Here is a 56,254-nt window from a genome sequence, read left to right on the forward strand (position 1 = left end):
AACGGCAACTTTGACCCGTCACCGTCATGTACAGCCGGATTTCCACGGTAATCGCTCCCCGCTGGCGGAAAGCTGGCGTAAGGGCGCGATTGTTGGCCTGACACTGGATCACGAACTGGATGATCTGGCATTGGATTATCTAGCCACCATTCAGGCGCTGGCCTATGGCACAAGGCATATTCTTGAAGAAATGCGCCATGAAGGCATGGAGATTGACACGCTGGTGGTCTCCGGCGGTCTGGCGCGCAATCAGCTTTATTTGCGTGAACATGCAGATGCTACCGGTTGCCGTGTACTGGTGCCTGAACAGGCCGAGCCGGTGTTGCTGGGCTCAGCCATGCTTGGTGCAGTCGCCAGTGGTGATTTCGCGAACTTGCCTGAAGCAATGGCGGCTATGAGCGGCAAGGGTGAAGTGCTGGAGCCACGCACCGGTGAAATCGCTGGCTATCACGACGCAAAATATCTGGTCTATCGCCGTATGCAGATGGATTATGCCGATTACGCAGAACTGATGGACGAAAATCCGGTTGCTGATGATGAGGAAGAAGCTGAATCTATAGCTTGACCTTGCTATAGTGGGAACCTTTATCCTGCCTGTTAATTGACAGGCAGGAGAGATTCTTATGAAGCATACTGCATCGCATATGACCCATGCCAATGATGCGCATTACGGGCATCATCACGGCGACCATGATCATGGTAATAAAGTGAAAGATCCCGTCTGCGGGATGATGGTCGATCCTGCCGCCGGCAAGCCTCATATGGCCTATAAGGGGCATGAATATCATTTCTGCTCGGATAGTTGTCACAGTAAATTCAAAGCCGATCCTGAGAAATATCTCACTGCACAATCTGCCGCCGCGCCTGCAATCAAAGGGGCGCAATATACTTGTCCGATGCATCCGGAGATTATCCGTGATGAACCGGGCTCATGCCCGATTTGCGGTATGGCGCTGGAACCGGTTATGCCGTCGCTTGATGACGGGCCTAATCCTGAATTAGTGGATTTTACACGCCGCTTCTGGGTAAGTGCGATCTGTTCTATTCCTTTGCTGATAGTCACAATGGGACCAATGCTTGGTCTGCCGATCCGTGAATGGATCGGGGAGCAAAGAACGGTCTGGCTGGAGTTTATACTGGCGACACCGGTGGTGCTCTGGGCGGCGCTGCCGTTTTTCAAACGCGGGGTCGACTCGTTTAAAAACCGCAGTCCGAATATGTGGACGCTGATTATGATCGGTGTCGGTGCCGCCTATCTTTACAGCGTAGTTGCAATTCTGTTTCCGGATATGTTCCCGCATTCCTTCCGTGGTCATGGCGGTTCGGTGCCTGTTTATTTCGAAGCCGCAGCCGTTATTGTCACGCTGGTCTTTCTCGGACAGGTGCTGGAACTGCGTGCCCGCGAGCGTACCGGCTCGGCTATCCGCGCTCTGCTTGATCTGGCACCGAAAACTGCCCGCCGTATTGCGGCTGATGGCAGCGAAGCTGATGTGCCGCTGGACGAGGTGCAGGCCGGTGACAAGTTGCGTATCCGTCCCGGTGACAGCGTGCCGGTGGATGGTATCGTGGTGGAAGGCCGCTCCTCTGTTGATGAGGCCATGATTACCGGTGAACCGGTGCCGGTTGAAAAGACCGAAGGCGATAAAGTGATCGGTGGTACCGTGAATAAAAACGGTTCTCTGGTCATGCAGGCGGAGAAAATCGGCGCAGAAACCATGCTGTCGCAGATCGTGGATATGGTTGCCAAAGCCCAGCGTTCCCGTGCGCCCATTCAGGGGCTGGCTGACCGGATTTCATTCTATTTTGTGCCGATGGTTATTGTCGTTGCGATCCTTTCCTTTATCGGCTGGGCGCTGTGGGGGCCGGAGCCGAGCATGATCTATGCCATTGTGGCGGCGGTTTCGGTGCTGATTATCGCTTGTCCCTGTGCGCTGGGACTGGCAACGCCAATGTCAATTATGACCGCAACAGGACGCGGTGCGCAGGCTGGTGTGCTTATCAAGGATGCCGAGGCACTGGAGCGTATGGCGAAAGTGGATACGCTGATCGTTGATAAAACCGGCACACTCACAGAAGGTCGTCCGAAGCTGACAGATGTGGTGGCAGTTTCCGGCATCGACGACAACACGCTGTTGCAACTTGCTGCAAGCCTTGAGAAAGGCTCGGAGCACCCGCTGGCGGAAGCTATTGTTGCCGGTGCCGAAGCAAAAGGGTTGAAGACCGATAATGTGGATGAATTTGAGGCAATTACCGGCAAAGGTGTTGCCGGTACGGTAAAAGGACGGGCAGTTGCGCTCGGCAATCCTGCGATGATGCAGGATATGGGGCTGGATATTGCCGCCATTCAGGCGCAGGCCGATACATTGCGGGCAGAAGGTAAGACCGCGATGTTTGTTGCCGTTGATAACAAGCTGGCAGGTCTGGTTGCTGTGGCCGATCCGATTAAGGAAACAGCGGCAGAAGCTATCCGCACACTCCATGCACGTGGCTTGAAGATCATTATGGCAACCGGTGATAATGAACGTACAGCCCGTGCTGTGGCGGCAAAACTTGGTCTTGATGATGTGCGCGCCGATGTGCTGCCGGAAGATAAAAAAGCGCTGGTTGATGAGTTGCACAAACAGGGCAAAAAAGTCGCTATGGCGGGGGATGGTGTGAATGATGCACCGGCACTGGCCGCCGCCGATGTTGGTATTGCTATGGGCACGGGTGCTGATGTGGCCGTGGAAAGTGCGGGGATTACGCTGCTCAAAGGTGATCTCACCGGCATTGCCCGTGCGCATCATCTGGCAGAAGCGACAATCCGCAATATCAAGGAAAACCTGTTCTTTGCCTTTGTCTATAACGCACTGGGTATTCCGGTGGCAGCAGGGTTGCTCTATCCGTTTACCGGCACTTTATTGTCGCCGATGATTGCAGCAGCGGCGATGAGCTTGTCCTCGGTCTCGGTGATTGCCAATTCATTGCGGTTGAGGGCTCTAAAACTTTAAACAAAAAAGCGGGCATTTTGCCCGCTTTTTATTTTGCTTGAAACAATCTCAGTAAGGGCTGTCGACCTTACCGGTTTCTACATAGACCGTTTTGATCTGGCTGTAGTGGGAGAGAGCGGCGAGGCCGTTCTCGCGGCCGATACCGGAGTTTTTATAGCCGCCGAACGGTACTTCTACCGGTGTCAAATTATAGGCATTGATCCAGCATGTGCCGGCCTTGAGGGCGGCGATCACACGATGGCCGCGCGCGCTGTCTGCAGTGAATACACCGGCAGCAAGGCCGAATTCTGTATCATTGGCGCGAGCAATGACTTCATCTTCATCGCTGAAGGTCAAAATGCTCATCACAGGGCCGAAGATTTCTTCCCGTGCAATACTCATATCATCGCTGACATTGGTGAAAATTGTCGGTTCGATATAGAAACCGTTTTCCAGTCCCTGCAAGGCAGGCACACCGCCGCCGCAAACCAGATTTGCACCTTCAGTCTTGCCCTTCTCAATATAGGACAAAACCTTGTCGCGCTGAGCAAGGCTCACCATTGGCCCCATCTGCGTGCTCGGGTCAAGCGGATCGCCGATCTGAATGGCACGGGTACGTTCAACCAGACGGCTGACAAAGCTTGTCGCAACAGCTTCATGCACGAAAACGCGGGTGCCGTTGGAGCAGACCTGACCTGTGGAATAGAAATTGCCGAGCATGGCGCCGCCAATGGCATTTTCCAGATCGGCATCATCGAACACGATTAGCGGGGATTTGCCGCCGAGTTCCATGGTGACCTGTTTCATCTCGCTACCGGCCTGCGCCATGATTTTCTTGCCCGTCGGTACAGAGCCGGTGAGCGAAACTTTGGCAACTTTAGGATGGCTGATCAGTGCCGCGCCAGCATCACCAAAGCCCTGAACCACGTTGAAAAGCCCGTCCGGCAGACCGGCATCCTTGTAGAGCTGTGCGAGTGCCAGAGCTGACAGCGGTGTGTTCTCCGATGGTTTGAACACCACCGCATTGCCCATTGCCAGAGCAGGGGCAGATTTCCATGATGCGATCTGGATCGGGTAATTCCATGCGCCGATACCAACGCAAACGCCTAGTGCCTCGCGGCGGGTATAGGCAAAAGGCCCGCCAAGTTCGACAAACTCGCCATTGAAACCGGAGATCACACTGCCGAAATATTCCATCGCATCGGCACCGGAGGCCGCATCGGCCACCAGTGTTTCCTGAATAGCTTTACCGGTATCCAGTGTTTCCAGCTCCGACAGTTCCTGATTGCGCTCACGCATCAGCTCTGCGGCGCGGCGCAGAATGCGGCCACGCTCAACAGGCTTGAGTTTTGCCCATTCAACCTGCGCTTTGGCAGCGGCTTCAACAGCCTGATCGACAATGGCCTGTGTCGCGCCGTGCAGACAGGCAATGGCTTCGCCGGTAGCAGGATAGATCACATCAAAAGCACGTCCTGCCGTGTCTTCAACAAAACGGCCATTGATAAAATGTGAGGCTTGCGGCTGTGCGCGCATGGGAAATTCCTTCAAAATTCTATGAGCTTTATAAATTAGCGATCGGAGACTTGCCAGCGTGGATTAATCCACGGCTCCTGATTGGAGCGCGGCAGCGGTGTTTTGCCTAAGATATGGTCTGAAGCCTTTTCACCGGTCATGATCGACGGGCCGTTGAGGTTACCGTAAGGCACACGCGGGAAAATCGAGCTGTCAGCCACGCGCAGACCTTCAACACCAATCACACGGCATTCCGGATCAACCACGGCCATCGGGTCGTTGACTGAACCCATTTTACAGGTGCCGCACGGATGGAATGCGCTCTCTGCATGGTCGCGGATGAAATTATCCAGCTGTTTGTCTGTGACCTGATCGTCGCCCGGCTGAATTTCCCGCCCGCGATACGGGTCAAAAGCCTGCTGGCCAAAGATCTCACGGGTCAGGCGGATGCAATGGCGGAAGTCGCGCCAGTCATCCGGATGCGACATGTAGTTAAACAGGATTTTCGGTTTCTCTTTCGGATCATTGGAGCGCAGTGTGACCGAACCGCGCGACTTGGAACGCATCGGCCCGACATGCGCCTGAAAACCGTGGCCGCCTGCTGCTGCTTTACCATCATAACGGATTGCAACCGGCAGGAAGTGGAACTGAATATCCGGATATTCCACACCGGCACTTGAGCGCACAAAAGCAGCGCCTTCAAAATGGTTGGTCGCGCCGAGGCCGGATTTGAAGAACAGCCATTCCGCACCAATGCGGGCTTTGGAAAACAGGTTGAGGCTGGAATAAAGTGTAATCGGCTGCAGGCATTCCTGCTGCACATAGACTTCCATGTGATCCTGCAAATTCGCGCCGACACCGGCACGGTCTGCCACGACCTCAATGCCGTGTTCGCGTAAATGCTCCGCAGGGCCAATACCGGAAAGCATCAGCAGTTTTGGCGAATTGATGCTGGAAGCGGCGATAATCACTTCACGCTTTGCTTTGATAACACTGACTGTGCCGGATTTTTCGATCTCAACGCCGGTTGCACGGCCATTCTCGATTACCACTTTGCGGGCAAAAGCATTGACCAAGGTCACATTGCGGCGTTTGAGGGCAGGACGCAGATAGGCATTGGCGGTTGACCAGCGGCGGCCGTGATGGATGGTTTGCTCCATCGGGCCGAAACCTTCCTGTTTCGAGCCGTTATAGTCATCTGTTGTTTCAAAGCCTGCTTGTTTTCCGGCGTCGTTGAAAGCTTTGAACAACGGATTGCTGCGCTTGCCGCGCTGCACATGCATCGGGCCATTGGTGCCGCGCCAGCCTTCCTCACCGCCATGGGAGTGTTCCATGCGCTTGAAGTAAGGCAGCACATCCGCATAGGACCAGCCACTGGCACCGCTCTCAGCCCAATGGTCGAAATCTTTGGCGTGTCCGCGCACATAGACCATGCCATTGACGGATGAGGAACCGCCGATAACCTTGCCGCGCGGAGTAACCAGACGGCGGCCGTTAAGGTGCGGCTCCGGTTCGGTGTTAAAGCCCCAGTCATAGGTGGACATATTCATCGGAAAGGACAGAGCCGCAGGCATCTGGATCAGCGGTCCCATATCGGTGCCGCCATATTCGATAACGATAACAGAATGCTTGCCGTCTTCAGACAGGCGGTAGGCCATGGCAGAACCGGCAGAACCGGAGCCGATGATAACGAAATCTGCTTCCATAGTGGTTTCCTTAATGCCGGTTACGGGATGGATTAAATGTGTGGCGTGCCAGTTGGACGGTGATGTAATCCTCAACCAGTGCAATGGCTTTTGGCGCCTCCGGCGCATCGGCACCCAACGCGTGGCGGATATAAAGGCCGTCGATCAGAGCGCCGGTGCCTTCACCAATATGTTGTGCGGTCTGTTTGTCTGTGAGCTGCTCCAGAGCAAAACACAGGTTGGAATGCAGGCGGCGGGCATAAATTCGCAACAGACGGCGCATCTCTAATGATTGCTGGGCATGGGCATAGAAGGTGAGCCATGCAGCAATCGTTTCATGGGCAAACTGTGAGGCGGAGAAGTTGACGCTGATAATTGCGGAAAGTCTTGCACGCGGGCTGTCTGCTGCCTGTAAAGCGAGGCGCAAATCAGTGCCGAGTTCGCGCAGCAAGTGACGCATCGTGGCTAATAGCAACTGATCTTTACCGCCGAAATAGTGATGCGCGAGCGCTGCCGATACACCGGCCTTGCGGGCGATTTGCGCAACAGTCACATCAAGCGAACCGCGCTCGCCGATTGTCTGAATGGCGGCCGAAATCAGGTCTTTCCGGCGCAGCTCCTCCATTCCTATCTTAGGCATGTCTGTCTCACAAAATTGTTTGGATTAGACTGATTATCGTTTTTATTGATTGATCAGTCAATCAAGAGTTTATTATCGTTTTATTTCAATACTATGATGGAAATTTAAAGTGAGAAAATCCGTTGACTGACGAGGTGGATGCGTTTTGACGGCATAAGACTATTTTGCTAGAGCATCGGCAGTGAATGATGCGGAGTTTTAAAATGGCAAATCCGGTTTTGGTTGAAGTTGTGCGCGGTAAAGTGGTGGAAAGCCGCCACAGCGGTGCATTGGCACTGTTCGATGGTGACGGTAAGGCCGTTCTGAACATCGGCGAGGTAACACGCCCGACCTATCCGCGTTCGGCAATCAAGGCTATTCAGGCGCTGCCATTTGTGGAAAGCGGTGCTGCTGATGCCTATGGTTTTGGCAATGAAGAACTGGCCATGGCCTGCGCTTCCCATTCCGGTGAGCCGGAGCATGTGGCGCGTGCGGCTTCGATGCTGGCGAAAGCCGGTTTGTCCTGTGATGATCTGGAATGCGGTGCCCATTGGCCGTCTGATCAGAAAGTGCTGATCGAAGTTGCCCGTAGCGGCAAGGAGCCGACTGCGCTCAATAATAACTGCTCCGGTAAACATGCCGGTTTTCTCTGCACTTGCGCGCATATGGGCTTGAAGACCAAAGGCTATGTGCAGGCCGGTTCGCAGATCCAGACCATTGTACGTGAAACCATGCAGGAAGTGACCGGCGCGGTGCATAATGCTGATGAATATGGCACGGATGGTTGTTCCATCCCGACCTATGCCATTGGTCTTGATGCTATGGCACGCGGTTTTGCCCGTATGGCAACCGGTACAGGTCTTGCACCTGTTCGTGCACAAGCCGCCAAGCGCTTGTTAGACGCCTGCATGGCAGCACCATTCTATGTGGCTGGCAGCCGTCGTGCCTGCACAGAGCTGATGGAACTCGCACCTGGTCGTATTTTTGTGAAAACCGGTGCGGAAGGTGTGTTCTGCGGTGCCGTGCCTGAACTGGGTGTAGGCTTTGCCATGAAATGCGATGATGGTGCCACCCGTGCGGCAGAGGTGATGGTGACACGTTTGCTGGCACAGCTCTTTGCAAAAGATACAGAGCTGTCCGGCAAGCTGGAAGCACGTGCAACGCGCCGTATGAGTAACTGGAACGGTATTGATTTCGGTTATATTGCACCATCAGCGGCTCTGGTTGATGGACTGAAAGCTGTTTCTTTCTGAAAATGAAAAATACTATAAGTATTTAATAATTAAGCCGTGCATCATAAAGATGTGCGGCTTAATTGTTTTTCCGCGCAGCTTGCTTTTGTTGTGGTTACTTCCTACCTTTAAATTATGAGCAGAGCTTTTACAAAAGAACAGGACGATGTTCCTTCCGGTTTGGTGGAACGTCCGGTCAGTCACCACCGCAATCTGGTTACTCAAAACGGCCTCAAGCTGATTGAGGCTGAACTGTCACGTCTGCAAACCGAACTGGGGCAGGCGACAGCCAGCGGGGACAAGGCCGCAATTGCTCATGTCTCCCGCGATTTGCGCTATTGGACAGCGCGGCGGGAGAATGCAGAACTGACACTGGCCGATAAAGACGGTGAAGTGATCCGCTTTGGTATGCAGGTCACTGTTGAGAATGAAGACGGCCGTCAGCAGAGCTGGATGATTGTCGGCGAAGATGAGGCTGATCCGTCTAAGGGCACGATTTCTCACATCTCACCGCTTGCTGTTGCATTATTCGGCAAAGGCGAAGGTGATCTGGTGACTGTGAATGGCCGCGAGCTGGAGATTATCAGCTTTAAAGCCATCAAATAGATAAGTTGCCGGCTCTGTTCAGAGCCAGCCTTTTCTGCGGAAGAAGTAAAGCGGGATCAGTGCAGAGATAATCATTAGCCCCAGTGCTGCGGGATAGCCCCATTTTTCTGAGAGCTCCGGCATGAAGCTGAAATTCATGCCGTAGATCGAAGCGATCAGTGTCGGAGGCATGAAGCCGACTGCGGCCACTGAGAAGATTTTGATAATCGCGTTTTGTTCAACCGAGATCAGCCCGACAATTGTATCGAGCAGGAAGTTGATTTTGTTGTTGAGAAAATCAACGTAATTCTCAAGCGACTGCGTATCGCGTTCCAGTGTTTTCAGCCATGCACGGGTATCTTTGGCCTGTGTCTTGGGGGAGCTGTTGGCAGTAATATAGACCAGCAACCGGCGAATGCCTGACAGGCTTTCACGCATCCTTGAGAGAAACGTACCATGGGCACCGATTTCATTGAGGATTTCGCGGAAATTCTGGGTCGACATCGGGCGTTTGTTATCAGGGCGGCGGTAAATGCGGTGTGACGCATTGTCGATTTTTTCGCTCACGCCTTCAATGAAATCCGCCAGCCGGTTGGTATTGGTCTCGATAATGCCAAGCAAAACGCAAAGGCTGTTGGTGCGGCTGTTAATCAGGCCGTTGCCGCTTTTAGCTGTGCGCGCGACATAAAGCACAAAGGATTTTGGCTGCGCATAGCGCACGCTGATGAGCAGTTTATCCGTTAGAATGAAAGTGACAGGGCTGACAATCCGGTGGTCATCTTCTGCAAGATGCAGGAATGGTGCTGTCAGATATTGCGCGCCGTTCTCACTGTAAAACCGGCTGGATTCTTCAATCTCTCCCATATCTTCCCGTGTCGGGATGGGGATATTCGCCCATTTTTCAACCTGACTTTCCTCTTCAGCAGTCGGATTGACCAGATCGATCCAGAGTGATTTTTGCAAAAGATCGTCTGTAATCTGCGTTGCAGGTTCAACCGGAATGAGAAGGTCGCCGTTGCGATAATATACAGTCAGCATCTTTGCTCAAAAATCCCTGTCAATAAAATGAAACAGCACTATAGCCGTATATATGTAAATAAGGCATGTCGATGCCGGTGACATATATCCGCCTGCTGTGGACACATCTCACGGTTAAAGATATATCAATCAGAGTTCAAATAACGGACTATAGCACCGGCGCATAAACCGGAACCGCTTTTCGCAAGGCGCGGTGCATAGTTTCAATAATTCAGAGTGTCCTTTCTGTGTCCGAACGGGTGCATGATGCTCTGAAGAAAAACAGGAATAGTAATTTCATGTCTGTCACGGGCGAGCCGCTGCTGGCTGAAGGTAATCTGCACACGATAACTGAAACAGCAGTTTCACAACCCGTTCAGTCTCAACCGGCATCATGTGCGCATCACGGCATGACACCGGTCTATCGTCTGCTTGCAGGCCTGTGTCTGGTACTGATTGCTCTGAACCTGCGTCCGTTATTCTCCAGTTTTTCAGCGCTTCTGCCTGAAATTATTGCCTCTACAGGTATCAGCTCTTTAACTGCAGGGCTGCTGACGACTTTACCGGTTTTTTGTCTGGGCTTTTTCGCGCCTCTGGCTCCAAAATTCGGTGAGCGCATCGGAATGGAGCGCACATTGCTACTGGCGGTATTGTTGCTGGCCTTCGGCACATTTCTGCGCGGCACCGGACCGGTTACGCTGATGTTTGCCGGTACTGTGCTGGCAGGAGCCTGTATTGCGACCTGTAATGTGTTGCTGCCCGGCATTGTAAAACGTGATTTTCCGGATAAAGCTGCTTTGCTGACCGGTTTTTATACAATGGCGCTGAGCGGCGGCGCGGCAATTGCCGCTGCGGTGACTTTGCCCGTTTACAGGGCGCTTGATAATTCATGGCAGCAGGCGTTGAGCCTGTGGGCGGTTCCGGCGCTGATCGTCGGTATACTCTGGGGTGTGCTGACATGGCGTGTGAAACATCAGCGGGCGGCCAATAAAAGCAAAGTCACCGGATTATGGCGTGATAAAATCGCATGGCAGCTGACCTTCTTCATGGGCTTGCAGTCATCGCTGGCTTTCACTGTGTTCGGCTGGTTATCGCCAATCCTGCGTGAGCGCGGACTGGATGGCATTACGGCTGGTGCGGTGGTTTCCGTCTCTATCGGTATGCAGCTGATTGCCTGTCTGGTTGTGCCGACAATTGCGGTGCGCTCACGCAATCAGAGTCTTTTGAATGTGATCCTGATCGCTTTTGCGACCATCGCCATGCTGGCGATGCTGTTTATGCCGCTGTGGTCGGTCTGGTATTGGGCGGTTCTGCAAGGCATCGGTCTTGGCGGACTGATTGCTGCGGCTATGACCGAAATCGTGCTGCGCTCGCCAAATCCGCGTGTGGCTTCGCATCTGTCCGGCATGGTGCAATTTGTCGGTTATATGATTGCATCGGTTGTGCCGCTGCTGATCGGCATTATCCATGATCTGACCGGAACTTACACAGCCAGTGCCATGCTGTTTGTGGCGATCGGTCTTGTGGCGGCATGGAATGGCTGGGGAGCAGGGCGGGCACTGCATGTGCAGGCCGACAGTGAGTAAATAAAAAAGCCCCTCGAAAGAGGGGCTTTTTGCTGAGGTACTGACCTTAGATAAACTGGCCGAGACCCGGAATAGAATTCACAACATCATCAACGGTCTGCGCGCCGGCTTTTTCTTTTGCGAAAGCAATGGTTTCTTTCGCCACACCGGTGATTTCACCCATGCCGAGGCCTGCGCCCATCAGCTTGGAGCCAAGACCCATAACGCCGCCCATCATATTGGAGAGGAAACCGCCTTTATCTGCCGAGGCAATCAGTTCCTGTGCGCCGGGAATACCGGCGATCAGTGCGCCGACTTTATCCTGCGGGCCTTCTTTTTCGAGAAAGGCAAGGATCAGGCCGACAGCTTTTTCTGCTGTGGCGCTATCAACACCAACATTATTGGTAATACGTGAAATCAGCTCTTCCATAATAGTCTCCCAAAAATTGACGTTTACGTAATAAGCACTCTGCCGTGATGAAATCAAGCCTGCTCTGATGCCGGTGTATCATAAAATGCAATGAACAGGCGGAAATAACCGGTGAACAGATCGTAGAATATTGTTCTGATGTTACAGGACGATTATAGATTATAATGATTTGTGCCGTGGCTCAGATTATTCGGCGTGAGAATGAACGGATGAGGAGTATGTCTATGCCTGCTGAAGGAAGCATTTTTCTGGGTGCCAGCCGTAAACCGGATAATAGTTACCAGCAACCGGAAGAACTGGCGCTGAAATATGCCAACCGGCACGGGCTTGTGACCGGCGCTACCGGTACGGGTAAAACTGTGAGTCTTCAGGTTATGGCTGAGGCTTTTTCCGCAGCCGGTGTACCGGTTTTCTGCGCGGATATTAAAGGTGATTTGTCCGGTATTGCCGCTGTTGGCGAGAAAAATGATTTCTCGGTAAAGCGTGCCGAGGAGATCCACCTTGATCCTTATGACATGCATGCGACACCGGTTATCTTCTGGGATATTTTCGGCGAGCAGGGACATCCGATCCGCGCTACGATTTCCGAAATGGGGCCTTTGCTGCTGGCTCGCCTGATGAACCTAACGGATGCGCAGGAAGGCGTGCTGAATATTGCTTTCCGTGTGGCGGATGAAGAGGGGCTTCTGCTCCTTGATATGAAGGATTTACAGTCGCTGCTGACCCATGTGGCCGAGCGCGCGCCTGAACTTTCCATCCAATATGGCAATATCAACAAGGCATCTGTCGGTGCAATTCAGCGCTCGCTGCTGGTGCTGGAGCAACAGGGCGGCACGTTCTTTTTCGGTGAACCTGCGCTGAGTATTTCTGATCTGATGCGTACAACCACCGACGGGCGCGGCCTTGTCAGTGTGTTGGCTGCTGACAAGCTGATGATGAATCCGCGGCTGTACTCCACATTTTTGCTCTGGCTGATGTCGGAGCTGTTTGAACAATTGCCGGAGGTTGGAGATCCGGAAAAACCGCGTCTGGTGTTCTTCTTTGATGAAGCGCATTTGCTGTTTGATGAGGCGCCAAAGGCTCTGCTGGATCGTATTCAGCAGGTTGTGCGCCTGATCCGCTCCAAGGGCGTGGGTGTTTATTTCGTGACGCAGAATCCGCTGGATGTGCCGGAAGTGGTGCTGGCGCAGCTCGGTAATCGTGTGCAACATGCGCTGCGTGCCTATACGCCGCGCGAGACAGCGGCGGTTAAAACGGCTGCGGATACATTCCGTCCTAATCCGGATTTCGATACATTCAAAGCGATTACATTACTGTCTACGGGGGAGACGCTGGTCTCAACCTTGCAGGCAAAAGGCATCCCTTCGATGGTGCAGCGCACTTTGATGCGTCCGCCTGCGTCGCGGATCGGGCCTTTGACAGCAGATGAGCGGGCGAAGCTGATTGCGACCAGTCCGGTATCCGGTCAGTATGACCGCGCAATTGACCGTGAATCTGCCTTTGAAATTCTGCAGAAACGGGCGCAGGAAAAAGTCGCTACAGTCGAGCAGCAACAGGCGGAGCAGGATAGCGGCAGCTGGACAGATTATCTGTCATCCACCCTTGGTGGCGGCAAGCGCGGCAGCCGTCAGACTGTTGCGGAAACCGCAGTGAAAAGTGTGGTGCGAACTGTGAGTAATTCGCTCGGCCGTGCCATTGTGCGCGGCATTCTGGGCGGTTTCAAACGCTGATTGAACTATAAGAAAAAGGCGGGCTGCTTTGCAACCCGCCTTTTTAATTGATATCAATTACATAACCAGAATTGGTGTTTTATTCGGTACGCGGTCATAGAGGTCGATCACGTCCTGATTGACCATGCGGACACAGCCGGACGAAACGGCTTTACCGATCGACCACCATTCCGGATTGCCGTGGATACGATAAAGCGTATCAACACCGTCCTTAAAGATATACAGAGCGCGTGCGCCAAGCGGATTGGTCAGTCCCGGTGCCATACCGCCATTGCGGGCGCTGTATTTTTCCAGTTCCGGCTGACGGCCGATCATATCATCCGGCGGTGTCCAGCGCGGCCATTTGCGCTTCCACTGAATAAGAGCGCGGCCTGACCATGAAAAGCCTGCACGGCCGATACCCACGCCGTAGCGCAGTGCCTGACCATCCTGCATCACCAGATAGAGAAAGCGGTTCGCGGTATCGACAACGACGGTACCCGGCATTTCACCGGTCGGGTCCTGAACGAGCTGGCGATAATATTTCGGATCAATTTTCTGAAACGGTACAGCAGGAATCGAATAGCCTTCATCTTCAACCGCCGCATACATGCTGGCATAAGGGCCGGTTGCGCCGCCATTATTGATCGGCGGGGCGACCGGAGCCGGACCGCCGGTCATGTCGATCACCGGAATATTACGGCTGATCTGCGTACAGCCTGCCAGTCCGGCAGCGGCTGTGACCGACAGCGCCGACATGAAAGAGCGGCGGGAGAAAGAATTTTCCATATTTAAACCAGTCTTTTCAGAACGTTTTTAAATTATGAGTGTGTGTCTGATACATGCAGCGCGTAAGCCCGCGTAAACAATATATTCAGACACGACCCGACAGAGCCGTTCAATCAGCGCCGTAAGGGCGAGGGACGGAACGGTATAATGGCCTGACGGCCGGAAAGATGGATCTGCCGAGAATTACGCTGTTGAAAATATGATTAGGATTCCGGCAGAACATCCCTGCATAAAGCTGGTCAAAAATTGCCACAATATGGCTAAGAACTTATGAATTTTTAAGATTACACGGATGCTTATATATCTGTTGCTGTCTTGCAACAGGAAATGTTATGTTATTACTGCACGGTTTAGGGTTTATACAATACGCTGACATTCAATGATGGTCGCTTAAGCCGCTGTCGCTCTTATGAAAACCGGTTGTGATGTAATTGTTTGGTTTTATTGCAGCTTTGACAGGGCGCTTACCCACAGTCTGATGTGATAATAATTTAAAATTTCCGTGATTTTTCGCAGAACTGTCGTTCTCTGCATTGCCCGCGTGCCTGTGTCGGCCTATGTAATACAGGCATGAAGAATTTGGGTGGCGGAAACTTGAAGCCGCCCACACCAAGAGGAGAAACACCATGGCTTTTGAATTGCCTGCTCTGCCTTATGACTATGATGCGCTTACCCCTTATATGTCCCGTGAAACCCTTGAGTTTCACCATGACAAGCATCATCAGGCCTATGTAACCAACGGCAACAAGCTGCTTGAAGGTTCGGGTCTGGAAGGCAAGAGCCTTGAAGACGTAGTTAAAGAAAGCTACGGCAAAAATCAGGCGCTCTTCAACAATGCCGGTCAGCATTACAACCATATCCACTTCTGGAAATGGATGAAGAAAAACGGCGGCGGCAACAAGCTGCCTGCTAAGCTGGAAGCTGCAATCAAATCCGACCTTGGCGGCTATGATAAGTTCCGTGAAGATTTCATCGCGGCTGGCGCCGGTCAGTTCGGTTCGGGTTGGGCATGGCTGTCGGTTAAAGACGGCAAGCTGGAAATTTCCAAAACACCAAACGGCGAAAACCCGCTGGTACACGGCGCGACACCAATTCTCGGCGTCGACGTATGGGAACATTCCTACTATATCGACTACCGCAATGCGCGTCCGAAATATCTGGAAGCTTTCGTCGACAGCATGATCAACTGGGATTATGTGCTTGAGCTTTACGAAAAAGCTTAATAATTCGGCCTGATGAAAAGCCTCCTTCGGGAGGCTTTTTTATTGTTACAAAAAATTAATCTGATGAACTGACGTTTTTATAGATATTCTAAATCGCATTACTATAATCATTCTAAATTGAGTATTGTACTGGCAATATTCAAAGAAACTCATATTCGCGATTAAAGGACGCTGTTCATGCAAAAATCTTTGGCAATCTTCTCTGCTTTATTCATGCTGACAAGTGCGGCTTCAGCGTCACCGGTGACTGACCGTCAGGCGCTGATGAAAGATGTCGGCCGCTCAATGGGCGTGCTGGGACCAATTATGAAAGGCGAAAAGCCGTTTGAAGCAGAAGCCGTTCAGGCTGCGCTTGAGCAGCTCAAAGCAGATGCCATCAAGATGGATGCAGAAAAGCTGTTCCCTAAGGGTTCAGAAAGCGGTGATACTGCTGCCGCGCCTAAAATCTGGGAAGATGAAGCCGGTTTTAAAGTTGAAATCGAGAAGTTCCGCACTGCGACTGCAGCCGCTGCGGATGCCAAACCGCAGGATGTTGATGCACTGCGTGTGAGCATGAAAGATGTTGGCGCAAGCTGCGGCACATGCCATCAGGCTTACCGCATCAAGAAATAACAGGCTTAGCCTGAAGCACATCCCGAAAATTGTTTCGGGATGTGCGTTGATTTAAAGCGATCAATATTTTCAGTCTGAAATCATATTGGAAATATTACAGGCGCTGCGCAGATTATTCCTTGCGCTTTAACAGGGTAAGAATTTGATATGAAACGTAAATTGATATCCGCAGCTTTGCTTTGTGCTGTAACCGGTGCCGGTGTTTTCTGGTTTCTGACACAGCCTGTGCATGTTGACCGCGCCGCGCTGGACAAGCTGGCGGCAGGGGATGTCAAAAACGGCGAACAGGTTTTCTATGCAGGCGGCTGCGCCTCATGTCATGCGGCTCCGGGGGCATCAGGCGATGCCAAGCTGGTTCTGTCCGGCGGGCATGAGCTGAAAACCGATTTCGGGACTTTCATAGCTCCCAATATTTCACCGTCTGCTGCCGGTATCAAAGACTGGACATTGGCCGAATTTGCCGATGCCATGCTGGAAGGTACAGGGCGTAACGGAGAGCACCTTTATCCGTCCTTTCCTTATACATCCTATACCCGCATGAAATTGCAGGATGTGGCGGATCTTTATGCCTTCATGAAAACTCTGCCGGCTTCTGATGAAGCATCAAAACCGCATGAGCTTGGCTTTCCGTTTAATGTGCGCCGCGGGCTTGGCCTCTGGAAAATGCTTTATCTGAATGATGCGCCCGCCGTTCAGCTGAATAATCCGGATGCGCAGCTGCAGCGCGGGCAATATCTTGTAGAAGCCATGGGGCATTGCGGCGAATGCCATACGCCGCGTAATGCATTTGGTGGTTCTGATACAGCGCAATGGTTGGCCGGTGCGGTTTCGGCGGAAACGGACAGTCAGGGAAAACGCGGTGTCGTGCCGAATATCACAGGCGGTGAGGGCGGCATTTCCGGCTGGAGCGCTGGTGACATTGCCTATGGTCTGGAAAGCGGATTTACACCGGATTTTGACTCGATGGGCGGGTCAATGACCGATGTGATCGCCAATACTTCAAAGCTTCAGGTTTCTGACCGCGAGGCAATCGCCGCTTATCTCAAAGCCATTCCTGCCCATAAAGATGGTTATGTTTCTCAATAGGTTAACAGTGTTTCTGCCTCACGGCTTTGTCATTATTTAAACTGGTTATTGTCCATTAGCATGATCGTGCCGGTCGGCATATTTCTGTCGGACAGAATGGAATTGCCGCATCCGGAAGAGTGTGAAGCCTGTCTGTTCGCCTGAACAGCGCATCGTTTCTGGAGGATGCAGGAATGCAAAATGATAAAAGCCGGCAGAAAAGCACTGCCTGTCGCACAGTCTATGTGACCGAACTCACCGATGGTATTCTTGATCCTGAGCGTGCCATGCTCGGGCCTGTGGCTGATGGTGGTACGATTATCGCCAATACTGCGCCCGGTTGCTGGGGGCCTATGATTACGCCCGCCATTCGCGGCGGTCATGAGGTCACGCGGCCGGTCGCTGTTGAAGGTGCTGAAATCGGTGATGCGATTGCCATTCGCATCCGCTCCATTGTTGTAACATCTGCTGCTACGGCTTCCGGTTCGGACAGTGTGGTGACAGGTCGTAATAATGGTGATCCGTTCTGCGCTGCTGTCTGTGCGGAATGCGGTACGGAATGGCCTGCCACCCATATTGAAGGCATCGGCCAGAGCGCTATCCGTTGTGATAAATGCGGAGCCGATGCCACGCCGTTTAAGATTGAAAACGGCTATACAATTGTCTTTGATGACGAGCGCAGCATTGGTGTAACTGTCGGAAAAGCCAGAGCCGAAGCCATGGCGCCGGATGCTGCAAAGATTATGGCACTGCCGGATACATCCATTCAAAATCCGGTTCTGACTTTTGCTCCCGCTGATCTGGTCGGTGTGGCCACACGTCTGCGGCCTTTCCTCGGGCAGTTGGGCACAACACCTTCAAAAGCGATGCCGGATTCCCATAATGCCGGTGATTTCGGTTCATTTTTGCTCAATGCGCCGCATAAATATGCTCTGACACCGGATGAACTGGCGCGCAACAAAACCGACGGTCATCTTGATGTAAATTCTGTTCGGCAGGGGGCGATACTGATTTGTCCGGTGAAAGTGCCGGGCGGCGGTGTCTATCTGGGCGATATGCACGCATTGCAGGGTGACGGTGAAATTGCCGGTCATACCTGCGATGTTGCAGGCGTGGTCACGCTTGAAGTGCATGTTATCAAAGGGCTGGCGATTGACGGGCCGCTGCTGTTTCCTGTGGCGGAGGATGTGCCTTATCTGGCGCGTCCTTTAAATGCCATTGAGCGCCAGCGTGCTGAGGCACTTGGCAAGGCCAATGGTGTGACAGCAATTGAGCGCGATGCACCGGTTACCGTAATCGGCAGCGGGGCTACGCTGAATGAAGCGACTGAGAACGGCCTGAAACGTGCGGCTGATCTTTTTGATGTTACTGTTCCCGAGATCATGAACCGTGCAACAATGCTTGGTGCGATTGAAATCGGCCGTCATCCGGGGATCGTCCGCGTCACCTTCCGTATGCCGCTGAAAAAGCTGGAAGAGAAGGGGCTGGCCGGTTTTGCCCGCTCACTCTATGATCTTGACTGATCTGCTTTTGCAGGTTGGGTTAAAAAGAAAAGCACCGGAATTTCCGGTGCTTTTTTATTTCAGAGGTGGGAGACGGTTATTCCCACTCCATTTCGCCTTTAATGACCTTGGCGCCAAGCTCAAGGCTGGATATGCCACCCAGATCAGGATAGCGCTTTTTCATAGCGGCAATCAGTTCTTCACTGTTTTTGGCTTTGGCCTGTTCTTCTTCAAAGGCGACAAGATAGTCTTTGGTGAAAGTAACTGCAGAAATATCGGTTTTTGAACCGGCGCTCATATGGGCAGGTACAACAATTTCAGGATTGCGTGCCGCAATGGCATCAAGGGTTTTGATCCATGCCTGACGCTGCTCTGCTTTTGGTGTGTCGGCAAGCCATACATGTTCACCGGCAGTGACCAGAACACCACCGAAAACAGCTTTCAGAGATGGTACCCAGAGATAACGGCGGTTCGGCATATTCTCCGCATCAATGATCTCGATTTTCTTGCCTTCCAGATCCAGCTCTTTGACGTCTGAAGCCTCAGGCATCACCACATCAGCCAGCGTCTGCGGGCCGTTTTCTTTCAGCTGCGGACCCCAGACTTTCAGTTTACCTTCCACATTGCCTTTAATGGCTTCAACCGTCGCCGGTGCGGCAATCACTTTTGCATCAGGAAACGCGGCTTTGACTGGGCTGAGGCTGAAATAATAATCAGGGTCGCTCTGGCTCACATAGATTGTTGTCAGTGTTTTGCCGCTTTCCTTGATTTTCTCTGCAAGAGCTTTGCCGTCTGAAAGCGTAAAGCCGCCATCCAGCAGAATCGCTTCTTTTTCGCCGGTCAGCAGAACGGGTGTGCGGAGAAAGCCGTTTTCATCTGCCTGAAAGAATTGCCAGTTCAGTGCTTTATTTTCCTGCGCATGGGCAGAGGTTACGGAGAGGGCGGAGGTTGCAAGTGTCGCCGCAAAAGCTGCTTTGCTCAGAAACTGTGTTGCTGTTTTTAAAAAAGTCATGGTCTTTTCCTTCACCGGAGGGATGATATCGGTGTTACGGAAATTAAGGAGCAAAGCGCCGCTGACAAGAAGGCATGTAGAAATCCGCAGGTTACAGCAAAGTAACCGGCTGCGGGCAAAAAGCGGAATTTCAAGGGTTTTCAGGTAATTCCGCTTTGTTTCATCACAGTGAACACAGTGTATATAGTGCTGCTTTTAGCGTTTCAGGCATTTGGCTGCGCGGGGCAGGCCTGCGCTATAGAGGCTTTGCATCGTGTAAAGCCAGCCTTTGCATTCTTCCAGCGAGGGGAAGCAGCGATAGCGGCTGATCACTTCCGGATAGTCACTGCTGACAAAGGCGCTTTCGCCAAGTCCCTGAAAAATGCCGACAATAACACCGCTGCCACGCGGAGGCGGATTGCAGCGCTGCCCTGCATATTCGCTGACATTTTTACGAACCGCGGCTTCTGCCTGCGGTGTTGAGATGGTGGTCATAGCCAGAATGCTTAAAGCGGACACGCAGAGCCGTAACCCGCTTTTGCTGAGGAAATTCAGAGACATGAATGGCATGGCTTAATCCTTTCCCGTTTTCGGAAGACATAGCAGAGCAGAATTTTCTGCTCTGCTATGTCATATCTTTATGCGCCTGTTACAGTCTGTCTGCAACCTTAAGCGCGAAAGCATAATTATAGGCGACTTCTTCCAGTTGCGAGAAACGCCCTGAAACACCGCCATGGCCTGCTTCCATATTGATTTTGAAAAGCACAGGATTGCCGCTGGTGGACTGATCGCGCAGTTTAGCAACCCATTTTGCCGCTTCCCAATAGGTAACACGCGGGTCGGTCAGGCCTGCTGTTGCCAATATCGGCGGATAATTCTGCGCCGAAACATTGTCATAAGGAGAGTAGGTGGCAATGGTGCGGTAATCCGTTTCCGATGCAATCGGATTGCCCCATTCCGGCCATTCCGGCGGGGTCAGCGGCAGGCTGTCATCCAGCATAGTATTCAGCACATCCACAAACGGCACATCGGCAATTATCCCGCCAAATGCTTCCGGAGCCATATTGGTGATAGCGCCCATCAGCATGCCGCCTGCCGAACCGCCATGGGCGATAATCCGGTCATGACGGGTGAAATTCTCTGCCACAAGATGTTTTGCTGCAGCAATGAAGTCAGTGAATGTATTGACCTTATGTTCCCGTTTGCCGTTTTCATACCAGGCGAAGCCTTTGTCTTTGCCGCCGCGAATATGGGCAATGGCATAGATAAAACCACGGTCAACCAGAGAGAGGCGTGTGGTCGAGAAACTTGCCGGAATGGAGCTGCCATAAGCGCCATAGCCATAGAGAAGACATGGAGCCGAGCCGTCCAGCGGTGTGTCCTTATGGGCGAGAATGGAAACCGGTACCAGCTCACCATCTGCCGCCGGTGCAAGGAGCCTGCGGGTGACATAATTTTCAATCACATGACCGCTTGGCACTTCCTGCGTTTTCAGCAGCACGCGTTCGCGTGTGACCATATTATAATCAAAGAGCTGGCTCGGCGTGGTCATGGATGAATAGGAAAAACGGATCACATCCGTGTCATATTCAGCGCTGCCATGCAGGCCAAGCGAATAGGCTTCTTCATCAAAAGCAATGGCATGTTCTGTCCCGCTGCTGCGCTCACGGATAACAATGCGCGGCAGGCCATTATTACGCTCCAGCCAGACCAGATGATTTTTATACGCCCCAACATCCAGAATAATCGTGCCGGATTTCTCGGCAACGACTTCCGTCCAGTTTTGTTTTTGCGGGGCACTGACCGGTGCGGACATAATCTTGAAGTCCTTTGCACCGTCAATATTGGTGAGAATATAGAAAACGTCTCCGCCTTCTGTGAGGCTGTATTCAATGCCGGTTTCGCGCGCTGCCACGAGCTGTGGCTTTGCCTGCGGATTATTGGCCGGTATCAGCCAGACTTCAGAAGTTTCATGATCCTGAATATTGATGAAAACAAAGTCATTCAGTGAACTGCCGGAAACATTCATGAAGAAACCGGCGTCTTTTTCTTCATAGATCAGCGCATCCTGATCCTGCTTGGTGCCGGTACGGTGATAGAATAATTTGGCAGGGCGATGATTATCATCCATCTGCACATAGAAAACACCCTGACTTGCTGCATCCCATACAGTTCCGCCTGCGGTGGATGTCAGCAGATCCGCACTGTCTTCCAGTGTGGAGAGATCGCGGATTTTAATGTCGTAAAATTCGGAGCCTTTGGTGTCGGCAGACCATGCCAGTGCTTTATGGTCAGGCGAATAGTCCAGTCCGCCAAGGCTGAAATAGGCAAGGGAAGCGGCCTCCTTGTCGCCGTCAATCAGAATGGTTTTATCGCCGCCATCCCGCGGGGTTCTGAAATATTGCGGATGCTGTCCGCCGGTGACATAGGAAATGCCATAGGCATAGGCACCGTCTTTGACCGGCACACTGGAGTCATCTTCCTTGATGCGGCCTTTCATTTCCGAGAACAGCTGTTTCTGCAGCTCCTGCGTATCTGCCATTAAAGCTGACTGATAGGCGTTTTCAGCTTCAAGATGCGAACGGATTTGCGCATCCAGCAGGGAGGGATCGCGTAGAACATCCTGCCAGTTGGCAGCGCGCAGCCAGTGATATTCATCATGGCGGACAATACCGTGGCGCGTGTCGCTGAACGCCTTCTTCTCAGTTGCTGGGGCGTTGTGCTTAGGGAATGAATGCTGGTTCATACTGTTTCCGGTATTGTTGCCAAGATGAGATGTAAAATTTGAGGCTGTCAGGCTTCAGTAAAATATAATGCTGTGCCGTTCATGCAGAAGCGCAGTCCGGTTGGTGCAGGGCCGTCAGGAAATACATGGCCGAGATGTGCATCACAATCGGCGCAGCGTATTTCTGTACGGTTCATACCATAGGAATGATCCTCAAAAGCGCTGACAGCTTCCGGTTCAGCCGGACGGGTAAAGCTCGGCCAGCCTGTTCCGGAATTGAATTTGTCTTCGGAGTTGTAGAGCAGACGGCCACAGCAGATACAGTGATATGTGCCGTGGAGTTTGAGATCAAAATCAGGGCTGGAAAATGCGCGCTCTGTGCCATGCTGGCGCGTGATCTTATATTGCTCCGGTGTGAGCTGCTCGCGCCATTCGGCATCGGTTTTCTGAACTTTAAGCGGGCGTTGGGGCATGTTTTTCTCGGACATGATGGTTCTCCGGCGGTTCAGCATACATTCGGAAAGTATAAGGCGTTTTCAAGCCGAATGTGCGTTATTCATAAAGGCAGGTCAAAAAGAGCAGGACTGATCTGGTTTAGTCAGGCCTGCCTGTGTGCAGAATAGTCATTTTTCCAATATATGGGGATATTAACCGCTTTTTAAAAGGTGAATATACAACCGTGTATTTTCAAAGGCATAATATGAACATACGCAGGCGTTTGATCTGCCCGTGCGGCGGATAATCTTATGAAAGCAGGTTTTTTTGCAAAAATCCTTGTATAAAATATTCGGGGCCATGAATTGCCAGAAAAATGACTTAATATAGAAATACAGGATTTTTTGATAGAATAGCAAATATCCGCAAAATTGCTTCATATCGCAGTGTTTGCTGAGTTTTACTGTAGTTTGTTTCAAGAGGCGAAATTTCACGTTTTTGGTGAATTTGTTTGCTGAAGATAGTTCCAGAAGCATGTTTTTACATTGTACTATGTGTATAACAGGCTCCGATTGATAATCTTCAGATGAGAAGAGAAATAGTTTTCTGTTTTCGACAGGTTCGCAGATATTAATTCTCGTGATCTTGAGTGTTGAAATTTAATTGTTTAGTCAAAAATTACAGCATCACTTAACAAAATCGTGAAATAAATTGACATTTTACAAATTTTACAGATATGAGAAGATGATTGCGGGTGGCAAGCTAAGGTTAAACTGGTTGATTGGTGAATGGATAGACTTCTCATGTATTTTCAGAGGGTTTCCAGTCAGCAATATTTATAGGTAAAGGAAGTATAATGGAACATCCAGAGACTGTGGTTTCTGCTGACGAACTGCTGCTCAGTCTTACAGCTGATGTTGTTGCCGCTTATGTCAGCAATAACTCAATACGTGCCGGTGAAGTGCCTGCATTGATCGCTGATGTTCATGCAGCATTTGCCCGTTCAGGTGTTCGTGAAGAAGTGGTTGCTGTGGTTGAAAAGCCTAAACCGGCAATCAGCCCGAAAAAATCAGTTCACGACGATTATATTATCTGCCTGGAAGACGGTAAGAAATTTAAATCGCTGAAGCGCCACCTGATGACCCATTATAATCTGACGCCGGAACAGTATCGCGAGAAGTGGGATCTGGATCCTAACTATCCGATGGTTGCTCCGAACTATGCTGCAGCCCGCTCGCAGCTTGCTAAGAAAATGGGTCTTGGTCGTAAGCGTAAAGCTGCCTGATCCGGCTACAGCATGTCTCCCAAAAGTGGGCACCGGTTTTGGGGTGAAGACATGCGTAAAAACAAACTGTTAGAGCGAGCGCAATGGCTATGATTAAACGCGACACGCTCTAGTATCTCTTCAACGAGATATCAAGAGATAAACAACGGCGCGAAAGTGCCGTTGTTTTTTTATGTATTGTTAAAGCAGTTGCAGCAGGCGTGTCTGGGCTTGTTTTAGCGCAATGTGCCGGTTGATATCGTAACTCCAGTGTTTATTGAGACCTTTCAGACGTTCTCTTTTGATGAGCCGCGATAGTTTCGCTGCAATACTTGCTCTCTTTTCGGCCGGCGCATTTAAGGCCTGTTGCAAGTCGATGCCGCAGCTCAGCTGTAAGGCGACGGATTGGGCTGCCTGAAGTGCATCTTCTTTACGGTTTTCCAGAAATAGCTGTTTTTCCTGTTGCAGAGTGGCTGACATTGTTAATCCCCTTCATCATGCAGGGGATTATGATGTTTTGCTGCTGGCGGGGGATAAGCAGATATTCTTAATTTTAAAATGTAGTATTGGTTGTTTGAGTATTTTTATTATAATTAAATTTGATTGTTTGATAAAATGTTTTTATTGAATGACTTAATTTCATGTATAGATTCTTTTTTAATATTTGTTATTTGAATTTAATTTTATATTTATATCTGGAAACTCAAGTTTATCCCCGTATAAGGTTTTTATATTAAGGATATGTCGTCTGCGGAGGGCATATGTTGAATAATTTTCCAGATTTTTTATCCGGTCGCACGGATTCACTTGTTGTCTTGCATAATTTGCCGGAGGTGTCGCGCCTGCATTGTTTATCCGGCGGGCAGGATATGCATTCCATGCAGAATGATGTCGGCAACAAACGCATGACAGAGAATGCGCTGTATCTGGCTGATTTGATGCAAAGAAACAGCAGTGTAAAAAGCCAGCTGACAAGCAGGGAGCGGCAATTGCGTGCCTGGAAACTGTGCGGGGCTTTAATGGCGTTGTTGTCTGTTTTCTTTCAGGTATCCTTACACGATTTGCGCAGTCCCCAACGCGGCAATTGCCATATCGCCAGAATCCGGCAATTCGGCATGTATATCGCTCATACCATGTTCGGCTTGTCGATGTCTGAAGTGGCTTATGCATTTTGCCGTGAAAGAACCACGGTTAAACATGCCTGTCATTTGATTGAGGACATGCGGGAGAATGAAAAATTTGACCGCAGTGTCAGCTCGTTTGAATATCTCATTCGGGCGCTTTATCCATGCGGGAGTGTAGGGGAATGAGTAAAACTATCACTGCATTATCCCCGACAGATCAGCAATCAGCTTTGCGGGTACTCAGATTTCTGCTGCGGTCAGCGGCAAGGTTCGAAGGTGAAGAAGGGCGTTGGTTCTTGACCAGTGATGAGGGCGGCACGATTACCTGTCACGAGCCGGTATTGCAGCATTTGCTGGAGGCCGGATTGGTGAAAGCTGAGCAGGACAAAATCACCTTGGAACTTGCAGGACGCGGTCTGCTGGAGAAGCTAAAGAAGCCTGCTGAGGCAGAGCAGTCTCAAGAACCTGTTGTGCAGTTAGCTGATGAAAACATCCGGCCTCGTACCGTCAATAATGCTGAATCCCCGCTGACTTTGCTCTACCGGAAGAACAAACAGACGGGGCGGCGTTTTCTGAGTGATGATGAGTTTCATGCCGGAGAGCGGTTGAGGGCTGATTTCACACGCGGGAATATGATGCCAAGGATTTCGGCCAATTGGGATGCCAGTGTCGCCGGTCGTGTCAGAGGAGAGCGGGGCGGTGCGGCTGAATTGAGTGATTACGTATTGGATTGCCGGGATCGGGTGAATAAGGCACTCATCGCTGTGGGGCCGGAATTATCCGGTATATTGCTGGATATATGCTGTTTTCTCAAAGGTTTGGAATTGGTGGAGCGTGAGCGTTCATGGCCTGCACGCTCGGCAAAGATGATGCTGAAAACAGCGCTCAGTATTTTGCACCGCCATTATAATGCAGGGCGGATGCCGGAAGGGATCACGTCACCGGCTGCCTATCACTGGGGAGCACCGGATTACCGGCCTTCACTGTGATGCCGTGTCACAAGCTGAAAACAAAACATGCGCAGTGATGAGATCAGTGCGCATGTTTTGGTATATTATAGATGAGAAATATCAGGCAGCGTTTTGCAGGGCGCTTTGTGCGTCATTGCGCACACGCTGCACCATGGAGCGCAAGCCGTTGGAACGCTGTGGTGTCAGATGCTCATCGAGGCCAAGGCTTTTCAGAACGCCTTCTGCATCAATTTTCAGAATGGAAGATGCGGTTTCACCGGAATAAAGGGCAAGCAGGATCGCAACCAGACCGCGGACAATATGCGCATCGGAATCGCCCAGGAACTCCATAACCGGATCGGCTCCCTGACCTTTTTTGGTCAGCAGCCAGACCTGACTGACACAGCCCGGAACCTTATGATCCGCATCGCGAGCTTCTTCTGGATAAGGTTGCAAGTCACGTGCCAGTTCGATCACATAGCGATAGCGGTCTTCCCAGTCGTCAAGAAACTCAAAGTCCGACGCAATCGTGCTGATCTTTGAATTTGTCATAGGTCTCTCCGCATTAACTGAAGCATGCCGCGCAAGAACGAAAATTCGCTCCGCTCAAGGCATACAGATAAATATACATATGGCGCGGCTTATAGACCATTTTTATAGCAATTGGAAAGTTCCGGTTCTGATGATTACAGTAACTATCCGGGACGCTGCGCAGGAACAGGAATTTTGAACGCAGGTGCCTGCTCTGTTGCAGGTGGCGCGGATGGCTCTTTGTTTTGCGAAGCGCTACCGGATAGAACCTCTTTCGCACGGATCAAAGCCTGTTCACCACTTTGCTGAATCGCTGCCTTTCCGGCAATACAGAGAGCGGGATTGCGCTCACAAAATGTGCTGATTTCCTGCAGGGTTTTACCGGCTTGCAACCATTGCTCAACCAGATCGGGACTGGCCGTGGACGGAGCCTGTTGCTGTTTTTCTGAAGACAGATGATTTTGCTGTGTTTGTGCCTGTGGCGCTCGTGGTGGCTGTGTGTCTGTAGACTTGCCGGTCAGTCCGGGCATCAGCAGAAAAACCCCTCCCAGCCAGAAAATGCATTTAAGCAGAAATCTCATGATCTTTATTCCTGCCTGTTTGCACTGTCCTGTCGGGTTGCTGAGCGTGATAAATATATAAGTTTAAATTATTCATATAGTTATCAGTTGTTTCACCGGTTTCTTCTCAAGGCTTTCCGGTTGTTGAGACACAATGGTTAAAGCATGAGACATATTTCTGAAGATTCTGATAAAATGTTTTTAAGATTGTCTTGCCATGGGGCAGAGCCGGAAATATTCCGTTTACCATAGAGCCAAAAGCTGCCCCTTTTTCGCGGAAAAAAGACTTTCACGGGCATCATACATCGCGGTTTTATCTATTCCTTAAAGTCTGGGCGTCCATTCTGTCATTGTTCGGTGACTGTCTTTTCACTCCGGTGAAAGGAGACAGTTGAAGTGAGATTGTGTCAGAGTGAGTATGCTGCGTGTACGGCATTTATGCGAAAACAATGAAAATGATTAAAGGCGGTATGCATAATACCGTTGCGGATCATCACCTGTTGGCGCAGGAAAATGCAGGATTCCATGCTTCTGTTACCGCTGCTCAATCCCGTAAGTCCGACCATTTTTCAGCGTTTGATTTGCGCTGCGCATTGCTGCTGTTTCCGCTGTTTCTGGCAATGGCTTTCTACAGTATTTTCCCGACCGCTTCGGTCAACGCATTGCTGTTTACCGGCCTGTCCTTTACCGGCATATCCGTTCTTTTGCTGGCAGCGCAGGCATTTGGTATCCGCAACAGCCTGACAGGTCTTGTCGCATTGTCATTCTATAGCGCGGTACTGGCTTTTACAGCCCTGTTTGCAGGTGCGGAAAATGGTCTGGTCTGGGCGATGGTTCTGGCATTGCCGCTTGAGATCTGGCTGGTAACCCGCCATCGTGCCGCGGCTGTTGCCGGTGGTCTGATCACTGTTGCCCTGATGGCAACATCGCTGACCAAAGGAATCAACACACAGCTGATGCTTCCGGCCGGTGTCTCAACGACTTTCCTGTTTATCTATGTCGGCGCCATTTTGCTGCGGGTAATGCGTTTGGCACTGCCAGTTGCAACAGTCCGGCAGAATACAGCATCTGCTCATAATGCGGACAGCGATCTGGAAACAGCGCTGGATGCTCTGGTTATCCGTCTCGATCAGCATGGTCATATCCGTACTTTGTCTGATCGTTGTATTGAGCAATTTGGTGTTGATCGTGCAGTCCTGACCGGCACATTGCTTCTTGACCGTGTGCATGTGGCTGACCGCGTTCAATATCTCGCATTTCTGAATGGCCTGAAGCACGGCAATTCACCGATGAAACTCGGTGGCAAGACAGAGATTCGTCTGCGTTGCGTGGAAGCTGCTCAGGGCAATAAAAATGAACAGCCTAAAATCTATTTCAATATATTTGAAATGGAAGGGCAGGCAAAAGGCACGGCTCAGAATGAGCAGGAAGCCGGTTTCCTGATTGTTGCGCGCAATCTTGCACAGGTGCAGGATACGCAGCAGCATATTGTTCAGCAGAATACGACGATTGAGAATCTCGAAACCTCGCGCGGACGTTTGCTTGGTGCCGTCAGCCATGAGTTGCGCACGCCGCTGAATTCAATCATCGGTTTCTCTGATCTGCTGTTACATGATGTGGCAGGGCCTTTGCAGAGCGACAAGCAGCGCGAATATATTGATCTGATCCGCAAATCCGGCAATCATCTGCTGGAAGTTGTAAACGGTATTCTGGAAACCTCACGCCTTGAGGCCGGTCAGTATCCGGTTCAGCATGAACGCTTTTCCGTGCAGGACAGCGTTACAATGTGCAGCTCCATGCTGATGCCGATGGCCGAGAAAAAGGGCGTTATTCTCTGTGACCGCATTCATCCGGATGTGACGGATATGATTGCTGATCGTCGTGCAATCCGTCAGATTTTGATTAATCTGGTGTCCAACGCTATTAAATTCACGGATCGCGGCGGTTGCGTAACCATTGATGTGATGCCTGATGAAACAAAGCGCGGTTATGCAGGTGCAGAGCGCAGTCTGGTCATTTCCGTTTCTGATACAGGTGTTGGACTGGAAGCACATGAGATTGAACGTCTGTGCCAGCCATTTACCCAAATCAATAATGCACAGACCCGTATGCAGGAAGGTTCGGGCCTCGGGCTTTATCTGGTTAAAGGTCTTGTCAGTCTTCATCAGGGTGAGATGAATATTCACAGCCGCAAGGGCCATGGCACGACTGTTTCAATCAGGCTGCCGCAAACAGCACAGCAGGTTGTGGATAAGACCGGATTGGTTGCAGGTGCGGCCGCAAATCAGGCATTATCGCAGCCTATGCAGCAGGCTGATCGGATGCAGACAAATACAGTTTCAACCGATATTCGCAGCGCTCTTGAGCAGGTGAAAACAGCAATTATTAATCTTCAGGCCGAACAGACTGAATATAGTCAGGCAGAAAGTAGTTATGACGGAAAGACAGAGCCGCAGCGGTACGAAACGCAAGGGGACTTCCATGCGCAAAAACGCAAAACGGCGTAGTTTTGGCAGACGTTTTTTTGATGCATGCCTGACCGGCGTGTCACGCATGGCATTAGCTGCCGGTGATATAGTCGCGCGCAATCCTGTGGTAGCCGGTGGTGCAACCGCATTTCTTGTGACGCTTGGTTTTGTTGCCAGCAATGCGATCTGGTATCAACCGCAGGCGCATGACGGTGTTTTCTTTAAAACGCGGCCGGAGCAGGTTTTCCGTGCTGTAGCAAAAGACAATAGCGAAGCAGCCCGCAAGCTGACAGGCAATGTGACTGCGCAGGAACCCGTGCGCCAGATTACCGGTAATGAGGCCGTGCCGGTAACTGATAAACCGCAAGCTGTTGCGACTTTGCCCGAGACAACTGTTGATGGCGGTGATCTGCCGGCTCTGGCGCCGAATGGCGACAAGCAGGTGGCGATCATGCAATATAATCTGAAACAGCTTGGCTTCTACAGTGGCAATGTGGATGGTCTGACAGGGCCGCAAACCCGTGCTGCGCTTGAGCAATGGCAGAATGTGCAGGCCAAGCTGGCACCGGATCAGAATAATGCGGCTAAACCCGCAGAGAAACAGCTGAGCATTGAGGAAGCCATTGCTGTGGCTGTACCAGCTGCCAGACCTGAGGCTCGGCCTGACACTCAGCCTGAAAACAGTGCGCGTGCTGTGCCGGTTGCGGAAAGACGGCCTGCGCCGATTGCCGTCAGGACAGAAGAAAAAACACCGGTACAGGCTGTGCGGAGTAATTCTGCATCGCAGAATGCAACGGAAACAACGGCTTCTGTTCAACCGGTATCCGCACGAACATCATCCGGTCAGGTAGTCAGTGCCGAGGAACTGGTGCGTATTCAGGCGGGGCTCAAAGCATTCGGCAATGATATGGTTGTCGTGGACGGTGTTCCGGGCAAAACCACAGAAGATGCCATCCGCGAGTTTCAGAAACTGTTCCGTCTCAATGTCAGCGGTAAGCCTGATTCTGAGCTGATCGGGAAAATGCGTGAAATCGGCCTTATCAGCTGATTTGATATGCAATGAGCAGGTATTTCAGCCTATGCGTCTGACAAGTGAATTCTGGGTTTCCGCATTCATGCGCCGCGTGCGCATGGCTGATGGTTTCGCTTATCTGGTCAGGCGCGGTGCGGCCGAGGCCGGTGCAATCTTTATCAAGATCCGCAATCGTGACGGCAATTTTGATTTATATATGCCAGCGCCGCAAAGCGAATATGATCCGCAGCGGGCGGATGAGCGCCGGTTTGTTTTATATCAGCAGAGCGAAGACGAGCAGCTGATTAATACGCAGCTTGAAAAAGAGCTGCGCTTTGATCCTGATCTCTGGCTTGTCGAGGTTGAAGATTGCGATCAGGCTGCGGAGCTGCTGACCACAGGCATGTAATTTATCCGGATTATTGTGCTTTTCTATGCGGGACAGTGCCGTCATTATTCGCGGCACTGGTAAAGTTTTCCGATGCACTGTCCGCCAGATCGCGCAACTGGTTGCGCAGACGCTCATTCATATCATCCGCTTTCCAGCGTCTGACTGCTGTAGCCGCCTGTTCAGGGCTGATAGAGCGGTAAATATGGACAAATTCCCGTAATTGTTCACGTTCGCCGTGGATTGTACCGAGAACAGCAGTCAGGATCAGATAGGTATCCTGTGCGGTAAGCCCTATGGCTTTCAGCGCCAGCGGCAGTTGGGAATTCGGCCATGAGCCGATAATTGTTTCAGCACGCGCATAGCTGACATCCAGCGCATCGGCCAGTGCGGTGCGGAACATGTTTCCGTCAATCAGCAGCGCCATATCAATCAGATATTCCGCCCGTGCCGGTTGCAAACAGGATGACAGTGACAGTGCACTGAGATTATGCGCAGGCAATGATTGCGTTGCAGCAGGGGCTGTGCGGCTTGGTGCAGCCGGTTTGCTCTCTGGGCGTTTGTTTGCAGGGGCTGCTGAAACATAATGCGCTTCCTGCACCTCCGCTATGCTGTTCTCTGCAGCGGCAGGTGCAGTGCTGATAACCGGTTCAGCAGTCAGTGTCTGGCTGATGAGCGGATCATCAAAACCCTCAAGGATTGGCAACAGCAGCGGATCAACCGGCTGACGGCGCGCAATGATACGGGCATGGGACAGGCCGTGCTGGCCGGTAATGTCAATGAGATCGGCAGTTGTCAGGACAGGGGAGCGCAGCAATAGCGGTGCAGCGACTTCAATACTGTCATTGGCAAGAGCCAGAACCAGCTTGCGCGGGGCAACATCATGCTGGGCAAGAATAGCTGAGACCTGACGGCGGGCACGCGGCGTGGCTGTTTCCAGCAACGGCAAAGCCAGATCTTCAAATTGCTGGCTTTCATAGCGTCCGGGACGGGTGAGGGACGTAAAACCTGCCACGGCAGCAGCCAGCAGGTCGTCGGTCTTGTGGTGTGCGGAATGACCACTTCCGGATAATATTTCCAAAGCGCGGAATTGATCGGTGGTCACGCGTATTTACCCCTTACGCCTACACAACACAGACAAAAATACACCTCTCCTCGCTGAAAACATAAGGAGAGCTTTCTGCACTTTAAGGGAGAACACTTAGCAATGAATTAACCATCGGCGTGTTGATGGTAATTTACTGACCTGTAAATCAAATATTTTTCGGAAGATGGTGCATCGCAGGAGAGTTTAATTCTCGATCGAAACGTTCATACATTCTGCAGATTTAAGAAACTCGCCGACCTCATCCCGCCATGTTGCATCCGGCTCGAAGACCCGCAAAACCGCAATCGCTTCATTAACAGACTGGGTGATAAGCACTGATTGTTCCAGTTGTTGCGGAATGCTTTGTTCGAGCAGGATTTTCTGTAAAGGCGAGACAAGCAGCAGATCGGTTGTTGGTGACACCTGATCATTGAGGCTGAAGGTTATATCGCCTGTATGGTTGTAAATCGCCAGCGACCAGAACGGCACTTTACCGACAGCGCTGATATGAACCGGCCCGTTGGTCAGGTCAAAACGGCATGCGGCACTGCGCATCAGCGGATCGCGGCGTTTCGCCCAGTTAGCACCTTCCAGCCTGTGAAAGCTTTCTGCAGGGCCGAGTGCTTCCACGCGTTTCCACAGGGTTTCCGAAGCATCATCAGGCACAAGCAGTATAATCGCAATATGAACGATGGCAGCGCCAATGAGGCCGAGGGTAATGGCATAGAGAAACTGCAACAGCGAATGTCTCATCGTCCGGCTCCTTTGCAGCTGCCTTCTGCCAAAGTGAGTGCCGGCATTTGCGGGTTTTCAAAGCCGATAGATGTGCCCAGATCGGTATCATACAGGGTCATCACCAGCTGATAAGGGCGCGATGCATTGATAGCCAGCCAGTTTCCCGATTGCGCAGAGGGAGAGACAGCGATGAGGAAACTTGAATCATGCTGATACCAGATCATCTGGCTATGCAGTTCCTGCGGAAGCCCTTGCTTTTGCGTGAGCGGCAGATCGTGCAAATTGCTGGCATAAAGCGTCCAGAAACGGGAGGCGGGGGCTTTGCCTTGTAAATGATAGGTGCAACGCGGATCAAGCTTTGTACCGTTCACATCATGCCTCAGGACAAAGCGTTGGCCTTCGGCAGCACCCAGCGGCAGCAATGCGGCGCGGCTGCGTTGCGCACGCGCATAGGGATCAGCATCCGCACTGCCATAGAGCGGCGAGGCATGCCATTGTCCGATAGTGAGCTGATTGAAACCTTCAAAATTATTGAGAGCATAAAGCGCACTGGCTGCGCCGCCCGCCAGAGCAATCAGGCAGGTTAATACTGTCAGCAATATGGTTCTTAAATTGCTCATGGAGAATCTATAAAACACGTCCGGTTAAAATTGCCTGTCATTATCAGGTGACCGGATCAAATGGCCGGTTCATTTCAATAAGATCAGAGTGACGATAAAGTCGTGCGAATCCGCTGCGGTGTTTCATAGGTGCGGAATTTTTCGTTCAGACTGCGCATAAAGCGCGTCGTTTCCGAGGACAGAACACGCGGATAATCCGGAACTGTGTTTGGCAGTTTTTCACCGGTGCCGCTGCTCTGTGCTACCAGTTTCGGATCAGCTGGCTGTGCCGGTGTCGGGAACGGATTGCTGATGCCCGGAATTGGTTTCAGGTCAATATTCTGATGCGCCTGCATCATCATCATCTGCCATGTCATAGCAGGGATGATACCGCCGGTCAGATTATTCATCGGTGCATAACTGTCATTACCGAACCAGACCGCCGCCGTGTAATTGCCGGTATAACCGACAAACCACGCATCACGATAGCTCTGGGTGGTGCCGGTTTTGCCTGCAACACGGGTCATAGGCAAAGCCGCACGCCGCGCTGTACCACGTTCAGGCACCTGCACCAGCATGGAGTTCATTTCTGAGGCGGCCTTTTCAGACAATACGCGCTTTGGTTCCGGTGTATCGCGTTTAAAGTCCCAGAGAATTTTACCAGCCGGATCGGAAATCTGCACAATACCATGGCGCATGCCTGCAAAGCCGCCATTGGCAAAAACACTGAAGCCGGTGGCCTGATCCATCACTGTCATGCCGGAGGTGCCGAGCACCATGGTTTTATGGTCGGAAATTTCCGATTCAATGCCCATCGCTTTGGTGAGGGCTACAATCGGCTTTGTTGTCAGATAGTCTTTGGCAAGGCGCACCGGCACCGTATTATAGGATTTGACCAGAGCGGTTGCGAGATCGACACGGCCTGCAAAAGAGCGGCCGTAATTGCGCGGCATCCAGTTACCCCATGCAATCGGCGCATCGGAGACAATCGTATTCGGTGTCAGACCCTTCTCCATAGCAACGGCATAGACATAGGGTTTGAAGGATGAACCGGCTTGACGAAGCGCTTTGGTTGCGCGGTTGAACTGGCTTTCACCATAATCGCGCCCGCCGACAATTGCCCGCACCGAGCCGTCATCGGCAATCACCACGGTGGCGGCTTCTGTCACTTTATATTCGGCACCATATTGGCGCAGATGAAATTCAATCGCATCTTCCGCAGCTTTCTGGATATTACGATCCAATGTGGTACGCACCACCAGATTATGCTGCGGGATTGTGCGGGTGATTTTCTTCACCTCGTCAAAAGCCCAGTCCAGAAAATAGTCGGGATTTTCACCTTTTGCGCGGTCAACCACACTGGCAGGATTACGTCGTGCATAGGCCAGCTGACCTTCACTCATAAAGCCTGCATCAGCGAGATTGGACAGCACGACATTGGCGCGCGCACGGGCAGCCGGCAGATTGACATGCGGTGCATATTTCGCCGGTGCTTTGAACAGACCGGCCAGCATTGCTGCTTCCGCCAGAGAAACATCTTTGACATTTTTGCCAAAGTAAAATTCGGAAGCCGCTGCAATACCAAATGTTCCGCCGCCCATATAAGCGCGGTCGAGATAGAGCTGCAGGATTTCCGTTTTGCTTAAATTAGCTTCCAGCCAGAGCGCGAGAAAGGCCTCATTGATTTTGCGTTTCAGCGTTCTTTCATTGGAGAGAAACAGATTTTTCGCCAGCTGCTGAGACAGGGTGGAGCCGCCCTGAACCACGCCATTGGCACGCATATTCTGGGTGAGCGCACGGCTTAAGCCCCAGAAATCAATGCCGATATGTTCATAAAAACGGCGGTCTTCCGTTGCCAGAACTGCTTTGATGACATGATCCGGCAATTCAGCAATCGGCACCGCATCGCGATGCATGATACCACGCTGGCCGATTTCATTGCCGTAGCGGTCAAGGAAAGTGACCGCGTAATCATCCTGCGCACGCCAGTCTTTCTTGGTTTCCTCGAATGCAGGCATAGCCAGAGCAAGCAGAACAACACTGCCGAGAACGCCAAGCGTAAAACCCTCATCGGCGATTTCTACAAACAGACGTTTCCAGCCACGCACGCGGAATTTGCGGGAAAATATAGTGGCGCTTTCCCAGAACGCGGAAAAATGTGAGCGTAATTTATACAGGCTGCTGTCCAGCCAGGCATCAATAGCCATCAGAAACGGGCTGCGGGTCAGGCGGCGCGTTTTTCTGGTCTGGTCATTTTTGTCAGCCTGTTTGCTCATAACCGAAAAATAACCCGTTTTGCTCGCATAAAGAGGGGCGATAATGTCCCATTCTAGCACATCCTTATGAATGGCCAATAAAGCAGAAGTGCCAATGAAGGGTTTAAAATTATGCTTAACGAATAAACCTATTATCTCAATGCGATAAATATTTCGGTAAAATTGAATGTGAAGCAATAAGCTTCAAAAGCAGAAAAATAGGAATTTTATCCTTGACGGCGTGACGGTGTTGAAGTAGGTTTTATATACAGTCAGAGAAGTGTGGCTGACAAAGATGACAAGGCGTGGCATGTGGTGCTGCGCTTTTTTTATTTGTGCCATTTGTAACCGGTTATGCGTTTCACAGAGAACGGAGCCGGTCAAACCATGCCGGAAAATTCGGAAGAAATACAAGCACTGCCAAATGCTTCGCTGGAGCGTTTGCAGGCGGTATATCGTTTGCAGCGGCGTTATCAGATAGCTGTGCCGGACATGGCTTTTCTCTTGAGTGTGAAGCCGGAGATTTATAGCAAGCGTTTGAAACGGGCAGGGCTGGATTACTCTTCTGTCAGCTTGCCGGTACTGGATATTGAAGATCTGCTGATTAAAATTAATGCGGAATTGCAGAATTTCTCCAAAGCGGAGGGGTTGCCGGAAAAGAGTGCTGTAGAGGCGCTGGCAGCATTGGCAAAAGCGGTGAAAAGTATCAGTGAGCTTTCCAAGGAAACGCGTGTTGAACCGCTGAATGATAAGCATGACAACGGAAATGATGATCGCGGTGTGACGCTGGAGGATGTGCGTGAAGCTCTCAGCATCATCAGTGCCAGAATTACCGAACTCAGAGCTGTTTAAATTTCTGTCTGACGCGGGTGTCGATGAACAGGCCATTGTTGCAGCCAGCAAAGAATGGCTGTTTCAGGGGCGGCTGGCGCAATTGCCGGTGTTTCAGAAGCAGGATTGGCGCAGCTGGGTGATAATGGGTGGGCGCGGTTCGGGCAAAACCCGTGCCGGTGCCGAGTGGATCAGCGGCATGGCGCAGGGGCTGGCGCCTTTCTGTGACAAAGCTTGCGGCAATATTGCTTTGGTGGGGGAAACACTCGCCGATGTGCGTGAAGTGATGGTTGAAGGGCCTTCCGGTATTCTCTCGGTTTCTCGTTTGCAGCGGCCACGGCTGGAAAGCACCCGCCGCAGGCTGGTCTGGGAAAGTGGCGCGGTGGCCTCCTTCTATTCGTCGGAAGACCCTGACAGTTTGCGCGGGCCGCAATTTTCTGCTGCATGGTGTGATGAACTGGCGAAATGGAAAAATCCGCAACAGACATGGGATATGCTGCAATTCGGCCTGCGTCTGGGAGACAATCCGCGTCAGGTGGTGACAACCACACCGAAAATGCAGGCGCTGTTGCGTGATCTTTTGAGTGATCCGGCAACGATCATGACTCATATGCGCACGGATGAAAATGCTGCGCATCTGGCACCGGCCTTTTTGTTAGCCATGCAGCAGCGCTATGCGGATACGGCCTTGGGGCGGCAGGAGCTTGATGGTGTTCTGATTACAGACCGTGAGGATGCGTTGTGGTCGCGGGAGCAATTGGAGGCGTTACATGATCCGCAAGTTCCGGAATTGCAGCGCATTGTCATTGCGGTTGACCCGCCTGCAACTTCAACCAGGAATTCCGATGCCTGCGGGATTATTGTCGCCGGACTGGATGCGGATGGTTTGGCATGGGTGCTGGATGACGCAACATTGCAAGGCGTGAAGCCACATCAGTGGGCAGCGCAGATTGTGCAGTTCTACCATCGCTATCAGGCTGATCTGGTGGTGGCGGAGGTTAATCAGGGCGGTGACATGGTGATGGCGGTGATCCATGCGCAGGATGCATCAGTCGCGGTGAAGCCAGTGCGGGCGCAGAGGGGAAAATATCTGCGTGCCGAGCCGGTGGCAGCACTCTATGAGCAAGGGCGTATTCGCCATGCACGCCGTTTTCCAGAGTTGGAAGATGAGATGTGTGATTTCGCCGTAAACGGCCTGTCGTCAGGCCGCTCACCGGACAGGATGGATGCGCTGGTCTGGGCGCTGCATACGCTTTTGCTTCAGGACACACATAAGCCGAGAATCCGGCAGCTTCGATAAATTTCATAATTAAGGTCGAGTGAGGTGAACATGGCTTGGAAATGGCCGTGGCGGCATAGTGCTGCCCAAACGCAGGAGCAGAAAAGCGCACAGGTGCCTTCTGTAAAAATGCAGCAGGGTTTTGTCGCGCTGCATATGGATGCGCAGGCACGCTGGACAAGCCGCAATTATATGGCGCTGTCGCAACAGGGATTTATGCGCAATCCGATTGTGCATCGCTGTGTGAAAATGATCAGCGATGCCGCAGCCAATGTGCCGCTGCTGCTCTATCAGGGCGAGACGGAGCTTGAAGAACATCCGCTGCTGAAACTGCTGCGTGCGCCCCATGATGGGGCTTGCGGTTCCGGATTTTTCGAGCAGCTTTACGGGCATTTATTATTGTCCGGTAATGCTTATATCGAGCGGCTGGATTATGACGGACAGCCGAAAGAGTTACACTTGTTGCGTCCTGAGCGGGTGACGATCGAGAGCGACAGCAATGGCTGGCCTCAGGCTTTGCTTTATCGCAATAATACCACCAGCCGCCGCATCAGCCTGAATATTGGCTCTGAGACAGGACTGTCTGCACGGGCGTTGCATTTGCGGCTGTTTCATCCGCTGGACGATCATTACGGTTTTCCGCCTTTGGAAGCCGCTTCTATGGCACTGGATATTCACAATGCCACGGCGGCATGGAACAAGGCTTTGCTTGATAATTCTGCGCGACCTTCCGGTGCGCTGGTCTATGCGCCGAAGGATGGCGGCAATTTAAGTGAGGAGCAGTTCGACCGGCTGAAGACCGAGCTTGAAGAGGGCTATACCGGTGCCGGTGGTGCAGGTAAGCCGCTGCTTCTGGAAGGCGGGCTGGATTGGAAAGCCATGGGACTGTCGCCCAAAGATATGGATTTCATCGAGGCCAAACATGTGGCCAGCCGTGAAATCGCATTGGCTTTTGGCGTGCCGTCGATGCTGCTCGGCATTCCCGGTGATAACACCTATGCCAATTACGCCGAGGCCAATCGTGCTTTCTATCGCCTGACCATTCTGCCGCTGCTGACACGTACCGCACAAGCGCTGAGTAACTGGCTCTGTCCTTATTTTGGTGCGGATATGCGACTTGAACATGACCATGACCGCATTGATGGGCTTGCCGAGGAACGCGAGGCTTTGTGGCGGCGCATTGGTGCAGCGGATTTCCTGAGCGATGCGGAAAAACGGCAGGCAGTTGGCTATTCTCCTGAGGCGGAAGGAGGAGTGCTATGAACCTCTTCAACCAGCCGGATGCACTCACTCAGGAACAATGGATCTGGCTTGCTAAAATCACCGGCGCGGTGAGCGGTTCTGCCGTTTCACTGGCCTATATGTTGCCCAAAGGAAAACGCGAGGCGGCAGTGCGTTTCGCAGTTGGTTTGATTTGCGGCATGATTTTTGGCGGGGCAGCCGGTGTTAAAATTGCCGAACACCTGACATTGAGCAACAGCCTCGGGCAGGCGGAGCTGATGTTGATGGGCTCTGCCGCTGCAAGCTTTGCTGCATGGACAGCGCTTGGTTTTTTCAAACGCTTTACCGACCGGCTGAAAAATCAGGTTGGTGGTTCCGTCCGGCAAGAGGGGGAGCATGATGAAGGCTAAGGCAGAGCAGTCTTTATGTTTCAGCGGTTATGCCAGCCTGTTTTCGCTCACTGATCTGAGCGGCGATATTATTGAGCGCGGCGCTTTTACCAAGTCCCTGCGACGGGGTGCAGCGGTGCCGATGCTTTGGCAGCATCAGGCCGACAATCCCATCGGCATCTGGACAAAAATCGCTGAGGATCAGCGCGGTCTTTATGTTGAGGGGCAGTTAACGCAAGGTGTGGCGCGTGCCGATGAAGCTTGGCAGTTGATATCCGAAGGGGCGCTGGATGGTTTGTCGATTGGCTTTCGCGCCATTCGCAGCAAGAAGTCAGCCTCAACCGGAAAGCGGCATATTCTGGAAGCCGAGCTTTGGGAAATCTCGCTGGTGACTTTTCCGATGTTGCCGCAGGCGCGTGTTCATCCGGTGCAGAGCAAAAATCATGATGACATGAGTTCCGCGCAGATTATCCGCCATGCGGCGGCCAGTCTGAAAGCGCAAACTTCTTTTTGAAACCTCCGTCCGGTCGGTTTGTACCGTCTTTTTACACCAAGCCCGAAGGGACAGGAAATGACAATCAAACATAAAGCAACAGCCGCTCAACCGCAGGTGCTGGAGATTAAGGCGCTGAACAGCCAGCAGGAAGTCGGGCAGGCTTTTGGTGAGTTTATGCAGGCCTTTGAAGGATTTAAACAGGCCAATGATGAGCGCCTGACCCAGATTGAAAAACATGTTGGTGCGGATGTTCTCACTGTTGAAAAGGTAGAACGTCTCAACCGTGCAATGGATGAGCAGAAGGCGGCTCTGGATCAATATGTGCTGAAACAGGCGCGCCCTGCGCTTGGTGGTGAGACACGTTCACCGCTCGGTGGTGTTGTGCAGGAGCATAAACAGGCTTTTGACAATTATGCCCGCCGTGGTGATGAGCAGGCATTGCGCGGGCTTGAGCAGAAAGCGCACTCCTATGGTTCGGGGCCTGACGGCGGTTATCTTGTGCCTTCGGAACTCGAAACAACCATCGGCACACGTCTGGCTGCACTTTCGCCGGTGCGTGGTCTTGCAACCGTGCGGCAGGTTTCCGGTGCTGTGCTCAAAAAGCCGTTTTCCATTAGCGGCCCTGGTACAGGTTGGGTTGGTGAAGAGGGCGCACGCCCGCAGACCACCAATGCTAAACTGGCTGAGCTGCAATTCCCGACCATGGAAATTTACGCCATGCCTGCGGCAACAGCCAGCCTGCTGGATGATGCTGCGGTGGATGTGGAACAGTGGATTGCCGCAGAGGTTGAAACAGCTTTTGCCGAGCAGGAAAGTGCCGCTTTCATCAATGGTGATGGTGTGAACAAGCCGCATGGTTTTTTGGCCTATGACAGTGTTGCCGAGGCAAGCTGGGCATGGGGCAAGCTGGGTTCTCTGAAAACCGGCGTGGCCGGTGCGCTGCCAGCAGCCAATCCGTCTGATCTGCTGATTGATCTCGTCTATGCGCTGAAATCCGGTTACCGCCAGAATGCCCATTGGATGATGAATCGTAAAACGCAGTCGGCGCTGCGCAAGCTCAAAGACAGCAACGGTAATTATCTCTGGCAGCCACCGGCATCGCTTGGTCAGAAGGCTTCCTTCATGGGCTTTGGTCTGGTGGAAGCGGAAGATATGCCGAACATTGCCACGGACAGCACACCGATTGCATTCGGTGATTTTGCCCGTGGTTATCTGATTGTCGATCGCATTGGTATCCGCGTGCTGCGCGATCCGTATTCTGCCAAGCCATATGTGCTGTTCTACACCACCAAGCGTGTCGGCGGTGGTGTGCAGGATTTTGACGCGATCAAATTGCTGAAATTTGCAGCCTGAATTTGCTGGCGGGGCGGTTTTGCTTGGCCTTTGCAAAGCGGTATGAATCATTCTGTCAGAGAGTGATTTTATATCATTGTTTCTATTAAAATTTACAGGAGATAGCATGGTTCTCCAACTTATAACGCCACCGGTAAAAGAGCCGGTGACGACAGCAATGTTGCGCGATTTTTTACGTTTGTCATCGGATCAGGAAGAAGACTTGCTGGAACGGCTGATCCGCACTGCGCGGGAAGTAATCGAACAGCATTGTAATCTGGTGATGCTGCCGCAACGCTGGTTGTTGCAACTCGCTAACTGGCCGCAATCGGGCAGAATTGCCCTCTATAAAGCGCCGGTCATTTCCATTGATAAGGTACAGGGTTTTGATGCTGATGGTACTGCGGTACTGTTCAGTGCCGATGACTGGCGACTGGATACGGATAGTCGTCCGCAGCGACTTTATCTGCGGCGACCACAACATATTACCATTGCCCGCGGGTTGGAAATTGAGCTGACTGCCGGTCTGGCGAATGAGCCTGAAGACCTGCCCGAAACATTGCGACATGCCTGTCTGGTGCTGGCGGCACATCTCTATGATAATCGCAATTCTTATGAAACAGTGATGCACAGCCTGCCGGATATGGTTGCGCAACTCGTGTCACCCTGGCTACGGCGGGGGCGGTTATGAACCTGCAATTCATTGATGCGGGGCAGTTTAAAACCCTGCTGACTTTGGAAGAAAACCGTCCGCTTTTTGATGAGACCGGCGGCTATCAGGAGCAGTGGACGGAAATTGCCGCGCTCTGGGGCAGGATTGAGCCGAAGAAAACCGGCAGTCAGAACTTTGCCGGACAGACCATTCCCCATGTCACTCATCTCATTACAACCCGTTATCGCAGCGATATCGCGGTCTCCATGCGTCTCACGCGTACGGGGCGGCATTTCACGGTTTTAGGGCTGCAAGATCCCGATGAAAGCCAGCGCTATCTCATCTGCTCAGTTAGAGAGGAAATCCGATGAATTTTTCCATGCGCTTTATATTTGAAGCCTTGTTGCGCACGCTGCGTCTTGTTGGTTTGCAGGCTTGTGAACAAGCTCTGTCGAATAAACGTGACGGGCTGTTTCTGAAAAGCCCTGAGCCTAAGGCACCGCCTGCTCAAACCGAACAGGACAACAAGGGATGAACGGTGCGGCGCTTGTTTTGCAAAAAGCAATATTGGCGTGGCTGCAAGCTGCGCCTTTGTTAATGGAGAAACTGCACGGGCAGGGCATTTACGATCATGTGCCGCCCCATGCGCAGTTTCCTTATATCAGCTTTGGCCAAAGTCAGATCTATGCCTGGGATACCGATAGCGGCACTGGCGAGGAGCACAATCTGGTGCTGCATATCTGGGCGCGTTCCAATGGCCGCAGGCAGGTGTTGGAGCTGATGATGCTGGTGGAAGGGCTGATGGAGGCTTTGGCAAGCAGACAGCAAAAGCCTGATATCGGTGGCTATCATCTGGTCAATCTGACTTTGCAATCCTCACAGACCCGCAATGACGACTTGCGTGACGGTTACAATGGTCAGTTGCGTTACCGTGCGGTGACAGAGAAAGTTGAAGGAGCGTAATTAATGGCAGCTCAGAGAGGTAAAGACCTGTTGCTGAAAATTGCAGCGGCAGGTGACACATTTCAGACTTGTGCGGGTTTGCGCAGCAAGCGCATTGCGTTCAATGCGGAGAGCGTTGATGTGACAGATGCTGATGCTTCAGGACGCTGGCGGCAATTGCTCGCTGGCAGCGGTGTGCAGCGTGCATCGGTCAGCGGTGCGGGTATTTTCAAAGATGCGGCATCGGATGCGCTGATCCGCGCGGCGTTCTTCAATGGCGATATTCTCAACTGGCAGATTATTGTTCCGGATTTTGGTACTGTCAGCGGTTTGTTTCAGATCACCGCGCTGGAATATGGCGGTGCCCATGATGGCGAGGTGACGTTTGAAATCGCGCTGGAATCTGCCGGTCTTATCAGTTTCGGAGTGCAACCATGATGGTCAATGCCAGACGCGGTGAAATTGCAGCCGTTTTGAATGACAAGGATTGGGTTTTGTGCCTGACACTTGGTGCCTTGGCCGGTCTTGAGGCCGCCTATGAGACCGAAGACCTTTCTGCTCTGATCGCCCGTTTCTCAACTGGACGGTTAAAGTCGGAAGATATGATCCGCATTGTTACCGCAGGTTTGCGCGGTGGTGGTCATGATGTGGCCGAGGATGATGTGGCGGATATGCGCATTGATGGCGGTGCTACCGGCTTTGCGCGGCTGGTGACACAATTGCTGGAAGTAACTTTTGGCATGGCTGCTGAAAAGCCGGAAAACACAGCACAATCAAAAAATTAGAAGCCGTAATTGAATCAATGTCTTTCCCCTGGGATGCGCTGATGCATTTCGGGATGGGACAATTGCGGCTGTCGTCACGGGATTTCTGGCAGCTCAGCCTGCCCGAGATCAGGGCGCTGAGCCAGTCCATGCGCGGTGGCAGGAAAGCGCCGCCGCGTGATGTTTTAAACATGCTGATGCGGGCTTTTCCGGATGGTGGATCATGAATGATACAGGCACACAACAATCAGTTACGGTTTCGGTTGAGGCAGATACCAGCGGTTTTGACCGCGCGCTGGATAATTTGCAGAAGCGCTCCGGCTCGTTCGGGCAGAGCCTGACTTCGGCTTTCAAAAGCGCGGTCACATCCGGCAAAGGGCTGGATGATGTGCTGCGCGGGCTGGCTTCCAATATGGCTTCCATGGCGCTGGATGCGGGGATGAAACCGTTGCAGGGATTATTCTCCTCGATGTTCTCCGGCCTGATGGGCGGGCTTGGCGGCTTGGGCGGGGTTAAGCCTTTTGCCAAAGGCGGTGTGGTTTCCAGTCCGACATATTTCGGGCTCGGCAGTGGTTTCGGTGTGGCCGGTGAGGCGGGAGCCGAGGCGATTTTGCCATTGGCACGCGGCAGTGACGGCAGTCTTGGCGTGGCTATGGGCAGTGGTGGCGGTGGGCGAGCCATGCAGGTCAATTTCAATATGTCATCGCCCGATGCTGCTTCCTTCAGCCGTTCGGAAGCGCAGGTCAGTGCCATGCTGGCGCGTGCCGTGCGCCACGGCACCAGACGTATGTGAAAGGGCGCATTATGCAGGATTTATCTTCATTTCATGATGTGTCTTTTCCGCTCGGTGTTTCATTTGGTGCAACCGGCGGGCCGGAATGGCGTAATGAGATTGTGAGCCTGACCTCGGGACACGAAAAGCGCAATGCACGCTGGTCGATGTCGCGCCGGTTTTATGATGCCGGAACAGGGTTGCGTTCGCTCAACGATCTGCGCGATGTGTTGCGCTTTTTCGAGGCACGGCGCGGTTCGCTCTATGCGTTCCGGTTTCGTGATCCGCTTGATCATCTCTCATCGGAACAGGATGCACCGCCACAACCAACAGATCAGTTTTTGGGGCGGGGGGACGGCACGACACGGCAATTTCAGCTGGCGAAGCATTATGGTGACTATCAGCGCATCATTACCAAACCTGTGTTGGGTACTGTGCAAATTGCTGTGGAGGGGGAGGTGCTTGCGGGTGATGCATTCAACGTGAATTATCTGACTGGCATAGTGGAAATTCACGAGGATTATGTGCCGCCGCCGCAGGCGAAAGTGACTGCCGGTTTCCTGTTCGATGTGCCGGTGCGCTTTGATACGGACAGGCTGAGCGCCAGTATTGCCAGTTTCAAAGCCGGTGAAATTCCGTCCATTCCGATTGTTGAGGTGAAGTGATGCTGATACTCGATCCGGCACTTGAATCACATTTGCAGGGTGATGTGACAACACATTGTTTTGCATGGGTTTTGCGACGTAAGGACGGTGAGGTTTTTGGTTTTTGTGACCATGACAGAACATTATCTATACATGGGATAAATTGCTTTCCGCAAAGCGGGATGAATGGTTCTGAGGCAGGTAGCCAGCTTGGCCTCGCGGTAGACAGTTCCGAGATTGAAGGGGCGCTGACCAGTGACGCTTTGACTGATGCGGATATTGAGCGCGGGCTTTATGACGGCGCGACTGTTGAGACTTATCTGGTCAACTGGGCGCAGCCGGAGCAAGCGGTATTATTGCGCAGCAGCGTGATCGGAAAAATCACCCGCAGCGGCATGAGTTTTACCGCTGAGCTGAAAAGCAGTGCGGCTCTGATGGATCGTGTTTTCGGACGGTGTGCCAAGCGGGGGTGCGATGCGGAATTTGCAGATAAGCGTTGCGGCATCAATCCGGCCGATCCGCGCTATGCGGGTGAGGGTGTGGTGGAGCTTGTCAACGGACAGGATTTGGTGGTTTCAAATCTGAGTGGTTTTGCATCGCACTGGTTTGAGCGCGGGAGCCTGCACTGGCTGAGCGGGCAAAATAAGGGCAGCGTGAATAATATTGTTTCCCACCTTAAACAGGGAGAGACGGCAAGTTTGATCCTTCAGGAGCTGCCGGTCTATGACGTTCAGGTCGGTGATCGTTTTCGTGTATTGGCGGGATGCGACAAGAGCTTTCAGCAATGCCGTGACCGCTTTGCCAATCATGAGAATTTTCGCGGCTTTCCGCATATTCCCGGCAATGATGCTGCCTATGGTTTTGCCGGTGGTGAAGGTAACTTTGACGGCGGGGTGCTCGTGCCATGACCGCTGCCCCGCTGAATTACAAAGTGCTGGCGATTGCTGAAAAATGGCTTGGCACACCTTATCGTCACGGTGCCAGCCGGTTACAGGTGGGGTGCGATTGTCTGGGGCTGATACGTGGTATCTGGCGGGAGCTTTATGGTACAGAGCCGGAAGATGCCGGCATCTATTCCCGCGACTGGGCAGAGCTTAGCCGCGATGAGCCGCTGATTGATGCTGCACGTCGGCATATGTATTTAAAGCCGCAATCAGAGATGCAGGCCGGTGATCTCTTGATCTTTCGCTGGCGGGATGGTGTGGCTGCCAAGCATTTAGGCATCATGGCGGAGAATAACCGCTTCATCCATGCCTATGAGGGGCATAGTGTGACGCTTTCCGCGCTGGTTCCGCAATGGCGACAGCGTATTGCAGCCGTTTTCTCCTTTCCAAATCCTTCGGTTTGAAGACAGGTCATTTCTCGCATGAGTACAGTGGTTCTTCAGGCGGCAGGTAGTATGATCGGCGGGCTGTTCGGCCCCGTTGGCGCGGCAATAGGCAGTGCGATCGGCGCTATGGGCGGCTATATGATCGACAATGCGCTGATTAATTCAACGCGGCGTATCGAAGGGCCGCGTCTGTCCGGTACACGTCCGATGCAGGCGGAAGAAGGGGCTGTTTTGCCTGCCGTTTATGGCACGATGCGTGTCGGCAGCACACTGATCTGGGCGACCCGTTTCGAGGAAGAGAAAACCACCACCCGTCAAGGGGCGAAAGGTGGCCCGAAAACCACGTCTTACAGCTATTATGTCAATGCCGCTTTTGCGGTGGCGCAGGGCGAGATTTCCGGTATTCGGCGCATCTGGGCAGACGGTAAAGAGCTTGATCAGACGCAGGTGACTATCCGTGTCTATAAAGGCACTGAAACGCAGCAGCCTGATCCGCTGATTGAAGCACGACAAGGGGCGGGTAGAGCACCTGCCTATCGCGGGACGGCCTATGTGGTGTTTGAACGCCTGCCGATTGATGCCTATGGCAACCGGCTTCCGCTTTTGCAATTCGAGGTCATGCGCAATGTCGGCAGGCTGGCACGGGATATTCAGGCCGTTGCGCTGATCCCCGGTGCAACGGAATTTGGTTTGTCACCGCAGATGGTGCGCGATGAACCGCGCCCCGGTGAAACACGCGCGTTGAACCGTAATACTCTGCGGGCGCAAAGTGACTGGACAGCATCACTGAATGAGTTGCAGGCGCTGTGTCCCAACCTGAAAACAGTTGCTCTGATTGTGCCGTGGTTCGGCACCGATCTGCGTGCGGGAGAATGTCAGATCTTGCCCGCTGTAACAGCGCGGGAAGCGAGAAAACCGAGCCATCATTGGCGGGTTGGTATGGTGGATCGTGCATCTGCGCATCTGATTTCCGATAATGGCACAGAAAAAGCCTATGGCGGGACACCGAGTGATTTCTCGGTCATCGCTGCAATCAAAGATGCCCGACAGCGTGGACTGAAGGTCACGCTTTATCCGTTTATTATGATGGATATTCCCGCGGATAATCAGTTGCCTGCGCTGGATGGTGAGGGCTTTCAGCCAGCCTATCCGTGGCGCGGCAGAATTGGTGTAGCGGCGGGAGTGGATAAAACAGTTGAAGCAGGGCTTCAGCTTGCCCGTTTTTCCGATGGCATAAACGGCTATAAAAATTTCATCCGCCATTATCTGGAACTGGCGCATGCTGCCGGTGGTGTTGATGCTTTTCTGATCGGCTCGGAATTGCGTGGTCTGACACAAATCCGCAATGAACAGAATGATTTTCCGTTTGTCAGCACTTTGTGCGAACTGGCTGATAATGCACGCACATCTTTAGGGGGGGCTTGTAAAGTCACCTATGGCGCGGATTGGTCGGAATATTTTGGCTATCACCCGCAGGATGGCAGCGGTGACGTGTTCTTTCATCTTGATCCGCTCTGGGCGCATCCGGCAATTAATGCCATCGGCATTGATAATTATATGCCGCTGAGTGATTGGCGTAACGGGGATGAGCGCAGTATTGATCCGGCCTTTCCCGCTTCTGCCTATGATGAGAGTGCCTTGCAAAATGCCATTGCAGGAGGTGAGGGTTATGACTGGTATTATGCCTCGGATGCAGACAAGCGTGCCCGCAAGCGCACGGCAATAACGGATGGTCTGGCGGACAAGCCATGGGTATTCCGCTATAAGGATTTGCGCTCGTGGTGGCAGAACCAGCATTTCAACCGCATTAATGGAGCTGAGCAGACACAGCCCACGGCATGGCAGCCAATGTCCAAGCCATTTTGGTTTACAGAACTTGGCTGTGCGGCGGTTGATAAAGGGCCGAACCAGCCGAATGTATTTCCTGATCCGAAATCCTCGGAAAATGCTGTGCCATATTTCTCCGACGGTTCGCGCAGTGATATTGCGCCGGATCGTTTTTTGCGCGCGCATTTTGCTTATTGGAATGTTGCGGGAGAGCATAATCCTGTTTCGCCGCTCTATGGCGGTGCAATGCTTGATCCGGAACAGATTTATGTCTGGGCGTGGGATACGCGCCCGTTTCCGGAATATCCGCTGAAGGCAGATATCTGGGGCGATGCCGCCAATTGGGCAACGGGGCATTGGCTCAATGGCCGTCTCAGTGGTGTGGCGCTGGATGAATTGTTACTGGCTTTGCTGAAAGATTTCGGGCTTGAAGGGCTGGCTGATTGCCGTGGCGTTGAAGGCTATCTGTCCGGTTATATTGCCGATAATCCGGCCAGTGGCAGAGCATTGCTGGAGCCGCTGATGGATATATTCGGCGTGGTGGCTTTTGAGCGGGTGAAGGGAAACCAGAGACTGGTATTCCGCAGTCTCACACTGCGCCAGAATCCCGTTGCCATTCAGGATTATGCACTGGAAGGCGATCAGTCGTTACCGGTGCGTATTCTGGATGATGTGGAGGAGTTGCCTGCAAGCGCAGAAATTTATTTCAGCGATGCTTTGCGGGATTATCAGTCCGGCAGTGCATTGGCGCAAAAATCCGGCTGGCAGCGTGCCGGTCACGAAAGCCTGTCTTTATCTGCTGCGATGGAAAGCGGGCAGGCACAGGCATTGGCCGAAAGCTGGCTGGAAAGAAAACGGGCTGAACGCCGCACTGTTGCTTTTTCTGTGCCATGGTCGCAGGCAGGTTTGACAGTTGGTGACAGGGTACGTGTGCCGGAACTGGCCGGAAGCCGTGATTATGTCATTGTGAGCTTTGAGGACGGGGCGGCAAGGCGGGCTAAAGCCGTGGCGCTTGCACCGGCTTTGCGTCGCCCTGACCGCACCCGTATGCCGGCGGTGCCCGTTTCCGGAGGTGTGACTGCTGGCCCGCCGCTGTTTTATATGCTGGATTTGCCGATGTGGCCTGGAATTGAAAATGAGAGCAGTCAGTTTCGCATCGCTTGTTATGCCAAGCCGTGGCGGGATGTGGCGCTTTTTGCCTCGCCGGAAGTGAGTGGCTATCAATTGCGCACAGTGATCCCCTATGCCGCAATCATGGGAGAGTTGATTACAGAGCTTGCAGGTGCCGCCAGCGGTCGTTTCATGCATCAGCAGAGTTTCGATGTTCGTTTATATCACGGGGAATTACATTCTCAGTCTGTATTGCAGGTGTTGAATGCCGCTAATACTGCTCTGGTGCAAAATAGTGCGGGCGGATGGGAGATTCTGCAGTATCTGGAGGCAGAAGAAATTGCTGCCGGTCACTGGCGGATAAAGTCTTTGCTGCGCGGACAATCGGGAACAGAACCGGAGGCTGGTATTGTAAAACCGGCAGGTGCGCCATTTATCTTGCTGGATGGCCGGGTTGTTCCTGCAGGACTGCAGAAGACTGAAAACGGGTTGATGCTGAACTGGCGTGCGGGGCCATCTGGTCGGGATTTCTCGGATGATTATTTCAGTACCCAATCCGCTGCCGGTGGTGTTAAAGCTTTAAAACCTCTGAGTCCGGTTCATGTCAGATACAGACCACAGCTAAACGGGGATATGCATTTTCAGTGGATTCGTCGCGGACGTATTGATGCGGATAGCTGGATGGGGGAAGATATTCCTCTCGGAGAAGTTACGGAAAAATATCAGGTACAACTGTGGCAGGATGGGGTGCTGTTGGAAAAAGCGGAAGTAACCCGACCGCATTATGTTTATTCCGGTCAGGTGCAACACGGTGTGCATTTGCGTTTGGAGGTCGCTCAGATCAGTCAGAGTTCCGGCGCGGGAGAGGCGGCTTCACTATCGTTTCGTTACTAAAACCAGTTGCGACAAATATTTTCCAGCACACACGTTGAATTGAAAACGGGCTGATCCTTCGTAATTGACAGTTTTTAATGAATTTGGCAGCTTTGCCGCAGTTATGAAGACTTTCGTTTTTAGGGAACTAATGTTAACGAAAGAAAAAATCTAAGCATTTCCGGCAGTACAACAGAATGACTGTCCGGAAATAGGGTGAAACGATGTGAGCGGTTCCCGTGAACCTGTCGTTAATGGAAACGCTCCGGATGAGTACCGTTTGTTTGATACACAAGATTGTTCATTCAACATTCAGGTAAGAGGCGTTAAAGTGAGCGTTATGATGACACAGAAACCAGTTCGCACATTTTTCGCTGCTTTTACTCTGCTCACCGGTATGACCGCAGCAGTTTTTACAAGCATTGTTCCATCTGCGGGCGCCGCAGGCTTGCAACGGCACGTACCTGCCGGTTTGCAACAGGCGCAGCCGCATATCATTCGCGTTGCCGGTGATTGTGCTGCCATCGGGCAGCAGGTTGCCGCACAGCAGGGCGGTACGCTGACCAAAGCAACAGCTGCTGTTCAGAACGGCGCGCCGGTCTGTATCGTGGTTGTGCTGGTTCCCGGACGTGACGGTGAGCGTCCGCGCCGCGTGGAAGTTGCAGTACCGGCCAAATAAAGCGGAAGCTTTAAAGTTTCGTCTGTAATTTACCTGACACCGGCGTGTAATTCTCCCGTTTGCTCATTCTTGTAATGTGCTGTAAAAACAGATGCTGTCTGCATGGCAGACGGCACGCTGTATTATCGCTCCGAAAGACTGAAAAGGTTTGCTGATGAGAATTCTGATTGTTGAGGATGATAAGGATCTTAACCGTCAGCTGGCTGAAGCTCTCCGTGATGCGGACTATGTGGTCGATTGTGCTTTTGACGGCGAAGAAGGCCATTTTCTCGGCGATACTGAACCTTATGATGCGGTGATACTGGATATCGGCCTGCCGCAAATGGATGGGATCAGTGTTGTGGAGCGCTGGCGTCGTGAAGGCCGTTCCATGCCGGTGCTGATGCTTACAGCGCGTGATCGCTGGAGTGACAAGGTTGCCGGTATCGATGCCGGTGCCGATGATTATGTGGCGAAACCATTTCACATTGAAGAAGTTCTGGCGCGGTTGCGCGCTTTGATCCGCCGTGCGGCAGGCCATGCTTCATCGGAAATTGTCAGCGGTAAGCTTGTGCTGGATACAAAAGCTTCAAAAGCAACGGTTGACGGTGCAGCTTTGAAGCTGACCTCTCATGAGTTCCGGCTTTTGTCTTATCTTATGCACCATATGGATGAAGTGATTTCCCGCACAGAACTGGTGGAGCATTTATACGATCAGGATTTCGACCGTGATTCCAATACGATCGAGGTTTTTGTCGGACGCCTGCGCAAGAAGATGGGCGTGGATATGATCGAGACCGTTCGCGGCATGGGATATCGCATCCGCTCTGACAATAATGATGGCAGTAAAGACTGAGATGCCGCTGTTTTCCGGGAAAGTCTTTGCTCTCGGTTTGCGCTCTCTGGCGTTACGTGTGGTAACGCTGTCAACATTATGGGTTATTATTGCCCTTGTTGTCGTTGCCACGCTCATTCAGTCTCTTTATCGGGATGCGGCAGAGCGCAGTTTTCAAAGCCTTTTATCCGCACATCTCTATAGTCTCGTCGGTGCGGTCAGTCTGACGCCGGAAGGCGAGCTTTACGGCAAGCCGGAGCTTGGTGAAATACGCTATGCCAGCGCTGATTCAGGCTGGTACTGGTCGGTTGATCCTGTGTCTGCAAGTGTGCGCGGGCATCTGGGTTCGGTTTCACTGGGCTCAAAGATAATTCCTGTAAAATCAGTTTCTGAAGCACCTTTCGACCAGTCATTCATGCGCAGTTATGTCGTGCAAACCAGCACCGGCGAGGATCTTTCTGTCGTTGAAACCGAAGTTGTTCTCGACAGTACGGATAAAATTGCCCGTTTCCGTGTGATGGGTAATCTGAATGAGGTTAAAGAAGAAGTCAGCGATTTCCGCAACCGGCTTTATATCTATTTGGGGCTGTTCGGCCTTGGCAGTATTCTGATTAACGCAGCGATTATTCTGTTTGGCTTGCGACCACTGGATCATGTGAGGCGCACACTTGCGGATATCCGCGAAGGACGAAGCAATCGTGTTGACGCGGACTTGCCTTTGGAAATCGCACCGCTCGCGCAGGAAATGAATGCCCTGATAGAAAATAACCATCGTATTGTAGAGCGGTCGCGGACGCAGGTGGGAAATCTTGCGCATTCTCTGAAAACACCGCTGTCTGTCCTGATGAATGAAGGTCGTAATATTGGCGGCCGTCAGGGGCAGCTGGTGATCGAGCAGAGTGATGCAATGCAGGTGCAGATCCAGCATTATTTACAACGTGCGCGCGTTGCAGCCCAGCGGGACAGTGTTGTGTTCAGGGCTCCGGTTACGCCTGTGCTTGAACGTATGATTCGTGTGACGGCTAAGCTTAATCCGCATTTGATGGTTACGTTTTCCAATCAGTTTCCTGCTGCAATCTTTGCCGGTGAAAAAGAAGATCTCGAGGAAATCGTTGGAAATATTATGGAAAACGCGGCCAAATGGGGGCGTTCAAAAATTCATCTGTCCCTGCGCGCCGCTCAGAAATCTGATGCAGGTGAAGGGGCAAGCAATCAGTTTGAAATCCTGATTGAGGATGACGGAGAAGGTTTGCCTGCGGATAAAATGGCTGAAGCCCTGAAACGTGGGAAGCGCATTGATGAAAGCAAGCCCGGTACAGGTTTGGGGTTGGCAATTGTTCAGGATACGGTCAGGGAATATGGCGGGACTTTGGGGCTGAGTAAGGCATCTTTGGGTGGTCTTGCCGTGCAGATTACTTTGCCTGCAGTTTTAAGCTGAGCTTTGCTTTTAACCGGTTTCAGGTATAAATGACCGTAGTCAGGCGCATTATTCCTGATTTTGTTTTGTGTTGAGATGTCAAGGGAATGATTGCAGAGTGTGCTTTCAGCAGTCATAATGCTCTGCAAAGCGTTGCTGACAGGATGTTAAATTGCTCATGAAGTCGTCTTCCGTAGGTACATTGCGTAAACTTACTTTTATTCTTCCGCTGTTTGCTCTGACAGCCTGCTCCACATTGAACGCTTCAACATCAGGTTCGCCATCCCGAAATCCGCTGGCCGGAGGATCAGTCAGCAATGCAGTGCTGGCGCCGATGGGAAATGGTATTCTGGGCGCTGCCGGTTCTCAACTCGCGGCTTCTGACCGCAGATCGGCAATCGAGGCGGAATATAAAGCGCTGGAATATGCGCCGAAAGGTGAAGCGGTTTCATGGAAGGGGCGTTCTGGCAAAGCTTCCGGCGAGGTAACTGCTGCGCAGCCATATCAGGTTGGTTCCCAGAATTGCAGGCAATATAGCCATAGTTTTACCGTTGACGAAGCACCTCAGCTGGTGCGTGGCACTGCGTGCCGTAATGATGATGGCAGCTGGACACCGCTGAGCTGATTTTGCTGCTGTGCAAAATTTGAGTAAGTCAGGTTTTGCACAGGGCTGAACTGCAGGACAGCTTTGCGGCCAAATGACCTATACCCTGATAATTTGCCAACAGGCAGTTGGTTTTACCGGGCAGGTAGATTAAGTCTCCGGTCATGGATTTCTGGCTTGTTTCTGCACTTTTAACTTTCGCTGCAATTCTTATCGTCATGTTGCCTCTGACACGAAAAGATACCGTGTCCGTGGCTGAGGGCGAGGAAGACCGCTCGGTTTATATTCAGCAGCTGAAAGAGATTGATTCCGATCTGGCGCGTGGTCTGCTGGATGAGCAGTCGGCTGAGCAAGCTCGACTCGAAATATCTCGCCGTATTCTTAAAAATGATCGTCGTATGACGGATGCGGCTGCAGGCGCTGAAGGCAAGGCCACGGGCGCTGCTGAAAAGAAATATCTGTTCAGTGCAAGCGACCGTTGGGCGATTATTCTTGTCTTATTGTTCATTCCGGCAGTCAGCTGGGGTGTTTATGCAGCAATCGGTACGCCTGATCTGCCTGCGCAGCCGCTGGCTGAACGCAAAAACACAATGATTCAGGATAAAAGCGCGGCCGAACTGATCGCACAGGCCGAAGCGCATTTGGCAAAGACACCGGATGATGGTCGTGGCTGGGCGATACTTGCGCCGATATATCTGCGCATTGGCCGCGTTGACGATGCCATTAATGCCTACCGCAAGGCTCTGGAACTGCTTGGTGATGATGTTGATCGCCTGATCGGTCTCGGCGAAGCCCTGACGATTAAAGCCAACGGGCAGGTCACTGAAGAGGCTCTTGCTCTCTTCGAAAAAGCCGGCACAATCGAACCGTCCGACATGCGTCCGCCTTTGATGAAAGCACGGGCATTGCTGCAGGCCGGTAAGCGGGATGATGCAATCAATGTCTTGCAGATCATTCTCAATACGTCTCCTGAGGATGCACAATGGCGCGCAGATATTGAGCAGACGATTGCCAATCTGAAATCAGGCGGCGCGGTTCCTTCAACTGCACCGTCGCAGGCTACAAAGACACCGGCAGTACAGGCACCGGGCCCGACGGCTGAAGATGTTGAGGCTGCAGCCGCTCTGAGTGAACAGGGGCGGAAAGATATGATCCGTTCCATGGTGGATGGTCTGGCTGCAAAATTACAAGATAATCCGACGGATATTGATGGCTGGGAGCGTTTGCTGCGCGCATATGTCGTGCTTGGTGAGCGTGATAATGCTGCCGAAGCTTTGCGAAAAGCTGTTAAAGTTCTGCCGGAAAATGACCGGAAGCGTCTTACACAGGTCGCCTCCCGGTTAGGACTGGATACGACGGGAGTTCAGAAGTGACCCATAGTCAGTTATCGGCATCACCCTCTGCAGAAAACCACACGCCGCGGGTTTCACAGGTTATGCGCAACCGCAAACGCAAGCGCCTGATTTTGATCTCCGGCGCCATGGCCGTTCTGGCGCTGGCTATTGGTCTGGTGCTGATCGCCTTCAGTCAGGATATTCGCTATTTCCGTACGCCTGATGATGTGACAGCAGAAGATATTACATCGGGTGCGCGTTTCCGTCTTGGTGGTCTGGTCGAGGCTGGTTCTGTGGTCCGTGGCGCGGATAAGCATGTGCAATTTGCCGTCACAGACACGCTGAAACAGGTGACAGTCACCTATGAAGGTATTTTGCCGGATCTGTTCCGTGAGGGGCAGGGCGTTGTTGCTGAAGGCCGTTTTACGCCCGATGGTGTTTTTATCGCAGATAATGTTCTGGCAAAGCATGACGAAAATTACATGCCGAAAGATGTTGCAGACAGTCTGAAAGAAAAAGGTGTCTGGGAAGGGAACTAAGCTGCTCTTAAGCAGGCTGTGTTTGAAACTCCCATTCCAAAAGCTGAATATTGCGTGTTTCGGATGCGCAATATTCAACAGGCAGGATAAATAGAATGAGCGTTGAAATCGGACATTTCGCACTGGTACTGGCACTGGCTTTGGCCTTGGTGCAGTCCTTTTTGCCGGTCATCGGAGCAAAACGGAATGATTCCCGATTGATGAGCGTTGCAGAGCCTTGCTCTGCGGCCGTGTTTGCACTGGTTCTGTTATCATCAGCAATGCTGGTCCATGCCTATGTTACTTCTGATTTCTCAGTGCTGAATGTGGTTGAAAACTCCCACTCGCTGAAGCCTTTACTATTTAAAATTACCGGTGTCTGGGGCAATCACGAAGGCTCGATGATGCTCTGGGTGCTGATCCTGACATTTTTCAGTGCGCTGGTTGCAGTTTTCGGCAGCAATCTTCCGAACACATTGCGGGCAAATGTTCTGGCTGTGCAGGGATGGATTGCCACCGCATTCTTAAGCTTCATTCTTTTCACATCCAATCCGTTTATCCGGATTATTCCGGCACCGATTGAAGGACAGGATCTCAATCCTATCCTGCAGGATATCGGCCTCGCCATTCATCCGCCGATGCTTTATCTCGGCTATGTCGGCTTTTCAGTTTGTTTTTCCTTCGCTGTCGCTGCGCTGATTGACGGTCGCATCGATGCCGCATGGGCGCGTTGGGTACGGCCATGGACGCTGACCGCGTGGATTTTCCTGACCGGCGGTATCTCAATG

At 52.1% G+C, this 56,254-nt stretch carries 58 protein-coding genes (2 of these 58 cut by a window edge); 41 read left to right on the forward strand and 17 right to left on the reverse strand.

All coding sequences use genetic code 11. The features are described from left to right. Positions 1-565, forward strand: partial view of an FGGY-family carbohydrate kinase gene (locus KHQ09_RS06155; RefSeq protein WP_238481573.1) — the end only. The gene continues 1,100 nt to the left of window position 1, outside the view; only the last 565 of its 1,665 coding nucleotides appear in the window; the start codon falls outside the window, past its left edge; the stop codon is at positions 563-565. 79 nt (positions 566-644) lie between these two features. After that, complete coding sequence (locus KHQ09_RS06160) at positions 645-2,990, forward strand: heavy metal translocating P-type ATPase (RefSeq protein WP_213599840.1); 2,346 nt, start codon at positions 645-647, stop codon at positions 2,988-2,990. A gap of 48 nt (positions 2,991-3,038) precedes the next feature. Here the strand turns inward: KHQ09_RS06160 and betB are convergent, their stop codons facing one another. Genes betB through betI form a run of 3 tightly spaced genes read right to left on the reverse strand, consistent with a single transcriptional unit; the run spans position 3,039 to position 6,806 of the window. After that, positions 3,039-4,502: a betaine-aldehyde dehydrogenase gene (betB, locus tag KHQ09_RS06165; RefSeq protein ID WP_213597066.1), complete on the reverse strand. Its 1,464-nt coding sequence runs from the start codon at positions 4,500-4,502 to the stop codon at positions 3,039-3,041. A gap of 35 nt (positions 4,503-4,537) precedes the next feature. Next, entirely contained in the window at positions 4,538-6,187 is a 1,650-nt protein-coding gene (gene betA / locus KHQ09_RS06170; protein WP_213597067.1) for a choline dehydrogenase, read from the reverse strand. Positions 6,188-6,197: 10 nt separating this feature from the next. Then, positions 6,198-6,806, reverse strand: a complete 609-nt coding sequence (betI, locus tag KHQ09_RS06175; RefSeq protein ID WP_213597070.1) for a transcriptional regulator BetI — start codon at positions 6,804-6,806, stop codon at positions 6,198-6,200. A 203-nt stretch (positions 6,807-7,009) separates the two neighbouring features. Between betI and KHQ09_RS06180 the strand changes: the two genes are divergently transcribed. Together KHQ09_RS06180 and KHQ09_RS06185 are read left to right on the forward strand one after the other, a co-directional pair. Beyond that, entirely contained in the window at positions 7,010-8,038 is a 1,029-nt protein-coding gene (locus tag KHQ09_RS06180; protein ID WP_338019232.1) for an asparaginase, read from the forward strand. Positions 8,039-8,152: 114 nt separating this feature from the next. Further along, the gene (locus KHQ09_RS06185; RefSeq protein WP_213597074.1) at positions 8,153-8,623 is read left to right on the forward strand and encodes a GreA/GreB family elongation factor; all 471 of its coding nucleotides are present in this window, start codon (positions 8,153-8,155) and stop codon (positions 8,621-8,623) included. 18 nt (positions 8,624-8,641) lie between these two features. On the opposite strand, the gene corA is transcribed toward KHQ09_RS06185, so the two are convergent. Next, positions 8,642-9,640, reverse strand: coding sequence for a magnesium/cobalt transporter CorA (corA, locus tag KHQ09_RS06190; protein ID WP_213597076.1), 999 nt, complete (start codon positions 9,638-9,640; stop codon positions 8,642-8,644). A 278-nt stretch (positions 9,641-9,918) separates the two neighbouring features. Between corA and KHQ09_RS06195 the strand changes: the two genes are divergently transcribed. Beyond that, a complete protein-coding gene (locus KHQ09_RS06195) occupies positions 9,919-11,205 on the forward strand; it encodes a CynX/NimT family MFS transporter (RefSeq protein WP_238481574.1) in 1,287 nt (428 codons plus the stop codon). Positions 11,206-11,251: 46 nt separating this feature from the next. Here KHQ09_RS06195 and KHQ09_RS06200 read toward each other — a convergent pair whose 3' ends face one another. Further along, positions 11,252-11,614 (reverse strand): hypothetical protein, encoded by a 363-nt coding sequence (locus tag KHQ09_RS06200; RefSeq protein WP_022710049.1) that lies wholly within the window; start codon positions 11,612-11,614, stop codon positions 11,252-11,254. 224 nt (positions 11,615-11,838) lie between these two features. Between KHQ09_RS06200 and KHQ09_RS06205 the strand changes: the two genes are divergently transcribed. Then, the gene (locus KHQ09_RS06205) at positions 11,839-13,344 is read left to right on the forward strand and encodes a helicase HerA-like C-terminal domain-containing protein (RefSeq protein ID WP_213597078.1); all 1,506 of its coding nucleotides are present in this window, start codon (positions 11,839-11,841) and stop codon (positions 13,342-13,344) included. 57 nt (positions 13,345-13,401) lie between these two features. Here the strand turns inward: KHQ09_RS06205 and KHQ09_RS06210 are convergent, their stop codons facing one another. Further along, positions 13,402-14,112: a L,D-transpeptidase gene (locus KHQ09_RS06210; RefSeq protein WP_116089284.1), complete on the reverse strand. Its 711-nt coding sequence runs from the start codon at positions 14,110-14,112 to the stop codon at positions 13,402-13,404. A gap of 626 nt (positions 14,113-14,738) precedes the next feature. On the opposite strand from KHQ09_RS06210, the gene KHQ09_RS06215 reads away from it, so the two are divergent. From KHQ09_RS06215 to KHQ09_RS06230, 4 genes are all read left to right on the forward strand, one after another. Next, positions 14,739-15,335, forward strand: a complete 597-nt coding sequence (locus KHQ09_RS06215; protein WP_022710046.1) for a superoxide dismutase — start codon at positions 14,739-14,741, stop codon at positions 15,333-15,335. A 177-nt stretch (positions 15,336-15,512) separates the two neighbouring features. Continuing rightward, complete coding sequence (locus KHQ09_RS06220; protein ID WP_022710045.1) at positions 15,513-15,947, forward strand: c-type cytochrome; 435 nt, start codon at positions 15,513-15,515, stop codon at positions 15,945-15,947. A 147-nt stretch (positions 15,948-16,094) separates the two neighbouring features. Beyond that, positions 16,095-17,033: a cytochrome c gene (locus tag KHQ09_RS06225; protein WP_213597080.1), complete on the forward strand. Its 939-nt coding sequence runs from the start codon at positions 16,095-16,097 to the stop codon at positions 17,031-17,033. Positions 17,034-17,206: 173 nt separating this feature from the next. Further along, the gene (locus KHQ09_RS06230; RefSeq protein WP_213597082.1) at positions 17,207-18,535 is read left to right on the forward strand and encodes an acetamidase/formamidase family protein; all 1,329 of its coding nucleotides are present in this window, start codon (positions 17,207-17,209) and stop codon (positions 18,533-18,535) included. A gap of 76 nt (positions 18,536-18,611) precedes the next feature. Here KHQ09_RS06230 and KHQ09_RS06235 read toward each other — a convergent pair whose 3' ends face one another. From KHQ09_RS06235 to msrB, 4 genes are all read right to left on the reverse strand, one after another. Beyond that, entirely contained in the window at positions 18,612-19,526 is a 915-nt protein-coding gene (locus KHQ09_RS06235) for an MBL fold metallo-hydrolase (RefSeq protein ID WP_213597084.1), read from the reverse strand. Between the two features lie 195 nt (positions 19,527-19,721). Beyond that, positions 19,722-20,075, reverse strand: a complete 354-nt coding sequence (locus tag KHQ09_RS06240) for a metallophosphoesterase (RefSeq protein WP_420801433.1) — start codon at positions 20,073-20,075, stop codon at positions 19,722-19,724. Positions 20,076-20,154: 79 nt separating this feature from the next. Continuing rightward, positions 20,155-22,251 carry a S9 family peptidase gene (locus tag KHQ09_RS06245; RefSeq protein WP_213597086.1) on the reverse strand — a complete coding sequence of 699 codons (2,097 nt, stop codon included), beginning with the start codon at positions 22,249-22,251 and terminating at the stop codon, positions 20,155-20,157. 47 nt (positions 22,252-22,298) lie between these two features. Beyond that, positions 22,299-22,718, reverse strand: a complete 420-nt coding sequence (gene msrB / locus KHQ09_RS06250; RefSeq protein ID WP_213597088.1) for a peptide-methionine (R)-S-oxide reductase MsrB — start codon at positions 22,716-22,718, stop codon at positions 22,299-22,301. Between the two features lie 803 nt (positions 22,719-23,521). On the opposite strand from msrB, the gene KHQ09_RS06255 reads away from it, so the two are divergent. After that, entirely contained in the window at positions 23,522-23,950 is a 429-nt protein-coding gene (locus KHQ09_RS06255) for a Ros/MucR family transcriptional regulator (RefSeq protein ID WP_022710037.1), read from the forward strand. Positions 23,951-24,130: 180 nt separating this feature from the next. Here KHQ09_RS06255 and KHQ09_RS06260 read toward each other — a convergent pair whose 3' ends face one another. Then, positions 24,131-24,409, reverse strand: coding sequence for a cytoplasmic protein (locus tag KHQ09_RS06260; protein ID WP_213597090.1), 279 nt, complete (start codon positions 24,407-24,409; stop codon positions 24,131-24,133). 398 nt (positions 24,410-24,807) lie between these two features. Here KHQ09_RS06260 and KHQ09_RS06265 point away from each other — a divergent pair, with 398 nt between their 5' ends. After that, the gene (locus KHQ09_RS06265; protein ID WP_213630815.1) at positions 24,808-25,239 is read left to right on the forward strand and encodes a helix-turn-helix domain-containing protein; all 432 of its coding nucleotides are present in this window, start codon (positions 24,808-24,810) and stop codon (positions 25,237-25,239) included. Next, positions 25,236-26,042 (forward strand): DUF6456 domain-containing protein, encoded by an 807-nt coding sequence (locus KHQ09_RS06270; RefSeq protein WP_213597094.1) that lies wholly within the window; start codon positions 25,236-25,238, stop codon positions 26,040-26,042. The genes KHQ09_RS06265 and KHQ09_RS06270 overlap by 4 nt, the downstream gene beginning before the upstream one ends. Positions 26,043-26,123: 81 nt before the next feature. On the opposite strand, the gene KHQ09_RS06275 is transcribed toward KHQ09_RS06270, so the two are convergent. Continuing rightward, the gene (locus KHQ09_RS06275; protein WP_022710033.1) at positions 26,124-26,555 is read right to left on the reverse strand and encodes a SufE family protein; all 432 of its coding nucleotides are present in this window, start codon (positions 26,553-26,555) and stop codon (positions 26,124-26,126) included. A gap of 143 nt (positions 26,556-26,698) precedes the next feature. Next, positions 26,699-27,115 carry a DUF5330 domain-containing protein gene (locus KHQ09_RS06280; RefSeq protein ID WP_213597096.1) on the reverse strand — a complete coding sequence of 139 codons (417 nt, stop codon included), beginning with the start codon at positions 27,113-27,115 and terminating at the stop codon, positions 26,699-26,701. Between the two features lie 428 nt (positions 27,116-27,543). On the opposite strand from KHQ09_RS06280, the gene KHQ09_RS06285 reads away from it, so the two are divergent. The 3 genes from KHQ09_RS06285 to KHQ09_RS06295 are packed head-to-tail and all read left to right on the forward strand — an operon-like array spanning position 27,544 to position 30,983. After that, positions 27,544-29,601, forward strand: a complete 2,058-nt coding sequence (locus KHQ09_RS06285; protein WP_213597098.1) for a sensor histidine kinase — start codon at positions 27,544-27,546, stop codon at positions 29,599-29,601. After that, entirely contained in the window at positions 29,576-30,610 is a 1,035-nt protein-coding gene (locus KHQ09_RS06290; protein WP_213597100.1) for a peptidoglycan-binding domain-containing protein, read from the forward strand. The genes KHQ09_RS06285 and KHQ09_RS06290 overlap by 26 nt, the downstream gene beginning before the upstream one ends. Positions 30,611-30,641: 31 nt before the next feature. Then, positions 30,642-30,983, forward strand: a complete 342-nt coding sequence (locus KHQ09_RS06295; RefSeq protein WP_213597102.1) for a DUF1491 family protein — start codon at positions 30,642-30,644, stop codon at positions 30,981-30,983. Between the two features lie 10 nt (positions 30,984-30,993). Here KHQ09_RS06295 and KHQ09_RS06300 read toward each other — a convergent pair whose 3' ends face one another. The 4 genes from KHQ09_RS06300 to KHQ09_RS06315 form a co-directional block, all read right to left on the reverse strand. After that, positions 30,994-32,067: a DUF2336 domain-containing protein gene (locus KHQ09_RS06300; protein WP_213597110.1), complete on the reverse strand. Its 1,074-nt coding sequence runs from the start codon at positions 32,065-32,067 to the stop codon at positions 30,994-30,996. 186 nt (positions 32,068-32,253) lie between these two features. Then, positions 32,254-32,802 carry a DUF1254 domain-containing protein gene (locus KHQ09_RS06305; protein WP_213597112.1) on the reverse strand — a complete coding sequence of 183 codons (549 nt, stop codon included), beginning with the start codon at positions 32,800-32,802 and terminating at the stop codon, positions 32,254-32,256. Next, entirely contained in the window at positions 32,799-33,383 is a 585-nt protein-coding gene (locus KHQ09_RS06310; RefSeq protein ID WP_213597114.1) for a DUF1214 domain-containing protein, read from the reverse strand. The genes KHQ09_RS06305 and KHQ09_RS06310 overlap by 4 nt, the downstream gene beginning before the upstream one ends. Positions 33,384-33,487: 104 nt before the next feature. Then, positions 33,488-35,590, reverse strand: a complete 2,103-nt coding sequence (locus KHQ09_RS06315) for a transglycosylase domain-containing protein (RefSeq protein ID WP_420801471.1) — start codon at positions 35,588-35,590, stop codon at positions 33,488-33,490. 435 nt (positions 35,591-36,025) lie between these two features. Between KHQ09_RS06315 and KHQ09_RS06320 the strand changes: the two genes are divergently transcribed. From KHQ09_RS06320 to KHQ09_RS06440, 25 genes are all read left to right on the forward strand, one after another. After that, positions 36,026-36,490, forward strand: a complete 465-nt coding sequence (locus KHQ09_RS06320) for a hypothetical protein (protein WP_213597119.1) — start codon at positions 36,026-36,028, stop codon at positions 36,488-36,490. Continuing rightward, positions 36,432-37,769 carry a DNA-packaging protein gene (locus tag KHQ09_RS06325; protein WP_213597120.1) on the forward strand — a complete coding sequence of 446 codons (1,338 nt, stop codon included), beginning with the start codon at positions 36,432-36,434 and terminating at the stop codon, positions 37,767-37,769. Before KHQ09_RS06320 ends, KHQ09_RS06325 begins: the two co-directional genes overlap by 59 nt. A gap of 30 nt (positions 37,770-37,799) precedes the next feature. Continuing rightward, positions 37,800-39,011 carry a phage portal protein gene (locus KHQ09_RS06330; RefSeq protein WP_213597122.1) on the forward strand — a complete coding sequence of 404 codons (1,212 nt, stop codon included), beginning with the start codon at positions 37,800-37,802 and terminating at the stop codon, positions 39,009-39,011. Next, positions 39,008-39,379 (forward strand): DUF6107 family protein, encoded by a 372-nt coding sequence (locus KHQ09_RS06335; protein WP_213597124.1) that lies wholly within the window; start codon positions 39,008-39,010, stop codon positions 39,377-39,379. Before KHQ09_RS06330 ends, KHQ09_RS06335 begins: the two co-directional genes overlap by 4 nt. Next, the gene (locus tag KHQ09_RS06340; RefSeq protein WP_213597126.1) at positions 39,366-39,872 is read left to right on the forward strand and encodes an HK97 family phage prohead protease; all 507 of its coding nucleotides are present in this window, start codon (positions 39,366-39,368) and stop codon (positions 39,870-39,872) included. Before KHQ09_RS06335 ends, KHQ09_RS06340 begins: the two co-directional genes overlap by 14 nt. A gap of 63 nt (positions 39,873-39,935) precedes the next feature. Then, positions 39,936-41,207, forward strand: a complete 1,272-nt coding sequence (locus KHQ09_RS06345) for a phage major capsid protein (RefSeq protein ID WP_213599842.1) — start codon at positions 39,936-39,938, stop codon at positions 41,205-41,207. 106 nt (positions 41,208-41,313) lie between these two features. Continuing rightward, a complete protein-coding gene (locus KHQ09_RS06350; protein ID WP_213597128.1) occupies positions 41,314-41,877 on the forward strand; it encodes a head-tail connector protein in 564 nt (187 codons plus the stop codon). Then, complete coding sequence (locus tag KHQ09_RS06355) at positions 41,874-42,209, forward strand: phage head closure protein (protein WP_213597130.1); 336 nt, start codon at positions 41,874-41,876, stop codon at positions 42,207-42,209. The genes KHQ09_RS06350 and KHQ09_RS06355 overlap by 4 nt, the downstream gene beginning before the upstream one ends. Then, a complete protein-coding gene (locus KHQ09_RS06360; RefSeq protein ID WP_022710016.1) occupies positions 42,206-42,373 on the forward strand; it encodes a hypothetical protein in 168 nt (55 codons plus the stop codon). Before KHQ09_RS06355 ends, KHQ09_RS06360 begins: the two co-directional genes overlap by 4 nt. After that, a complete protein-coding gene (locus KHQ09_RS06365) occupies positions 42,370-42,801 on the forward strand; it encodes a DUF3168 domain-containing protein (protein WP_213597132.1) in 432 nt (143 codons plus the stop codon). The genes KHQ09_RS06360 and KHQ09_RS06365 overlap by 4 nt, the downstream gene beginning before the upstream one ends. 3 nt (positions 42,802-42,804) lie before the next feature. Further along, positions 42,805-43,218 carry a phage major tail protein, TP901-1 family gene (locus tag KHQ09_RS06370; RefSeq protein ID WP_213597134.1) on the forward strand — a complete coding sequence of 138 codons (414 nt, stop codon included), beginning with the start codon at positions 42,805-42,807 and terminating at the stop codon, positions 43,216-43,218. After that, a complete protein-coding gene (locus tag KHQ09_RS06375; RefSeq protein WP_238481576.1) occupies positions 43,215-43,565 on the forward strand; it encodes a gene transfer agent family protein in 351 nt (116 codons plus the stop codon). The genes KHQ09_RS06370 and KHQ09_RS06375 overlap by 4 nt, the downstream gene beginning before the upstream one ends. A gap of 17 nt (positions 43,566-43,582) precedes the next feature. After that, the gene (locus KHQ09_RS06380; protein ID WP_213597136.1) at positions 43,583-43,771 is read left to right on the forward strand and encodes a phage tail assembly chaperone; all 189 of its coding nucleotides are present in this window, start codon (positions 43,583-43,585) and stop codon (positions 43,769-43,771) included. After that, complete coding sequence (locus tag KHQ09_RS06385) at positions 43,768-44,337, forward strand: phage tail tape measure protein (protein WP_213597138.1); 570 nt, start codon at positions 43,768-43,770, stop codon at positions 44,335-44,337. Before KHQ09_RS06380 ends, KHQ09_RS06385 begins: the two co-directional genes overlap by 4 nt. Positions 44,338-44,348: 11 nt before the next feature. Continuing rightward, a complete protein-coding gene (locus KHQ09_RS06390; RefSeq protein WP_213597140.1) occupies positions 44,349-44,981 on the forward strand; it encodes a DUF2460 domain-containing protein in 633 nt (210 codons plus the stop codon). Further along, a complete protein-coding gene (locus KHQ09_RS06395) occupies positions 44,981-45,868 on the forward strand; it encodes a DUF2163 domain-containing protein (RefSeq protein WP_213597142.1) in 888 nt (295 codons plus the stop codon). Before KHQ09_RS06390 ends, KHQ09_RS06395 begins: the two co-directional genes overlap by 1 nt. Further along, the gene (locus KHQ09_RS06400) at positions 45,865-46,308 is read left to right on the forward strand and encodes an NlpC/P60 family protein (protein WP_213597144.1); all 444 of its coding nucleotides are present in this window, start codon (positions 45,865-45,867) and stop codon (positions 46,306-46,308) included. Before KHQ09_RS06395 ends, KHQ09_RS06400 begins: the two co-directional genes overlap by 4 nt. An 18-nt stretch (positions 46,309-46,326) precedes the next feature. Continuing rightward, complete coding sequence (locus KHQ09_RS06405; protein ID WP_213630816.1) at positions 46,327-50,121, forward strand: baseplate multidomain protein megatron; 3,795 nt, start codon at positions 46,327-46,329, stop codon at positions 50,119-50,121. Between the two features lie 322 nt (positions 50,122-50,443). Further along, positions 50,444-50,779: a hypothetical protein gene (locus tag KHQ09_RS18530; protein WP_306401681.1), complete on the forward strand. Its 336-nt coding sequence runs from the start codon at positions 50,444-50,446 to the stop codon at positions 50,777-50,779. Positions 50,780-50,933: 154 nt separating this feature from the next. Beyond that, complete coding sequence (locus KHQ09_RS06415; RefSeq protein ID WP_022710005.1) at positions 50,934-51,614, forward strand: response regulator transcription factor; 681 nt, start codon at positions 50,934-50,936, stop codon at positions 51,612-51,614. An 88-nt stretch (positions 51,615-51,702) separates the two neighbouring features. Then, positions 51,703-53,031, forward strand: a complete 1,329-nt coding sequence (locus KHQ09_RS06420) for an ATP-binding protein (RefSeq protein WP_213599844.1) — start codon at positions 51,703-51,705, stop codon at positions 53,029-53,031. A 157-nt stretch (positions 53,032-53,188) separates the two neighbouring features. Continuing rightward, positions 53,189-53,635: a hypothetical protein gene (locus tag KHQ09_RS06425; RefSeq protein ID WP_213597146.1), complete on the forward strand. Its 447-nt coding sequence runs from the start codon at positions 53,189-53,191 to the stop codon at positions 53,633-53,635. A 143-nt stretch (positions 53,636-53,778) separates the two neighbouring features. Beyond that, positions 53,779-54,987, forward strand: coding sequence for a c-type cytochrome biogenesis protein CcmI (gene ccmI, locus KHQ09_RS06430; protein WP_213630817.1), 1,209 nt, complete (start codon positions 53,779-53,781; stop codon positions 54,985-54,987). A gap of 62 nt (positions 54,988-55,049) precedes the next feature. Beyond that, the gene (ccmE, locus tag KHQ09_RS06435; protein WP_213599845.1) at positions 55,050-55,487 is read left to right on the forward strand and encodes a cytochrome c maturation protein CcmE; all 438 of its coding nucleotides are present in this window, start codon (positions 55,050-55,052) and stop codon (positions 55,485-55,487) included. Positions 55,488-55,582: 95 nt separating this feature from the next. After that, a protein-coding gene (locus KHQ09_RS06440; RefSeq protein WP_213630818.1) for a heme lyase CcmF/NrfE family subunit crosses the window boundary here: on the forward strand, positions 55,583-56,254 show its 5' end (the start). Its footprint extends 1,317 nt past the window's final position; the window shows 672 of its 1,989 coding nt (coding positions 1-672); it begins with the start codon at positions 55,583-55,585; the stop codon falls past the right edge of the window.

This window comes from Pseudochrobactrum algeriensis, from assembly GCF_018436245.1.
In the GTDB taxonomy this organism is placed as follows: domain Bacteria; phylum Pseudomonadota; class Alphaproteobacteria; order Rhizobiales; family Rhizobiaceae; genus Pseudochrobactrum; species Pseudochrobactrum saccharolyticum.

Excerpts from the sequence above, each read along its gene's own strand:
- KHQ09_RS06370 (WP_213597134.1), top strand. The coding sequence starts at position 42,805 with ATGGCAGCTCAGAGAGGTAAAGACCTGTTGCTGAAAATTGCAGCGGCA.
- KHQ09_RS06360 (WP_022710016.1), top strand. The coding sequence starts at position 42,206 with ATGAATTTTTCCATGCGCTTTATATTTGAAGCCTTGTTGCGCACGCTG.
- KHQ09_RS06425 (WP_213597146.1), top strand. The coding sequence starts at position 53,189 with ATGAAGTCGTCTTCCGTAGGTACATTGCGTAAACTTACTTTTATTCTT.
- KHQ09_RS06280 (WP_213597096.1), bottom strand. The coding sequence starts at position 27,115 with ATGAGATTTCTGCTTAAATGCATTTTCTGGCTGGGAGGGGTTTTTCTG.
- betI (WP_213597070.1), bottom strand. The coding sequence starts at position 6,806 with ATGCCTAAGATAGGAATGGAGGAGCTGCGCCGGAAAGACCTGATTTCG.
- KHQ09_RS06335 (WP_213597124.1), top strand. The coding sequence starts at position 39,008 with ATGAACCTCTTCAACCAGCCGGATGCACTCACTCAGGAACAATGGATC.
- KHQ09_RS06270 (WP_213597094.1), top strand. The coding sequence starts at position 25,236 with ATGAGTAAAACTATCACTGCATTATCCCCGACAGATCAGCAATCAGCT.
- KHQ09_RS06260 (WP_213597090.1), bottom strand. The coding sequence starts at position 24,409 with ATGTCAGCCACTCTGCAACAGGAAAAACAGCTATTTCTGGAAAACCGT.
- KHQ09_RS06185 (WP_213597074.1), top strand. The coding sequence starts at position 8,153 with ATGAGCAGAGCTTTTACAAAAGAACAGGACGATGTTCCTTCCGGTTTG.
- KHQ09_RS06350 (WP_213597128.1), top strand. The coding sequence starts at position 41,314 with ATGGTTCTCCAACTTATAACGCCACCGGTAAAAGAGCCGGTGACGACA.
- ccmE (WP_213599845.1), top strand. The coding sequence starts at position 55,050 with ATGCGCAACCGCAAACGCAAGCGCCTGATTTTGATCTCCGGCGCCATG.
- KHQ09_RS06180 (WP_338019232.1), top strand. The coding sequence starts at position 7,010 with ATGGCAAATCCGGTTTTGGTTGAAGTTGTGCGCGGTAAAGTGGTGGAA.
- KHQ09_RS06390 (WP_213597140.1), top strand. The coding sequence starts at position 44,349 with ATGCAGGATTTATCTTCATTTCATGATGTGTCTTTTCCGCTCGGTGTT.
- betB (WP_213597066.1), bottom strand. The coding sequence starts at position 4,502 with ATGCGCGCACAGCCGCAAGCCTCACATTTTATCAATGGCCGTTTTGTT.
- KHQ09_RS06275 (WP_022710033.1), bottom strand. The coding sequence starts at position 26,555 with ATGACAAATTCAAAGATCAGCACGATTGCGTCGGACTTTGAGTTTCTT.
- KHQ09_RS06365 (WP_213597132.1), top strand. The coding sequence starts at position 42,370 with ATGAACGGTGCGGCGCTTGTTTTGCAAAAAGCAATATTGGCGTGGCTG.
- KHQ09_RS06235 (WP_213597084.1), bottom strand. The coding sequence starts at position 19,526 with ATGACTTTTTTAAAAACAGCAACACAGTTTCTGAGCAAAGCAGCTTTT.
- KHQ09_RS06215 (WP_022710046.1), top strand. The coding sequence starts at position 14,739 with ATGGCTTTTGAATTGCCTGCTCTGCCTTATGACTATGATGCGCTTACC.
- KHQ09_RS06220 (WP_022710045.1), top strand. The coding sequence starts at position 15,513 with ATGCAAAAATCTTTGGCAATCTTCTCTGCTTTATTCATGCTGACAAGT.
- KHQ09_RS06325 (WP_213597120.1), top strand. The coding sequence starts at position 36,432 with ATGTGCGTGAAGCTCTCAGCATCATCAGTGCCAGAATTACCGAACTCA.
- KHQ09_RS06255 (WP_022710037.1), top strand. The coding sequence starts at position 23,522 with ATGGAACATCCAGAGACTGTGGTTTCTGCTGACGAACTGCTGCTCAGT.
- KHQ09_RS06195 (WP_238481574.1), top strand. The coding sequence starts at position 9,919 with ATGTCTGTCACGGGCGAGCCGCTGCTGGCTGAAGGTAATCTGCACACG.
- KHQ09_RS06355 (WP_213597130.1), top strand. The coding sequence starts at position 41,874 with ATGAACCTGCAATTCATTGATGCGGGGCAGTTTAAAACCCTGCTGACT.
- KHQ09_RS06395 (WP_213597142.1), top strand. The coding sequence starts at position 44,981 with ATGCTGATACTCGATCCGGCACTTGAATCACATTTGCAGGGTGATGTG.
- KHQ09_RS06210 (WP_116089284.1), bottom strand. The coding sequence starts at position 14,112 with ATGGAAAATTCTTTCTCCCGCCGCTCTTTCATGTCGGCGCTGTCGGTC.
- KHQ09_RS06285 (WP_213597098.1), top strand. The coding sequence starts at position 27,544 with ATGAAAATGATTAAAGGCGGTATGCATAATACCGTTGCGGATCATCAC.
- KHQ09_RS06405 (WP_213630816.1), top strand. The coding sequence starts at position 46,327 with ATGAGTACAGTGGTTCTTCAGGCGGCAGGTAGTATGATCGGCGGGCTG.
- KHQ09_RS06305 (WP_213597112.1), bottom strand. The coding sequence starts at position 32,802 with ATGAGACATTCGCTGTTGCAGTTTCTCTATGCCATTACCCTCGGCCTC.
- KHQ09_RS06380 (WP_213597136.1), top strand. The coding sequence starts at position 43,583 with ATGTCTTTCCCCTGGGATGCGCTGATGCATTTCGGGATGGGACAATTG.
- KHQ09_RS06385 (WP_213597138.1), top strand. The coding sequence starts at position 43,768 with ATGAATGATACAGGCACACAACAATCAGTTACGGTTTCGGTTGAGGCA.
- KHQ09_RS06230 (WP_213597082.1), top strand. The coding sequence starts at position 17,207 with ATGCAAAATGATAAAAGCCGGCAGAAAAGCACTGCCTGTCGCACAGTC.
- ccmI (WP_213630817.1), top strand. The coding sequence starts at position 53,779 with ATGGATTTCTGGCTTGTTTCTGCACTTTTAACTTTCGCTGCAATTCTT.
- corA (WP_213597076.1), bottom strand. The coding sequence starts at position 9,640 with ATGCTGACTGTATATTATCGCAACGGCGACCTTCTCATTCCGGTTGAA.
- KHQ09_RS06225 (WP_213597080.1), top strand. The coding sequence starts at position 16,095 with ATGAAACGTAAATTGATATCCGCAGCTTTGCTTTGTGCTGTAACCGGT.
- KHQ09_RS06375 (WP_238481576.1), top strand. The coding sequence starts at position 43,215 with ATGATGGTCAATGCCAGACGCGGTGAAATTGCAGCCGTTTTGAATGAC.
- KHQ09_RS06290 (WP_213597100.1), top strand. The coding sequence starts at position 29,576 with ATGCGCAAAAACGCAAAACGGCGTAGTTTTGGCAGACGTTTTTTTGAT.
- KHQ09_RS06265 (WP_213630815.1), top strand. The coding sequence starts at position 24,808 with ATGCAGAATGATGTCGGCAACAAACGCATGACAGAGAATGCGCTGTAT.
- KHQ09_RS06240 (WP_420801433.1), bottom strand. The coding sequence starts at position 20,075 with ATGCCATTCATGTCTCTGAATTTCCTCAGCAAAAGCGGGTTACGGCTC.
- KHQ09_RS06205 (WP_213597078.1), top strand. The coding sequence starts at position 11,839 with ATGCCTGCTGAAGGAAGCATTTTTCTGGGTGCCAGCCGTAAACCGGAT.
- KHQ09_RS06200 (WP_022710049.1), bottom strand. The coding sequence starts at position 11,614 with ATGGAAGAGCTGATTTCACGTATTACCAATAATGTTGGTGTTGATAGC.
- KHQ09_RS06330 (WP_213597122.1), top strand. The coding sequence starts at position 37,800 with ATGGCTTGGAAATGGCCGTGGCGGCATAGTGCTGCCCAAACGCAGGAG.
- KHQ09_RS18530 (WP_306401681.1), top strand. The coding sequence starts at position 50,444 with ATGACACAGAAACCAGTTCGCACATTTTTCGCTGCTTTTACTCTGCTC.
- KHQ09_RS06340 (WP_213597126.1), top strand. The coding sequence starts at position 39,366 with ATGATGAAGGCTAAGGCAGAGCAGTCTTTATGTTTCAGCGGTTATGCC.
- msrB (WP_213597088.1), bottom strand. The coding sequence starts at position 22,718 with ATGTCCGAGAAAAACATGCCCCAACGCCCGCTTAAAGTTCAGAAAACC.
- KHQ09_RS06245 (WP_213597086.1), bottom strand. The coding sequence starts at position 22,251 with ATGAACCAGCATTCATTCCCTAAGCACAACGCCCCAGCAACTGAGAAG.
- betA (WP_213597067.1), bottom strand. The coding sequence starts at position 6,187 with ATGGAAGCAGATTTCGTTATCATCGGCTCCGGTTCTGCCGGTTCTGCC.
- KHQ09_RS06400 (WP_213597144.1), top strand. The coding sequence starts at position 45,865 with ATGACCGCTGCCCCGCTGAATTACAAAGTGCTGGCGATTGCTGAAAAA.
- KHQ09_RS06415 (WP_022710005.1), top strand. The coding sequence starts at position 50,934 with ATGAGAATTCTGATTGTTGAGGATGATAAGGATCTTAACCGTCAGCTG.
- KHQ09_RS06295 (WP_213597102.1), top strand. The coding sequence starts at position 30,642 with ATGCGTCTGACAAGTGAATTCTGGGTTTCCGCATTCATGCGCCGCGTG.
- KHQ09_RS06320 (WP_213597119.1), top strand. The coding sequence starts at position 36,026 with ATGCCGGAAAATTCGGAAGAAATACAAGCACTGCCAAATGCTTCGCTG.
- KHQ09_RS06160 (WP_213599840.1), top strand. The coding sequence starts at position 645 with ATGACCCATGCCAATGATGCGCATTACGGGCATCATCACGGCGACCAT.
- KHQ09_RS06315 (WP_420801471.1), bottom strand. The coding sequence starts at position 35,590 with ATGGCTATTGATGCCTGGCTGGACAGCAGCCTGTATAAATTACGCTCA.